The organism is Bacillus sp. V3-13, assembly GCF_002860165.1.
Lineage (GTDB): Bacteria > Bacillota > Bacilli > Bacillales > Cytobacillaceae > Bacillus_BJ.
This window is the reverse complement of sequence record NZ_PGUZ01000031.1, coordinates 1-57,671: the sequence shown is the minus strand read 5'-3', so window position 1 is coordinate 57,671 and position 57,671 is coordinate 1. Positions and strand designations below refer to the sequence as shown.

The 57,671-nt window shown below is 41.6% G+C and carries 49 protein-coding genes (1 of these 49 running past the window's edge); 42 read left to right on the top strand and 7 right to left on the bottom strand.

Annotation, left to right across the window (positions count from 1 at the left end; all coding sequences use genetic code 11):
* From CU633_RS12545 to CU633_RS12445, 21 genes are all read left to right on the top strand, one after another.
* Positions 1 to 496: the 3' portion of a carbohydrate ABC transporter permease gene (locus tag CU633_RS12545; RefSeq protein WP_257958705.1), read on the top strand. Its footprint begins 362 nt before the window's first position; the window shows 496 of its 858 coding nt (coding positions 363–858); the start codon falls outside the window, past its left edge; its stop codon occupies positions 494 to 496.
* Positions 497 to 656: 160 nt separating this feature from the next.
* Positions 657 to 2,003, top strand: coding sequence for a glucoamylase family protein (locus tag CU633_RS12540; protein ID WP_101660929.1), 1,347 nt, complete (start codon positions 657 to 659; stop codon positions 2,001 to 2,003).
* Between the two features lie 236 nt (positions 2,004 to 2,239).
* Positions 2,240 to 2,728: an Lrp/AsnC family transcriptional regulator gene (locus CU633_RS12535; protein WP_101660928.1), complete on the top strand. Its 489-nt coding sequence runs from the start codon at positions 2,240 to 2,242 to the stop codon at positions 2,726 to 2,728.
* A 109-nt stretch (positions 2,729 to 2,837) separates the two neighbouring features.
* On the top strand, positions 2,838 to 3,671 hold the full coding sequence (locus CU633_RS12530; protein ID WP_101660927.1) for an SDR family NAD(P)-dependent oxidoreductase: 834 nt from the start codon (positions 2,838 to 2,840) through the stop codon (positions 3,669 to 3,671).
* Entirely contained in the window at positions 3,668 to 4,804 is a 1,137-nt protein-coding gene (locus CU633_RS12525) for a M20 family metallopeptidase (RefSeq protein ID WP_101660926.1), read from the top strand. Before CU633_RS12530 ends, CU633_RS12525 begins: the two co-directional genes overlap by 4 nt.
* Positions 4,805 to 4,827: 23 nt before the next feature.
* A complete protein-coding gene (locus CU633_RS12520; RefSeq protein ID WP_101660980.1) occupies positions 4,828 to 6,570 on the top strand; it encodes a M28 family metallopeptidase in 1,743 nt (580 codons plus the stop codon).
* A 62-nt stretch (positions 6,571 to 6,632) separates the two neighbouring features.
* On the top strand, positions 6,633 to 7,673 hold the full coding sequence (locus CU633_RS12515) for a ketopantoate reductase family protein (protein ID WP_101660925.1): 1,041 nt from the start codon (positions 6,633 to 6,635) through the stop codon (positions 7,671 to 7,673).
* A gap of 70 nt (positions 7,674 to 7,743) precedes the next feature.
* Positions 7,744 to 9,105, top strand: a complete 1,362-nt coding sequence (locus CU633_RS12510) for a M20/M25/M40 family metallo-hydrolase (protein ID WP_257958704.1) — start codon at positions 7,744 to 7,746, stop codon at positions 9,103 to 9,105.
* A gap of 245 nt (positions 9,106 to 9,350) precedes the next feature.
* Positions 9,351 to 10,133: an aspartate/glutamate racemase family protein gene (locus CU633_RS12505; RefSeq protein ID WP_101660923.1), complete on the top strand. Its 783-nt coding sequence runs from the start codon at positions 9,351 to 9,353 to the stop codon at positions 10,131 to 10,133.
* Positions 10,134 to 10,253: 120 nt separating this feature from the next.
* Positions 10,254 to 11,339 (top strand): mandelate racemase/muconate lactonizing enzyme family protein, encoded by a 1,086-nt coding sequence (locus CU633_RS12500; RefSeq protein ID WP_101660922.1) that lies wholly within the window; start codon positions 10,254 to 10,256, stop codon positions 11,337 to 11,339.
* 4 nt (positions 11,340 to 11,343) lie between these two features.
* Complete coding sequence (locus CU633_RS12495) at positions 11,344 to 12,552, top strand: MFS transporter (RefSeq protein WP_101660921.1); 1,209 nt, start codon at positions 11,344 to 11,346, stop codon at positions 12,550 to 12,552.
* Between the two features lie 118 nt (positions 12,553 to 12,670).
* Positions 12,671 to 13,354 carry a hypothetical protein gene (locus tag CU633_RS12490; protein WP_101660920.1) on the top strand — a complete coding sequence of 228 codons (684 nt, stop codon included), beginning with the start codon at positions 12,671 to 12,673 and terminating at the stop codon, positions 13,352 to 13,354.
* A 108-nt stretch (positions 13,355 to 13,462) separates the two neighbouring features.
* Positions 13,463 to 14,890, top strand: coding sequence for a sodium/proline symporter (locus CU633_RS12485; RefSeq protein ID WP_180954954.1), 1,428 nt, complete (start codon positions 13,463 to 13,465; stop codon positions 14,888 to 14,890).
* A gap of 184 nt (positions 14,891 to 15,074) precedes the next feature.
* The gene (locus tag CU633_RS12480) at positions 15,075 to 16,325 is read left to right on the top strand and encodes a M20 family metallopeptidase (RefSeq protein ID WP_101660918.1); all 1,251 of its coding nucleotides are present in this window, start codon (positions 15,075 to 15,077) and stop codon (positions 16,323 to 16,325) included.
* A 189-nt stretch (positions 16,326 to 16,514) separates the two neighbouring features.
* Positions 16,515 to 17,966: a sodium:solute symporter family protein gene (locus CU633_RS12475; RefSeq protein ID WP_101660917.1), complete on the top strand. Its 1,452-nt coding sequence runs from the start codon at positions 16,515 to 16,517 to the stop codon at positions 17,964 to 17,966.
* A gap of 83 nt (positions 17,967 to 18,049) precedes the next feature.
* Positions 18,050 to 19,411, top strand: coding sequence for an amidase (locus CU633_RS12470; protein WP_101660916.1), 1,362 nt, complete (start codon positions 18,050 to 18,052; stop codon positions 19,409 to 19,411).
* Positions 19,412 to 19,451: 40 nt separating this feature from the next.
* Positions 19,452 to 20,558: a zinc-binding dehydrogenase gene (locus tag CU633_RS12465; protein WP_101660915.1), complete on the top strand. Its 1,107-nt coding sequence runs from the start codon at positions 19,452 to 19,454 to the stop codon at positions 20,556 to 20,558.
* Positions 20,559 to 20,681: 123 nt separating this feature from the next.
* Positions 20,682 to 22,736: a sigma-54 interaction domain-containing protein gene (locus CU633_RS12460; protein ID WP_101660914.1), complete on the top strand. Its 2,055-nt coding sequence runs from the start codon at positions 20,682 to 20,684 to the stop codon at positions 22,734 to 22,736.
* A 336-nt stretch (positions 22,737 to 23,072) separates the two neighbouring features.
* Positions 23,073 to 24,668: a M28 family peptidase gene (locus CU633_RS12455; protein WP_257958703.1), complete on the top strand. Its 1,596-nt coding sequence runs from the start codon at positions 23,073 to 23,075 to the stop codon at positions 24,666 to 24,668.
* 69 nt (positions 24,669 to 24,737) lie between these two features.
* Positions 24,738 to 26,099: an amidase gene (locus tag CU633_RS12450; RefSeq protein WP_101660912.1), complete on the top strand. Its 1,362-nt coding sequence runs from the start codon at positions 24,738 to 24,740 to the stop codon at positions 26,097 to 26,099.
* Between the two features lie 198 nt (positions 26,100 to 26,297).
* Positions 26,298 to 27,476: a CapA family protein gene (locus tag CU633_RS12445; RefSeq protein ID WP_101660911.1), complete on the top strand. Its 1,179-nt coding sequence runs from the start codon at positions 26,298 to 26,300 to the stop codon at positions 27,474 to 27,476.
* Between the two features lie 126 nt (positions 27,477 to 27,602).
* Here CU633_RS12445 and CU633_RS12440 read toward each other — a convergent pair whose 3' ends face one another.
* From CU633_RS12440 to CU633_RS12430, 3 genes are all read right to left on the bottom strand, one after another.
* Positions 27,603 to 28,862, bottom strand: a complete 1,260-nt coding sequence (locus tag CU633_RS12440) for an MFS transporter (RefSeq protein WP_101660910.1) — start codon at positions 28,860 to 28,862, stop codon at positions 27,603 to 27,605.
* A 289-nt stretch (positions 28,863 to 29,151) separates the two neighbouring features.
* Entirely contained in the window at positions 29,152 to 30,024 is an 873-nt protein-coding gene (locus CU633_RS12435) for a Cof-type HAD-IIB family hydrolase (protein WP_101660979.1), read from the bottom strand.
* 4 nt (positions 30,025 to 30,028) lie between these two features.
* The gene (locus CU633_RS12430; RefSeq protein ID WP_101660909.1) at positions 30,029 to 30,814 is read right to left on the bottom strand and encodes a DeoR/GlpR family DNA-binding transcription regulator; all 786 of its coding nucleotides are present in this window, start codon (positions 30,812 to 30,814) and stop codon (positions 30,029 to 30,031) included.
* Positions 30,815 to 31,115: 301 nt separating this feature from the next.
* Here CU633_RS12430 and CU633_RS12420 point away from each other — a divergent pair, with 301 nt between their 5' ends.
* From CU633_RS12420 to CU633_RS12390, 7 genes are all read left to right on the top strand, one after another.
* On the top strand, positions 31,116 to 31,490 hold the full coding sequence (locus tag CU633_RS12420) for a hypothetical protein (protein WP_101660907.1): 375 nt from the start codon (positions 31,116 to 31,118) through the stop codon (positions 31,488 to 31,490).
* Between the two features lie 218 nt (positions 31,491 to 31,708).
* Positions 31,709 to 32,551: a DeoR/GlpR family DNA-binding transcription regulator gene (locus tag CU633_RS12415; protein ID WP_308314754.1), complete on the top strand. Its 843-nt coding sequence runs from the start codon at positions 31,709 to 31,711 to the stop codon at positions 32,549 to 32,551.
* 265 nt (positions 32,552 to 32,816) lie between these two features.
* The gene (locus tag CU633_RS12410) at positions 32,817 to 33,650 is read left to right on the top strand and encodes a carbohydrate ABC transporter permease (RefSeq protein WP_101660977.1); all 834 of its coding nucleotides are present in this window, start codon (positions 32,817 to 32,819) and stop codon (positions 33,648 to 33,650) included.
* A gap of 14 nt (positions 33,651 to 33,664) precedes the next feature.
* Positions 33,665 to 34,570, top strand: coding sequence for a carbohydrate ABC transporter permease (locus CU633_RS12405; RefSeq protein WP_308314753.1), 906 nt, complete (start codon positions 33,665 to 33,667; stop codon positions 34,568 to 34,570).
* Positions 34,571 to 34,595: 25 nt separating this feature from the next.
* Positions 34,596 to 35,894: an ABC transporter substrate-binding protein gene (locus CU633_RS12400; RefSeq protein ID WP_101660906.1), complete on the top strand. Its 1,299-nt coding sequence runs from the start codon at positions 34,596 to 34,598 to the stop codon at positions 35,892 to 35,894.
* Positions 35,894 to 37,408: a CehA/McbA family metallohydrolase gene (locus CU633_RS12395; protein ID WP_101660905.1), complete on the top strand. Its 1,515-nt coding sequence runs from the start codon at positions 35,894 to 35,896 to the stop codon at positions 37,406 to 37,408. Before CU633_RS12400 ends, CU633_RS12395 begins: the two co-directional genes overlap by 1 nt.
* Positions 37,398 to 38,123: an HAD family hydrolase gene (locus CU633_RS12390; RefSeq protein WP_180954953.1), complete on the top strand. Its 726-nt coding sequence runs from the start codon at positions 37,398 to 37,400 to the stop codon at positions 38,121 to 38,123. Before CU633_RS12395 ends, CU633_RS12390 begins: the two co-directional genes overlap by 11 nt.
* A gap of 207 nt (positions 38,124 to 38,330) precedes the next feature.
* Here CU633_RS12390 and CU633_RS12385 read toward each other — a convergent pair whose 3' ends face one another.
* Both CU633_RS12385 and CU633_RS12380 read right to left on the bottom strand, forming a co-directional pair.
* Complete coding sequence (locus CU633_RS12385) at positions 38,331 to 39,266, bottom strand: amidohydrolase family protein (protein ID WP_101660903.1); 936 nt, start codon at positions 39,264 to 39,266, stop codon at positions 38,331 to 38,333.
* 41 nt (positions 39,267 to 39,307) lie between these two features.
* On the bottom strand, positions 39,308 to 40,087 hold the full coding sequence (locus CU633_RS12380) for an IclR family transcriptional regulator (RefSeq protein WP_101660902.1): 780 nt from the start codon (positions 40,085 to 40,087) through the stop codon (positions 39,308 to 39,310).
* Between the two features lie 287 nt (positions 40,088 to 40,374).
* Between CU633_RS12380 and CU633_RS12375 the strand changes: the two genes are divergently transcribed.
* The 11 genes from CU633_RS12375 (at position 40,375) to CU633_RS12325 (ending at position 51,450) form a co-directional block, all read left to right on the top strand.
* Positions 40,375 to 41,838: an aldehyde dehydrogenase gene (locus tag CU633_RS12375; protein WP_101660901.1), complete on the top strand. Its 1,464-nt coding sequence runs from the start codon at positions 40,375 to 40,377 to the stop codon at positions 41,836 to 41,838.
* An 18-nt stretch (positions 41,839 to 41,856) separates the two neighbouring features.
* Entirely contained in the window at positions 41,857 to 42,633 is a 777-nt protein-coding gene (locus CU633_RS12370) for a 2-keto-4-pentenoate hydratase (RefSeq protein WP_101660900.1), read from the top strand.
* A 19-nt stretch (positions 42,634 to 42,652) separates the two neighbouring features.
* The gene (locus CU633_RS12365; RefSeq protein ID WP_101660899.1) at positions 42,653 to 43,537 is read left to right on the top strand and encodes an acetaldehyde dehydrogenase (acetylating); all 885 of its coding nucleotides are present in this window, start codon (positions 42,653 to 42,655) and stop codon (positions 43,535 to 43,537) included.
* A gap of 20 nt (positions 43,538 to 43,557) precedes the next feature.
* Positions 43,558 to 44,583, top strand: coding sequence for a 4-hydroxy-2-oxovalerate aldolase (gene dmpG / locus CU633_RS12360; RefSeq protein WP_101660975.1), 1,026 nt, complete (start codon positions 43,558 to 43,560; stop codon positions 44,581 to 44,583).
* 15 nt (positions 44,584 to 44,598) lie between these two features.
* Complete coding sequence (locus CU633_RS12355) at positions 44,599 to 45,387, top strand: 2-keto-4-pentenoate hydratase (protein ID WP_101660898.1); 789 nt, start codon at positions 44,599 to 44,601, stop codon at positions 45,385 to 45,387.
* Positions 45,388 to 45,594, top strand: coding sequence for a 4-oxalocrotonate tautomerase (locus CU633_RS12350; protein WP_257958718.1), 207 nt, complete (start codon positions 45,388 to 45,390; stop codon positions 45,592 to 45,594).
* A gap of 126 nt (positions 45,595 to 45,720) precedes the next feature.
* Positions 45,721 to 46,569: an extradiol ring-cleavage dioxygenase gene (locus CU633_RS12345; protein WP_101660896.1), complete on the top strand. Its 849-nt coding sequence runs from the start codon at positions 45,721 to 45,723 to the stop codon at positions 46,567 to 46,569.
* Complete coding sequence (pobA, locus tag CU633_RS12340; RefSeq protein ID WP_101660974.1) at positions 46,569 to 47,777, top strand: 4-hydroxybenzoate 3-monooxygenase; 1,209 nt, start codon at positions 46,569 to 46,571, stop codon at positions 47,775 to 47,777. Before CU633_RS12345 ends, pobA begins: the two co-directional genes overlap by 1 nt.
* Positions 47,778 to 48,103: 326 nt before the next feature.
* Positions 48,104 to 49,468, top strand: a complete 1,365-nt coding sequence (locus CU633_RS12335) for an MFS transporter (RefSeq protein WP_180954952.1) — start codon at positions 48,104 to 48,106, stop codon at positions 49,466 to 49,468.
* A 108-nt stretch (positions 49,469 to 49,576) separates the two neighbouring features.
* Positions 49,577 to 50,929: an aromatic ring-hydroxylating oxygenase subunit alpha gene (locus CU633_RS12330; protein WP_101660894.1), complete on the top strand. Its 1,353-nt coding sequence runs from the start codon at positions 49,577 to 49,579 to the stop codon at positions 50,927 to 50,929.
* Positions 50,926 to 51,450, top strand: a complete 525-nt coding sequence (locus tag CU633_RS12325) for a 3-phenylpropionate/cinnamic acid dioxygenase subunit beta (RefSeq protein WP_101660893.1) — start codon at positions 50,926 to 50,928, stop codon at positions 51,448 to 51,450. Before CU633_RS12330 ends, CU633_RS12325 begins: the two co-directional genes overlap by 4 nt.
* Positions 51,451 to 51,516: 66 nt before the next feature.
* Here the strand turns inward: CU633_RS12325 and CU633_RS12320 are convergent, their stop codons facing one another.
* On the bottom strand, positions 51,517 to 51,837 hold the full coding sequence (locus CU633_RS12320) for a hypothetical protein (protein WP_101660892.1): 321 nt from the start codon (positions 51,835 to 51,837) through the stop codon (positions 51,517 to 51,519).
* A 286-nt stretch (positions 51,838 to 52,123) separates the two neighbouring features.
* Here CU633_RS12320 and CU633_RS12315 point away from each other — a divergent pair, with 286 nt between their 5' ends.
* The gene (locus tag CU633_RS12315; RefSeq protein ID WP_101660891.1) at positions 52,124 to 52,885 is read left to right on the top strand and encodes a hypothetical protein; all 762 of its coding nucleotides are present in this window, start codon (positions 52,124 to 52,126) and stop codon (positions 52,883 to 52,885) included.
* 532 nt (positions 52,886 to 53,417) lie between these two features.
* Here the strand turns inward: CU633_RS12315 and CU633_RS12310 are convergent.
* Positions 53,418 to 55,109: a sigma 54-interacting transcriptional regulator gene (locus tag CU633_RS12310; protein ID WP_257958697.1), complete on the bottom strand. Its 1,692-nt coding sequence runs from the start codon at positions 55,107 to 55,109 to the stop codon at positions 53,418 to 53,420.
* A gap of 210 nt (positions 55,110 to 55,319) precedes the next feature.
* Between CU633_RS12310 and CU633_RS12305 the strand changes: the two genes are divergently transcribed.
* Positions 55,320 to 56,744, top strand: coding sequence for an aldehyde dehydrogenase family protein (locus tag CU633_RS12305; protein ID WP_180954956.1), 1,425 nt, complete (start codon positions 55,320 to 55,322; stop codon positions 56,742 to 56,744).
* Positions 56,745 to 56,758: 14 nt separating this feature from the next.
* A complete protein-coding gene (ahlS, locus tag CU633_RS12300) occupies positions 56,759 to 57,607 on the top strand; it encodes an AhlS family quorum-quenching N-acyl homoserine lactonase (RefSeq protein ID WP_101660889.1) in 849 nt (282 codons plus the stop codon).
* Positions 57,608 to 57,671 lie beyond the last annotated feature (64 nt).

Genomic DNA, 57,671 nt, shown 5'->3' with positions numbered 1-57,671 from the left:
CGTTCTGGCAACGATGATGATACCGGGACAAGTGACGATGATCCCAGTCTATTTAATCTTGAATGAAATGCATTTGACCAACACGATGGCCGGGATTGTACTGCCAGGACTTGTCGGAGCCTTTGGGATCTTCCTGTTCAGGCAGTTTATTTCGACGATTCCGGATGAATTGCTGGAGGCAGCCCGCCTGGATGGCGCGAGCGAACTCCGGGTGTTTTTACAGATCGTATTGCCGATGTCTAAATCGATCATTGCCGTTCAAGGCATTCTGACCTTTATTGCAGGCTGGAACAGTTTCCTCTGGCCGCTGATTATTGCGAATGATGAGAGCCTTTATACATTATCTGTCGGTTTATCACTTCTGAAAGGGCAGTACACAGGCAATTTCGCACTGCAAATGGCTGGTTCAACCTTTATGGTCGTTCCAATCATTATCATTTTTATCCTGTTCCAAAAACATATTATCGAAGGATATACCATTTCCGGTATGAAGTAAGTGCCTGGAACTCCAGTTTTTTGCTGGGGTTCTTTTTATGTGAAAAAATAGTAGTTTAGTAACCTTTTTTATGGATTATTAGAATAGATGTTCACGCTTACATTTTGGAATGTTATGATGTTATAGAAACGTTTCGATTAATATCGAAAGGAGTTTTAACATGTCCAAAAAAAGCTATGTAATCATGGTAGTGATAGGATTTTTGATTTCCAGTTTATTAGTCTCACCAGCTGCCTTTGCAAAAGATCTTGAAAATAAAACTTTTGGTCGGCAACTGGAATCGGTAGCCAAGAAAACGTATCGATATTTTGAAGATTTCACCGATCCGGCAACAGGTTTAACATACGATGCCGTTCGTTTTCAGAATGGAGAAGAAATTGCGGCAAAACATACGTCCCCAACGAATATAGGGATGTACTTATTAAGCACAGTGTCAGCTGAACAGATGGACATCATCTCAAGGAAAGAGGCAGTTGCTAAAATACAAACAACTTTAAATACTTTGGAGAAATTACAAAAGTGGAATGGCTTATTTTACAACTGGTATAACACAGATGGCAGTTTAAAAACGGATTGGGGGCAATTTATTTCCCAGGTGGATAACGGCTGGCTTTCTGCTGCTTTAATAGTAACCGGCCAGGCTTATCAAGAATTAGCTGAACAGACTAGTGTGCTTGTCGAAGCAATGAATTATGCACCGTTATATGATCCAAATGTCGGCCAGTTCCGGGGCGGCTATTATGTAGACCGGGGCGAGCTCACCGGGCACCATTATGGCATGTTCTACACAGAACCCCGAGTCGCAAGTTATATCGCGATCGGCAAAGGGGATGTTCCGTCACATCATTGGTGGAAATTGTACCGGACACTCCCTGCAGAATGGGACTGGCAGGCACAAATTCCGACAGGACCAACTGTCGAATACGATGGGGTTTCTGTATTTGAAGGTCATTATCAGTACAAAGGAATCAGCTATGTACCGAGCTGGGGCGGCAGCATGTTTGAAGGGCTGATGCCGGGACTCGTGTTAAAAGAAAAAGAGCTTGGCACGAAAGCGCTTGGTTTAAACAATAAACGCCATGTAGAACTTCAGATCGCATATGCGAAAGAAAAAGGTTATCCAGCCTGGGGCTTTTCACCAGCAGCCACTCCAGATGGCTACAGTGAATTTGCGGCAACACCACTCGGTACATTAGGGTACAAGGATGACGGAACCGTCACTGCCCATGCCACTTTCCTGGCACTTGAGTATGCTCCAGAGGAAGCCTACCAGAATATCAAAGCATTAAAAGAACTAGATACGTATGGTAAATATGGCTTTTATGACTCAGTCAATGTCGTGACCGGGGATATTGCAAAAGCATATTTAGCTCTCGACCAGGGAATGATCATGGCATCCATTGCAAACTACGTGCATGATGGCGTGATTCGCGATTATTTCCACAGCAGCGAAATCGGCAGCAAGCCTGAGGAATTATTAAAGAAAGAAGAATTTTCGATTCAATAGCTAAAGTTAAGGGAGAGGGTGACCCCAATGACTGGGTGCACCCTCTTTTTTACATTGGTTTTTCGAGTTGCCATTTCAAAAGGGTCGTTCTGAGGGTTATTGATAAAATATATATGTAAAAAAACGAGAAGATCATCGTAATAATGCATTATTTATAAATATACGGGTTGAAAATGAAAAAAATATAAATTATTATATTGTTAATTATAAATTTTACAATATTGTGGTGAGTAATTTTGGTTAAAAAAACAGAAAAGCTAGAGGATAACCAACATCATTTAGATGAGCTCGATATTGAAATTATTGAACGTTTACAGGTAGACGGCAGAACATCTTATACCGATATGGCAGAAGAGTTGAACATTACAGTAGGAACGGTAAGAAACAGGGTCCAAAGATTAATTGAAAACAACCTGTTAAAAATTGTAGGTGTCGTAAACCCTTTTAAAACTGGGAATCCCACTGTAACGATGTTTGGGATAAAGGTTCGACTTCAAAAAATTGATCATGTAATTAAACAATTAGTAGAGATTCCTGAGGTTCGATTTGTGGCTGCTGCAACCGGTGTATATGATTTATATGTGGAGGTTATTACAGCTTCAAATGAAGATCTTCATAGAGTGATCAACTCTGAGATGGGCAAAATCGATGGGATTGATTCCATGGATTCTTCCTTGCTTCTTGCCATTTATAAACAAACTTACGATTGGGGGGTTCGGAATTAACACCCAATTTTTTTTACCTCAAAATTTTCTGAAATTATAAAATAGTCTTAAAATACGTACGAAAGCATACACGGAATATTGGCTAATATCAAAAAGGGAGTGAAAAATAATGAATCGTGCTTTGGAAGGGGAAGCAGCTATTATTACTGGAAGTGCCTCTGGAATCGGTAAAGGAATTGCGCATGATTTTTTAAAGGAAGGCGCATCTGTTCTTTTAGTAGATATTAAACAAGAACATTTAGAACTTACAAAGAAAGAGTTGGCTGATTCTTATCCTGAAAGCCATATAGTTACAGTCTCGGCTGATCTTACTAATATAGAGGTTATGGACAGGGTCGTTGAACAAGCAATTAAGAGCTTCCAAAGGATTGATATTCTCATAAATTGTGCAGGAATCTATCCGGTCAATCCCGCATTTCAAATTGATGAACAAGCATGGGATTCAGTGATGGATCTCAATTTGAAAGGAACATTCTTCTTATGCCAAACCGTGGCAAGGAAAATGATTGAGCAGACAAGTGGTGGAAGAATCGTGAATATTACTTCCACAGCCAGTGAAGTGGCTAGACCGGGTGTGGCTCATTACTGTGCATCTAAAGCTGCTGTTAAAATGCTTACACAGGTATTGGCGTTAGAATGGGCAGAATACGGAATCAGAGTCAATTCACTAGGTCCTGGATTAGTAGAAACAGAGACAGTGCTCCAAACGCTTACAGATGAGAAAGCGATTAAGGAGCATAAAGAAAAACTGTTATATTGCCCGATGAGCAGAACAGCTTTAGTTGAGGAAATCTCTAAAGGAGTTCTTTTCCTGGCTTCCAATCAATCAACCTATGTAACGGGTCAATCTCTTTTAGTAGATGGGGGGTATTCGGCGGGAAGAGTCTTTCAATCATTAAAAGAAACAGAGAATGCAGTTGTTAACAAAGGAGGAGTTTTATGACAGGCATCGTAGATTTTTTACATGGGAAAAGGGCAGAAATGCTGGACACTCTGCGACAGATAGTTGAAAAAGAGTCACCCACATTGGATAAACAATTAAATGATCAATTAGGTTCTTTTATAGCCTCTTTATTTGAGGAACTGACCGGCGAGAAAGCAGCAATCATCCCCAACCTGCAATACGGCAATCATATCAAAGGGGAATTTGGAAGCGGTGAAGAACAAATACTGCTTCTTGCACATTTTGATACAGTTTGGCAAAAAGGGGATATACATGAAAAAATCCCTTTTAAAATAGTCGGAGATAGGGCATATGGCCCCGGAGTTTTTGATATGAAAGGGGGTTTAGTACAGGGATTGTACGCTCTTCATGCACTTAAAGAGATGAACGAAACATTAAACAAAAAGGTTGTTTTCTTGTTCACCTCTGATGAAGAGTGGGGAAGCCCTTCTTCTCAGAAATTAATCGAGAAAGAAGCAAAAAAAAGTAAGTATGTGCTTGTCTTAGAACCCGCGGTATCACAGGAAGGTGCTTTAAAAACTTCAAGAAAGGGTGTGGGGATTTTTAAGCTTCAGATAAAGGGAAGGGCTTCTCACGCAGGATTGGAACCAGAAAAGGGATTGAGTGCCATCCATGAATTAAGTAAGCAAGTTTCTTACTTATATCGATTGCAGGATATTAAGAAAGGAACGACGATAAATGTGGGGAGAGTCTCAGGCGGAACTACTGTCAATGTGGTAGCCGCCGAGGCGGCAGCAGATATTGATTTGCGAGTTAAAACGCAGGATGAATTTGATCGGCTAATTCCTTTGATAAAAAATTTGGACCCCAAACTAGATGGCATACAGGTGCAAGTTATTGGCGGAGTGAATCGTCCGCCTTTGGAAAGAACTGAAGAGGTAATTAAACTCTACAATACAGCAAAAATGTTAGCACAGGAGCATCTTGGTATTAATTTGCCAGAAACGGAAACAGGAGGTGGAAGCGACGGGAACTTTACTGCACCATTTGCGCCAACACTTGACGGTTTAGGTGCAGTTGGAGATGGAGCACATGCACTAAATGAACATCTGATTATTTCAGAAATGCCGAAAAGGAGTGCATTGCTTGCGTTGTTACTGAGGGAGTTATGAAAAAATTGAAAGGGGAAATTAAAATGAAGCTGAAGTTGGAGTCTGCACACAACCAATTAATTCAGGAAGTGAATCAGGATTTGTTAATGGAGTATACCAAAAATGTTTCCTCAGAAATCCGGTTATCCGGAACCGAGGAAGAATATCGTGCCTTCGAATATGTGAAAGCCAAGCTGGAGGAATTCGGCTTAGACACGGAGCTAACTTTAAATGACGCTTACATAAGTCTGCCAGGAGAAGCGGAATTAAAAATTGATGGACAATGTTTTTCTTGTATCACCCATTCCATGGCTGTTTCTACTATGCAACAAGGTATAGAAGGGGAGGTCGTTTATGCAGGTAAAGCGGTGTCGGCTAATTATGAAGATACACCGGTACAAGGAAAAATAGCTTTATTGGATGGTCTTGCTATTCCCGGAGCAGTACTGCAAGCACAGGAAGCCGGTGCAAAAGCGGTTATTTTCATAAATGCTGAATATACTCATGAAATGATTGTTTCTGCTGTGTGGGGCAACCCAACACCTGTTACGCAAAAGGCATTACCTTCAATTCCTGTTGTGTCGGTGAATTTTGAAGACGGCAAGATAATTAAAGAGATTGTTGAAAAAGGTAGTTGCTCAGGATGGATGAAAACACAGGTTGATACCAAGTGGAGGGAAATCCCCACTTTAACAGCTGTTATTGAAGGAAATATTGAACCTGAGAAATATGTAATGTTTAGCGGACATATTGATTCATGGCATTATGGGGTTATGGATAACGGTACGGCTGATGCAACAATAATAGAAGTTGCCAGGATTCTGGCTGAAAATAAAGAAAAGCTTCGCCGCTCTTTGAAGCTTGCCTTCTGGTCTGGACATTCACATGGGCGTTATGCCGGATCTGCCCTTTATTGTGATGAGCATTGGGAAGATCTATACGAAAACTGTGTACTTCATATCAATATTGATTCAGTTGGCGGCCAAGGGGCAACCATACTAACAGAGGCCAATTGTATGGCCGAAACTAAGGATCTTGCCAAAAGATTTATAAAAGAATTAGCAGGAGACGATTTTGAAGGTTCCCGTTTTGGAAGAGCCGGGGATCAATCCTTCTGGGGGCCAGGCGTCCCATCCCTTTTTATGGGATTATCAGAACAGCCGAAATCAAATAACCCTGCATCTAAAGCTTTTTCACAGTTATTTGGCGGTGGGAAAGCCGGAGGATTTGGGTGGTGGTGGCATACGACCGAAGATACGCTTGATAAAATTTCACCAGAAAACCTTGTCCGTGATTGTCAAATATATTTATCTATTGTATATGAAGCATGTTCTTGTGACATACTTCCAATCAATCAATTGGCAGCCGTTGAAGAACTAGAATCATTTATTAGGGATTACCAGACAAAAACAAATGGCCATTTAGATTTCAGTGTAACATTTATGCGTATAGCAGAAATAAAAGAAAAAATAACTGAGTTTCAAAGTCTGACAGATTTACCACTTTCTAAAGAGAAAATTTCCCTAGTGAATAACACAATCGTGATCCTTTCCAGAATTTTAGTCACCCTAAACTATGTGAAAGGTGATCGCTTTCATCATGATGCCGCATTGAAACAATCTCCTATTCCAGTTCTCGCAGAATGTGAAAAATTAGCAGTGTTAGAAGCGGGCAGCCACGAATTCTATCTTGTCCTAACAGAATTGAGACGCAATCTGAATAAGGTAAACTATTCATTTCTGGAAGCTATTCGTACCGTGAAATATGCAGTTGAACAACTCAAATAGTAAAGATTACCTAAATCCTTTTTTGTATGACTGGGAAATACAACCTGAAAGGATTGACAGAAATGAACTACGTGATTGTCGGAGCAGGAGCAATTGGCGGAGTTATTGGTGCTTATTTAGTCAAGGGCGGACATCATGTAACCTTCGTAGATAAAGATAAAGCGCACGTATTAAAAATGAGAAAAGAGGGGCTATGTATTAAAGGTCAATCGGACTCATTTACAGTGCCGGTAAAAGTTTTTATAAATGAAGAATTTAAAACACAAAGTGAACCGATCGATAAAGTACTGTTATGTGTAAAGGCACACCATACTGTTGATGCTGTTAATAGCTTCAAACACCGATTACATGATGATTCATATGTTGTTTCTTTTCAGAACGGCCTTTGTGAATTGGAGATTGCCAATCTTATTGGCAAAGAACGGACAATAGGCTGTTTCGTTAATTTATTCGCGGACTACCTGGAACCAGGGATTATTAATTATGGCGGAATTGGCAGCGTGTATATTGGTGAATTGGACGGAACAAATACGGCCCGGGTTAGAGAACTTGCACATGACTTATCGGTTTGGGGAAACACCAGGGTTATTTATAACATATTCGGTTACTTATGGAGCAAGCTCGCTTATGGTGCGATTTTAACAGCTACTGCATTAACTAATGAAACAATTGCGGATCTAATAGAATCCGATTACCACCGAAATATGTTATTGGACCTTGCCAGTGAAGTTTTGCAGATTGCTCACCATAAAGGAATTAAGCCTGAAGGGTTTGATGACTGGGAGCCTTCAATCGTATATCCGAGGGGTATGAGAGATGAGGAAAAAATCAATCAAAGTTTATATGTCCTGGTCAAACGCCTCCGTTCTTATACTAAAACCCGAACCGGAATTTGGCGGGACTTAGCAGTTAGAAAAAGAAAAACAGAAGTTCCCCAGCACCTGAACCCAGTGATTGAAATGGGGGAACAGGCAGGTTTCAATATGATATTACTAAAAGCTCTGTTGTCAATGATTATTGAAATAGAAAATGGAGAACGGGAGCTCTCTCTTCAAAATCTTGCACAGCTGCATAGCCTTCATCAACAGAAATTGGACGTTTGATTCAGCAAAAGGGAGAAGTGGCGGAACATCCATTTCTCCCTTTTAAAAAATATAAATTGAGGTGATGGGCTTGGATATCGAGCTAGTTAACAATTTAATAGAAAAGAAGAAACAGGAATATCTTGATGATCTATTTCGATTGTTAAGGCAGCCCAGTATCAGTGCTCAAAATAAAGGAATAACTGAGTGTGTTAACCTGCTGACCGACCTAATGGAGTCATCCGGAATCACAACTAAGGTCTTGGAGACGCAAGGACATCCAATTGTGTACGGGGAAGTTATCTCTGCTAAAAATAAATTCACCATACTAATCTACGGACATTATGACGTCCAGCCACCTGAGCCTTTTGAAGAATGGATTAGCCCGCCTTTTGAACCGGAAATAAGAAATGGAAAAATCTATGCCAGGGGTGCCGGGGATAATAAGGGTCAGCTCATGGCACAGGTGCTAGCCGTTAAAAGCTTGTTAGAAACACATGGAGAATTGCCTGTTAACGTAAAAATGGTGTTTGACGGCGAAGAAGAAAGCTTAAGCCGGAATTTTGCCCCTTTCGTTGTAAACAATAAGGATTTATTAAAAGCGGATGTGGTTTACACCTCAGATGGGCCAATGCATGTTGATGGAACTCCGATGGTCATGTTAGGGTGCCGGGGGATGTTATATGTCGAAATCGAAGCAGAGGGTGCGATAAGAGACAATCATTCGGGGAATAAAGGAGGCATTTCTCCGAATCCGGCGTGGACGTTGATTCATTTGCTGGATACTATGCGTTCATCGGATGGTACTGTTCTCATTGATGGTTTTTATGATAATGTCCGAACACCGACCGACTTTGAAATCGATTTGTTAAGAAAGCTCCCTTTTGATTCAAAAGAAGCGGCTCACGTGATTGGTTTGCCCGCTTTGGAAATGGATGGTGAAGAATATTATAGAAAGCTTTCTTTGGAACCAACCTTTAACATTAGCGGTTTTTCAAGCGGATATACAGGTGGTGGAGCAAAAACAATCATTCCCAGTAAAGCGAGAGTCAAGTTGGATATTCGCCTGGTTGTGGATCAAAACCCGGAAGATATCTATCAAAGTATATCAAACCATGTTAAAAAGCATGCTCCAGGAGCAAAAGTCACATGCATAGGGAAAGTCGAGCCATCCAGAACTCCAGTTGAGCTGAAAGTAGTTCAAACGATTGTAAAGGCAATCAACAAGGCATATAGCAGAGAACCGATCATCATGCCGGCTATAGGGGCGACCTTTCCTGATTATGTGTTTACGAAGATTTTAGGTTTACCTTCCATCTTGGTCCCTTATGCAAACGCAGATGAAAATAATCATTCCCCTAACGAAAACATGAAAGTTGAATGTTTTTTCAATGGGATAAAAGCCACCTGCCAGGTGTTGCTGGATCTAGGAGAGGAAATGAATTCAAATTAATAAATTTTTATTAAAAAGGGGGGATATCCCCCCTTTTTGTTGTTTAGCAATTAATCATAGGACTATTTCCTGCACTAATTGCATTCCAACCAAAATACTCCCAAACAAACCCTAAATGAAGGCTTTTCGGCCGCAGGTTAAATGGATGAACAAGTACTTCGTTTGCTGCGTTGGCGACCATCACCAAATTTAATGCTGGCACGAAACTTGCATGTTTATAACTGAAACAAAAAGGAGGGATACAATTGAAAATTGTTTATGTGCTGCCAGGACCAATTAGCAGAAATGAACAAGGCCGTTTAGAAATGGAGAGGAGACTGGAAATCCTGCGCTCGTATGCTGCCCCGGGAACTCAGGTCGACATAGTGGATGTTGATGAGGGGCCTGCGTCGATTGAATCGTTATATGAGGAGTATTTGAGTATACCAAGTACTGTAAACCTCATGTTGGAAATGGAGGAGCAAGGGTATGATGCAGCGATATTAGGGTGTTATGGGGATCCTGGTCTGGATGCAATTAGGGAAGTTACTGAAAAAATGGTGGTAGTTGGACCAGGTGAAGCCGGTGTTTTGGCTGCAGCGATGTCCGGGTATCGATTTTCCATAATAACTGTAACGAACAGTATTGTAAATCCCCTGTACCATTTAGTGGAGAAAGCAGGAGTGGGAAAAAAGCTTGCATCAGTTCGTGCCATTGAAACGCCAGTTTTGGAATTGGCAAATGATCGTGCAAAAACAACCCAAAAACTGGTCGAAGAAGGAAAAAAAGCAATAATAGAAGATCGAGCAGATACGCTGGTATTAGGTTGTATGTCCATGGGTTTTCTAAATGTGGCTGAAGAAATGTCAAAAGAATTAGGAGTACCCGTTATAAACCCGGGGAAAATTTCGCTAAAAATGGCAGAGGCGATGGTGGGTGCCGGTGTATGTCATTCTAAACTTGCCTACCTTACTCCGCCCAAACTTTCATCTCGTACAGTAAATTCCTCAAAGGAACTATTAGTAAAGAAAGACAAAATCGTAAAGTAGAGAACCCGCATTAGGACATTCTCTAACCCTAAATACTATTTATCCACTATCCCCACAGAAGTAAAGGGATTTTGAACTTGCCGAAATATTTGCATTATTTTTTAAAAGGAGAGGAGCTTATTGCGAATTGCCAAGATTGAGGCGAAAGTTATCCACACCCCTCTAAATGTCAGCTTTAGGACAACATATGGAGAATTACCCCCTTATCAATCTCATTTAATCGTCCGCATTACGACAGAGGCGGGGTTAACAGGACTCGGAGAAGCATCTGAATTGCCTTTTTTTACGGGGGAAACAGCCGAAACGATGAAGGTTTTAGTAGAGAAAAACCTTGTCCCTGCAATAATTGGGAAACCGGTTTACTCGTTAAGGGATATTCATATTACTATGGAGCAAGTTTTGGGGCATGCAACTGGCGCTAAGTCGGCTATTGATATGGCATTATGGGATCTTCAAGGAAAAAGCGTAAACAGTCCTGTTTACAGGTTAATAGGGGGTGATAAGAAAGCTCCTGTTCGAGTTGCCTATGTTTTAGGTGATGATTCTCCATGCGATATGGCCAGGCTGGCAAAGGAAATGGTTGATTTAGGGTTTGATACGCTAAAGATTAAAATCGGCAGTGATTTCCGAAAAGACATTGACGCGATTTCTGAAATTCGAAAGGCTGTTGGTCGAAATGTCCGTTTAAGAGTTGATGCGAATCAAGGCTATAATGTGAAAACAGCTGTAAACGTAATAGAGGAGATAAAACAATATGATATTGATTATGTCGAACAGCCTGTACCGGGTTGGGACAGGGACGGATTAAGACAAGTTAGAAACACCTCTTCGATCCCAATCATGGCAGACGAAAGTGCCCATACTCTAAAGGACGTATATCAGCTTGCTAAAAAAGAAGCGATCGACCTTGTTGGGATTAAATTAATTAAGTGTGGCGGGATTTCACCAGCCATTCAAATTGCTCAATTTTCAGAAGCCATTGGCCTGCAATGTGTTTTAATCAGTCCTTGGGATACGCTTCTTGGTACACAAGCTAGTCTTCATCTTTCCACAATTTTACCGGGAACCCATTCGCATGAAATAGTGGGGCCTTACTATTTAAAAGATGATCCATTTGGAAAAATTCAAGTTAAAGGTGATATGGACATCCCGGACAGTATTGGGTTTGGAATTGAAGATATCTTTGAAGAGTTAACAGAGGGGTAGGATTGTGACACGTTTACAGTGGCTTATTGTTGGTTTTGTCAGTTTTATTCACTTTCTGGCCTTTTCTCATCGTATGGAAGTTGTGCCTTTTCTGGTTGATCTTAAGGATATGTACAATGCAGGTTTTGCAGAGGTCGGGGGATTAGTTTCTTCTTTTTTATTGGGGTATGCTGCTTTTCAAATTCCAGCTGGTACATTGGCAGACCGTTATTCACCGAGATGGTTAATATTGATTGGTCTAACTACAATGATGGTTTCTTCAATTATATTTTCTTTAACGGATTCACTCTACCTGGCACTAATCCTAAGGTTTATCATGGGAGCTTCATCCGCAATGCTATTCTCGCCGGGAATAAAGCTGATCTCTACTTTTACTCCTAAAGAGAAACGCGGTGTCAGTATCGGGATTTTAGAAGGAGCTGCAGGAATGGGAATGCTTTTAACATTAACCATTTTTCCAATTCTTTCATCCTTTGTGGAATGGAATCTATTGTTTCTGCTCTTGTCCCTGCTGTTATTGCCGGTATTGCTGCTGTTTTTGAAGATACCCGAAGGCGAGAGTAACACGAATGAAGACGAGAATAAAAGGATCCGACCTAGTGGTTTTTTTGATTTATTTAAGAATAAGAAAATCGTACGTCTGTTGGGAATTGCTTTTTTCGGATTATTTGGCCTTTATGGATTTCTTGCTTGGATGCCGACCTACATGGAAGCTGCTATGGGATATACGAAGAGAGAAACTGGTTTGGTTATGGCCATCATGATGATCGCTCAAATTATAGCTGCACCGCTATCCGGAAAGATTTCCGATTTCTTAGGGCAAAGAAAATCCACATTGATGATTGGCAGCTGCCTAATGGCTGCAAGTGCTTTGTGGCTCTATATCTTGAATGATTATCTGATTTATCTGGTCGCTGTTATTATAGGAACAGGGATTTCCTGGTCAATGGCACCGATGCTGGCTTTGGCAACAGAAATCGTCCACATAAACTTAGCTGGATCAGTTATTAGTATCATGAACACGGTAGGGCAAATAGCTTCAGCCCTCTCAGGATATATATTTGGATTGCTTTACGATCAGTTTGGGACCTTTCATATTATTTGGATGGCTTGCTTAGCATCCTTTATAATTCGGATTTTATTCACACTGGGAGAACTAGAAAATCACGAAGCAAATAATAGTAAGGCTCAGCGAAAAGAAGTTCAAATATAATTTTTTTCTAACAAGTTTTTTGATTTTTCAAAAATATAAATAAAAGATTTTTAGAAGGTGGTTGAAATCCAATACCTGTTTAATTGGAAAAATTTTTATTAAGAAGGAGAGAATGAAGTTGCAAAAATTTTTAGTGCTTCTTTTTATGATTATGCTTTTTTCAATAGCGCCAGTATCAGCCGCAGAAGCATCCCCTATTTTAAAAACTGCTAATTTAAATATTTCCTACGGAGATAGAGTAATGGTAACCGAAGAGATTACAATAGCAAATGCAGAAGCGATTCCTAAGGCAGCATTGGAACATGTTGCAACAAAAATTAGCGGTGTGCAGCTTGAAAATTTAGATGTTAATGCGAATAATCAGAAGCTTACTTATGAAGCAAGTGAAGGAGGCTCGGTGGATAAATTTATTGTCTCCCTTCCAGAAGGTGTCCAAGGAGATTTTACTTATACACTCTCTTATGAAGTCTCAGATCTTGAGACTGAGAAAATCCCTTTTCTCGTACCCGCAGTAAATTCAGATGGAAATGGAAATGTAGTTTCGTTGCAAGTCGAGCTTCCGGAGGGCACATATCTTCACGAGTCATTTCCGATTATCGATTCTGGAGATTCGGGGACAGTCGAAGAGCATATGATGAACATTCCAAGCTTCGCAGGTCTGCAGACAGGTTCTTCACCTGCAGGATTTTTTACAATCTCAAATTTTTATACGATTTTCGGATTAGCTGTTATCTTGGGGATTATTATTGCTTGGATAATCAGTGAAAGAAAAAGTAAGGCAGGTGAAATAGTAAATGTTTAATCTGGGCACTCCCTTTAGCTTATTTGTTCTATATACAATTGTTTGGATTGCAGGGTATTTCATTTGGGCGGTAAAAAGTGAAAAGTAGACCAAAGGAGGGAAATGGAAATGTTTGAAGTCAGCACAACGTTTTATGTTGTCTTGGTATTATATTTTGCTGTTATTCTTGGGATTGGAATATGGTCAGGTACAAAGAACAAAGGAACAGAAGATTTCCTTGTAGCGGGAAGATCGATAGGGCCTTTAGTTGGCGGAGCTGCTTTTGCTGCAACCCAAATGAGTGCAGGTACTTTTGTAGGAACTTTAGGAGTGCATTATTTAACAGGTGGTAGCTTTCTGTGGATTTGGAGCGGCCTTTGGTTAGGGTGGTTGGTTGCTGCAACTCTGGTTGGACCAAAGTTTCAAGCGTTTAAAGGATTGACGGTTCCTGATTATGTGGGAACGAGATTTAATAGTAAAGCGGCCCGTGGAATATCGGCCTTGTTGATATTAGTTGCTTATACAGTTTACTTAACAGCACAGTATCAAGCAGGGGGAAATATTTTTCAGACACTGTTCGGGATCCCGTTTATATGGGGAGCCATCATTACTGTTGGGATCACATTGCTTTATACGATGATAGGGGGAATGAGAGCAACGGCATATAGTGACTTCGTTCAAGCCATTATTATGGCTGGATGTTTCTTTGCTGCTCTTCCCCTGCTTTTCCATCAAGCTGGTGGAACCGAGTTTGTAGGGAGTTTCTTATCTGAATTCAGTCCTAATATGATAAGCTGGCATTTTGGATTTAAGGAATTACTTGGTTTTGGTGCAGCTTTTGGATTTTCAATGGCTGCCGCCCCGTATGAATTAGCAAGAATGTATACCTTAAGGGATCGGAAAACAGTTAAATTGGCCATTGGCTATTCATTTATCTTTCAGGCTGTCGTGGGAATTTCAGTTGCAGCAGCTGGTATGGCAATCCGGTCACTGTATCCTTATATGCCAACGCCTGACATTGCATCAACGATTATGGCGATTAACATCCTTCCGCCAGTTGTGGGATCACTAATTATACTGGCGATCCTATCAGCAATCATGAGTACTGTTTCTGGGGTCATGATGGTTTCTGCGTCGGCGTTTTCTCATGATTTCTATGCAAACATGATAAAGCCGAATGCCAGTGAACGTGAAAAAATGAATGTAAACAGAATTGCAGTATTGGTTCTTGGGATTATTCCAATTTTCCTTGCATTAAGACAGCTCGATATTGTCCAATTTATCGTAGTTCTCCAGGCCTCCTTAACAGCCAGTTTCTTCTTTGCAACAGTAATTCTTGGCCTCAACTGGAAAAGAGGAACGGGAGCAGGTGCCATCGTTTCGATGATAGGCGGTTTCTCTACCGCATTGATTTGGTATCTAGCAGGCAAACCGCTTGGGCTAAATGAGGTAATACCGGGAGTTATAGTGAGTTTTGTATTATTTATTGTCGTCAGTCTGTTTACAAAACCTGTCCCCAAGGAGTCGCTGCAACCGTTCTTTGACGATGTCAATTAGTAGCAGGATTGAAGAAATTTGTTTCCTCTTTTTGTTTATATATACAAGCTATAAAGTAGGTTCTGTTTTTTACACCCTAATTCAACCTAAAACTATAATAAAAATAGATAAATATGCAAATTTTACTACATTAAAATAATGGCATAAAACTTGCATAATAACACGTTGAAAGGGGTGGCACAGCATGGCAGATACAATTGAAAAAGTTGTTGATTCAATGAGTAACGAGATTGTTGCGTTTTTACAAAAACTAATCCAGATACCCAGTGAAAATCCACCAGGCAACTACGAGGAAATCTGTAATTTTCTCGAAAAAGAACTAGATTCATTGGGCTTTGAAGTCCGGGTCGTTCATGTTCCTGAAGACCAGACTCGGAATGCCAATCTGAAGACACCGAGAAAAAATGTAATTGCAGTAATGAAAGGGGAAGGGGGTGGGAGAAACTTAATCTTTAACTCTCATATTGATACTGTACCTGTTGGTGATTCTAAACATTGGACTTATCCTCCATTTTCGGGCGCGATTGCAAATGGCAAGGTATATGGAAGAGGAGCTACTGATTCAAAAGGTAGGCTGGCCTCTTATGTTATGGCAGCTGTTGCTTTAAAGAAATCCGGTATTCCTCTTAATGGAGATATTATCATTGCGGCCACCTGTGATGAAGAAACTGGCGGGGTGTTGGGGGCAGGTTATGTTACAAATCATCAATTGGTAATGGGTGACATGGTGGTTGTTGAAGGCTACAGCAATCATATTGTTCGTGCCATGGCTGGGGTTCTTCAGCTAAGAATCAGATCTACAGGAGTTCCTGCCCATGCTGCTTTTAAATGGAAGGGAACTAACGCGGTTGAAAAAATGGCGAAGGTAATTCAAGGATTGGCAGAACTGCAAAAGCAGTTAGAGAAGGAGCCGTCAAAGATCGACGGAATGAAATATACCACGGTTAATGTCGGAGTAATTAAAGGCGGAACCAAAGTCAATGTGGTGCCGGGTTCATGTGAAATTGAAGTGGACTTCCGCGTCATTCCTGAGCACACTCTGGATGAAATTTATAATTCAGTCGACACCATGATTAAAAACCTTCAGCTGGAAGATTCGGATATGAAGATTGAAATTGAGAGAGTACCAGATTTTCAAACGGATCCAACCGTGACTGAGGAGAATTCTCCCCTAATCGAAGAGTTGCAGACAGCGATTAAAGAGGTGGCAGGAAAAACTCTCCCTGTAGTTGGAATGCTAGGCCAATCTGATACTCGTTGGTTTATCCAACAAGGAGTACCGGGGATTAATTTTGGCCCGGGCACAAATGATAATAATCTCCATAGCTTTGATGAGTTTATGGATATTAAGGATTTAATTCAAACAACAAAAATTTTATCGGTTCTTGCCAGAAACTTCTGTGGAACCGTAGAAAAACAAACCATAACAAAATAGAAGAGAAATAGAGATAATAACTAATTATATATTTATTTTTCAGAATATATAAAAAATGGAGGTTGGGTAAATGAGTTCGTTTTATGGATTGGCAGTATCGAATTGGCTGATTTGGGTGACAATGGTTTTTTTCATTATTGCTTATTTTGGGGTAACTGAAATCCTCAATAAAAAGGAGGACAACGAATAATGGTTATTGCAGTTCTAATAACATATATGGTTGTCGTCATTGCCATTGGGTATTTTATGAAGTCGCGAATTCAAAATGAAACGGACTATTTAGCAGCAGGTGGCAAGCTGGGTGTTTGGGTTGGCGGCATGACGCTGGCCGCGACACAAATGAGTGCGGGAACAGCTATCGGTACGGTTGGGTTTCATTATCAGGTTGGTTACAACTTTGCCTGGATATGGCTGGCAATTTGGGCCTCCTGGGTGGTAATGGCCATCTTTATTGCACCAAAAATGAAAGCATTTTTTAATTCCAATAAGGCGTTAACGATTCCGGACTTATTAGGAACTCGTTATCAGAGTAATGTCATCCGAGTAATCTCTGTTTTGATCTTAATCGTTTGTTTTGGGTTGACTATTGTTGCAGAACTAGTGGGCGGGTCATATTTATTGAACGTTGTGTTTGATGTACCCACAACTGCGGGGGTATTAATTATTGCCGCAGTATTTATTGCTTACACGGTAATGGGAGGATTATTTGCCATCGCCTACACGGATGTCCTTCAAATGCTTGTATTTGCAATCGGTTTTGCCATTGCAGTACCTTTTGCAGTTACTGAGGCAGGCGGCTTTAGCAGGTTAAATGAAGCTTTATCTGCAATCGACCCTAATCTTGTAGCAAATGGCATGCCTTCAGGTGCCTTGACTGCTGTCGGACTTTCATTCTTTATTATGATGATCGGATATCCGATCATCGCAATTCGCTTTTATTCCATAAAAGATAATAAAACAATCCGCCGTGCAGTGGGAGTTTCCTTTATATTCCAGGCTATTGTAGCGGTAGCGGTGACGATGATTGGAGTCAGTGCAAGAGTGATTTATCCGGATCTGGCTTCCCCTGACCTAGCAAGCTCAACTATTGCAACGGATTTGCTGCCTCCAATATTGGGCGGGTTGCTTTTGGCAGCGATTCTTGCGGCTATTCAATCAACAGTTAGTGCAGTATTACTCATGCTCGGAAGCGGGATCTCCCATGACATTATCAAAAATGTAATGAAAAAAGATTTAAGTGAAAAACAGCAATTAAAGATTACGAGAATTGTGGTTTTGATCATGGGAATATTGCCGATACCATTTGCATTAAATCCGGTACCGTTAATTCAGCAAATATGGATCAATGCAGCTGCACTAATTGGTTCCTCGTTTGCCGTTGCGATTTTGTTAGGGCTATATTGGAAACGCGCCACTACAGCCGGAGCCATTACATCAATGGTTGGCGGCATTGGAAGTGCCTCCATTTGGTTATACTTAGGGAATCCCTTTGGCTTGGACCCGGTTTATATAAGTGTACCGGCCAGTCTTGTGGGGATGGTGATAGTCAGTTTGTTAACAAAGCCAGTTTCGGACCAAGCTTTAAAGCCTTTTTTTAAAGATATGCAAACAGCTGACCCTGAAGAAACCATTGCAGGGTAAAACATTGATTCTGAAGAATAATAGAATGTAAATCGCCGAAGCCAGTTAGCATAACTGGGTTCCAAAAAAGGAGGAATCCTGTATTGGCAACAAAAGAAATGGAACAATTACTATTTAAATCGATCAATGAAGTGGGCCAATTATATAGAAAAAAAGAAGTGTCTCCAGTTGAAGTTACAGGGAGCACATTGAAACGTTTACACGAATTGGAACCAAAACTTAATGCTTTTATTACAGTCCTTTCGGATCAAGCTTTAGCAAAGGCGAAAGAAGCGGAAACAGCTTTTATAAAGGGAGAAAAAGTAGGTAGATTATCCGGTATCCCGGTTTCAGTTAAAGACATTTTTATGACGAAGGGAATTCGTACCTCGCTCGGTTCACGAATCATGAAAAACTATGTTCCGAATGAAGATGCATTTGTGTATAGAGCCTTGCAGGACTCCGGAGCTATCATTATTGGAAAGAATCATATGCTGGAATTTGCATATGGTTCTATACACCCCGATTATGGACAGTGTAACAATCCTTGGAACGTAAACCGGACCGCTGGGGGATCAAGTACCGGATCGGGTGCTTCTGTAGCGGCCGGGATTGGCTTTGCTTCGATTGGAACGGATACAGGTGGATCTATCCGTGTTCCTGCTTCTTTTTGCGGAATTGTAGGGCTTAAGCCAACCTATGAAACAGTCTCAAGACAAGGCTTGTTTCCGTTATCCAATTCACTGGATCATATTGGACCGTTAACACGAACGGTTCGTGATAATGCTATTGTTCTGGAACAAATCTCTGCGCTTCAATTTGACTTTGATTCTGTGTTTTCGGGAGAAATCCAGGGAGTGAAAGTGGGAGTTATTCGGTCACTAACCGATACGATTGCCAATTCTGAAATTCTTGAATTAACACTTTCTGCTATTAATAGACTCAAAGAACTGGGAGGACAGATTCTGGATGTTGAAATTCCCGGAATTGAAAAGATCGAAGCATCTGCTCTCCCAATTATAATGGCAGAAGCATCAACGTACCAAAAAAAATGGTATGAAACGAGGGGAGAAGATTATGCCCCGGGTACATTTGCAAACTTACACGAAGGATATAAAGTGACGGCAGTCAGCTATCTGGAAGCTCTTGAAAGAAAAAAGCAGTTTAGCCAAACCGTCCATGAAGTGTTAAAACAGGTTGACATTCTTGTTTGTCCGACAGTCCCATATCCAGCTACTGAGAAAGATCCGTCCTTTGAAGATGGAAATATAGATGTCTCACAAAGAACCATACCGTTTAATGTGACCGGGCACCCTGCCTTAACTATATCATCAGGCAATACTTCTTCAGAAAACTTGCCGATCGGATTTCAGATCATTGGGCGTTACCATGATGAAGCAATGGTTTATCGTGTGGCGGATGCTTTCGAGAAAGCAACAGGCGGTTATAAGATTCCTCCGCTATAACTTAAAATCTTGAGGAAATAAATAGGGAGGAGGGACATTCTTGATAAAAAATAGCACAATTCCTGACGAAAGTGAGCAGAGTAACGTTCCTGAAACAATGAAAGCCGTAGTGATTCGGGAGCATGGCGGACCGAAAGTCTTAAAGATTGAAAATATCCAGACTCCAATCCCTGGACCTGGTGAAGTTTTGCTAAAGGTGGAGGCTACAGCCTTGAATCACTTGGATATTTTTGCAAGAAAAGGCTTAAAAGGCCCTGGTGTACCAGAAATTACTTTGCCGCACATCTCAGGAGTAGATATAGCAGGAACGGTCGCTTATTATGGTCCGCGGTTGCCGGGACAAAAAAACCTGATAAAAGAAGGGGAAAGAGCCATCATCAATCCGGCTGTTGGCTGTAATGAATGCCGATGGTGCAGGCGTGGAGAACCGAGCATGTGTCCTGATTATCAAATACTTGGCGAACATTTTTGGGGAGGGTTAGCAGAATATGTAGTTGCTCCGGCAAGAAATATTGTTCCTATTCCAGATCATATTTCTTCCGAAACTGCGGCAACGGTTCCAGTTGTTTATACCACTGCGTGGAGAGGGGTTATGACAGTTGCCCGGGTAAAACCTTCAGACACAGTTTTGGTTGTTGGTGCTTCTGGAGGACTTGGTTCTGCACAAGTGGAAATTGCCGCTGTTGCAGGTGCAAGAGTAATTGGGATAGCCAGTACAGAAGAGAAACGGAGAAAAGTACGAGAAAAAGGAGCAGCCGCAGTTTTTAGTTCGAACGGGGATTGGAAAACCGAAGTTATGAAATGGACGAATGGGGAAGGAGTTTCTGCAGTTTTTGACGCGGTTGGAGCGCCAACCATTCGTCACAGTTTGCGGTGTTTAGAAATGGGAGGTAAATTGGTGCTATCAGGAGCAACGGCAGGTGATTCACCGGATCTAAGCATAAGAGAAATTTATCAGCGCCACCGTCAAATATTAGGGGCGCCGATGGGAAATTGGGAAGATTTCTTGCAAGTTACTGAACTCGTTTGGAAAGGCAAACTCCAACCTTCTATTCATAAAGTTTATCCTTTAGAGGAAATTGGTAAAGCGCAGCTGGAACTGGAAGAAAGACAGCATTTTGGGAAGATCGTAATCAAGGTAAATTAAATTTTGATTTCTCTTACAAGCAGCCTTTTTTGAAGGGTTGTTTTTATTTTTGGAATTTTCTATATTGACTAAATTATTAAACATCCTTACAATACCCATTAAAAGGTTTTAGGGGGGATTAGGTTGCCTGAAATACTGGCAGTAACCAAGGATTCTCGAACTTATCGTGTCTTTCACGACCAAATATCAGATTTTTTTCAAGGCAAAGTAACTATTTTATCGGGTGAGGAGTGTAAAAATTATGATGATGTGGATTTAATCCTGTTATCAAATAAAGAATTCCTCCAACCAAAATACCCCTCAGAAAAAGTGTTAATAGCAAGAAGAACGGTAAATATCGCCAAACTGGAGCAACTCATTTCGCTTCCTGAAGGGCAAGAATGTCTTGTTGTCAATAATCTTGCAGAGACAGCAGCGGAAACAATCGAGTTGCTGGAAAACTTCGGTTTTAAATTTAAGTTTTTCCCTTATTATCCTGGAATGAAAAATTATCAAAAAGTAGATACAGCGATCATACCTGAGGCTGTGGAGATGGTTCCAAAAGGAATTAAAAACATTATCAATATCGGCTTGCGTCCATTAGACTTTTCTACCCTAATTGAAATGTCGCTTAAATTAAACATCAATATCGATAGAGCAAATATACAATCAGCAAGATACATACAGGAAATCATTTCTTTAAGTAGACAACTTGCTCATTCCTTTAATGAAGTCAGCAGCTTAAATCATCAGTTGGATGCTATTTTAAATACGGTCCATGATGGTATTCTCGCTACTGACGCAGAAAAAAACATTATCAAAATTAATAAGTCCGCCAAAAGAATATTAGGTATTCAAATACCTGAACACGAGATTCTCGGCAAAAACCTGTCTAAAATTCTTCCCAAGCTTACAGTGGATTCCTGCACGGATGAATACCTTTCAACTAAAAACCATGTCATTTCATTTAACGAACGCAAATTGATAATTAACAAGAGTTTAATTGAAGTAAAACAAAATCATATGGGCGAAGTGACCGCCTTTCAAGATGTTACCAGAATACAGCAGCTGGAACAGGAAATTAGAAAAAAGATACAAAAGAAGGGCTTTTCATCAAAATACTCTATTGATGATATTATCGGAAAAAGTCCGAGAATTAAAGAGATATTGCAAGTGATGAATAAGATAGCAAAAACAGATAAAACAGTCTTAATTTTAGGCGAAAACGGCACAGGAAAAGAATTATTCGCTCATTCTGTTCATCAGCTGTCCTCACGTCATAACGGTCCTTTTATTCCTGTCAATTTTGCCGGGTTGCCAGAATCCTTAGCTGAGAGCGAATTATTTGGTTACGAAGAAGGTACTTTCACTGGAGCAGTAAAGGGCGGGAAACAGGGACTTTTTGAATTAGCACATAACGGTACGATCTTCCTTGATGAAATCGGAGATGCCTCAAAAAACCTTCAGACGTTGCTCTTGCGAATTTTACAAGAAAAGCAGGTTATGAGAGTCGGGGGGAGAAGTATCATTCCTGTCAGCGTAAGGGTTATAGCAGCGACCAATAAGGATTTAAAGAAGCTAGTTGAACAAGGAAGCTTTCGTGAAGATCTTTATTACCGGTTGTTTGTGCTGCCACTGCGCATCCCTTCACTTAGAGATAGAAGAGAGGATATACCTGAATTACTAACCCATTTTATCAAAGAGTTTTGCTCAACTGTCCCCGTAATCTCTAATGAAGTGATGGAAAAGTTACTGGACTATGATTGGCCTGGAAATGTAAGGGAGTTAGCCAGTGTAGTCCAATATATGACAACGGTAATGGAGAACAATCTGGTAACCATTCATGATTTGCCCGAACAATTTTATAGGGACGACCAGCCTGCTGATTCTGATGAGCTATTGTCACAGTTAGCGAATGAAGGAGATCTGTTAGATTATCACACGGTTCTTTCCTGTTTGCTTGAAGCGAAAACTGAACGGAGGAGTATTGGAAGAGGGAAAATAGTTTCGTACTCAATGGAAAAAGGGCTGCACTTAAGTGATCAACAGGTTCGGAGAAGGATGGAAACCTTACGGGATTTAGGACTAATTCAATCCGGGACAAAAGGGCAGGGAAGCAGAATTTCCCCATTGGGCATGACTGCACTACACGTTATCCAACAGAAAATAAAACAAAATGAAAAATTGTTACAAGTATAGGTTGAGGGCTGTCCTAAAAGGGCAGCCTTTTCCAGCCTATTAAACCCTAATTTTAAGATAATTGAACATTGGAATTTTATTTGTAAGGTTTTTTTAATATTTAGAATTGGCATACTTCTTGCATGGATAATTGTATAAAACATTTTTTTAGGAAGGGGAATTATTTATATGACAACAGCATTAAATCATGCCGTCGAAAAAAGCTTAATTGAAGAGATTAGTACCGAGGTGCCAAAAGCCGTCCTTGACAAATTTATCACATTGGTTCGGGAATCTGGCAGTGAGGATGAGAAAATTGCGGCCGGATTCCTTACAGATCATTTAGAAAAATGGGGGGTGCCGCATAAACTACATCAGCCTGAATTATATCTTAGCGTCCCCAAAAGTGCTTATTTAAAAGTAACTGCCCCATTTGAAAAAGAATTTCGGGTCAAAACGCCAGCATTTTCTGTGATTACTGGTAATGAAGCCGTTAGCGGAGAACTTGTTTATATCTCTACAGGCTATGCCAAAGGAATTAATGATATTTTTGGCACGAAAGTAGAAGACAATGTTGGGGATCTCGAAGGGAAAATTGTTCTCACTGAAGGATACCCTATGCCAGGAAAAGTGCAGGAATTTGCAGAAAAGGGAGTAAATGCAATGATTTTTATCAGCCCGGGCAAGAATATTCACGAGGGAATTTGTACGACCATTTGGGGTGCACCTGATCTTGATAATATGAATAACGAACCGAAAATTCCAGTCCTGGCAATCAATAAACCAGATGGAGATGAGCTTAAAACATTAAGTGAAAATGAAACAGTTACAGTTGAATTTAAGACTTTCCTGGAAAAGGGCTGGTTTACTTGTCCGGTCATCGATATTTTCATTGAAGGTACGGAAGAACCTGAAAAATACGTTCTTTTACACGGACATATAGATTCCTGGCACGAAGGAATCGGTGATAATGCCACTGGTAACGCTGCATTACTGGAAATGGCACGGATCTTCTATAAGCACCGCGACAAGTTAAAAAGAAGTGTCCGAATTGCTGTTTGGCCCGGACATTCAACAGGCAGGTATGCAGGTTCAACGTGGTTTGTGGATCAATTTGGATTAGATTTAGAAAAAAATTGTATCGCGCAAGTCAATTGCGACTCTCCAGGATGCCGATGGGCAACCTCTTATGAGTATATGATGTGGATGAGTGAGGTTGATGACTTCTGTACCGATGTAGTCAAAGATGCAGTAGGTCTTCCTTCAAAGGGCACGAGACCTCTTCGCGCAGGCGATTATTCATTTAATAATATTGGTATTACTTCATTCTTTATGCTTTCATCAAGTATTCCTGAGGATATCTTAAAAGAAAAGGGTTACTATCCGGTTGGAGGGTGTGGAGCAAACATCGAATGGCATACAGAAGAAGATTTAATGCATGTAGCTGATTTAGATGTTTTAGTAAAAGACATTAAAGTGTATATTACAGGTGTTTTGCGTGCTGTAAATACTCCAATTCATCCATTTAATTTTGTTCATACGGCAGAAGAGTTTAACAAAACTATTCAATCTTATCAAGATGCAGCCGGCTCCCATTTTGATTTCTCTCCTGCGTTACAGGAAGTTGTAGCCCTTCGTGAAGACTTACTATCATTCTATGAAAAAGCAGAAGGTCTAAAGGAATTAGATGTATCCGAACCAAGAGTGAAAGCTACAAATGAGGTAATTGAAAAACTGGCAAGAATTTTAGTTCCGATCAATTTTTCAAAAAAGGGGAAGTTCTGGCATGATCCAGCATTAAATGTTCCTGCTCTTCCAGACATTGCACCAGCAGTAAACTTCAATCATGTTGAAGCAGGTTCACATGAATACAAGGTTCTAAAAACGCATTTAAGACGTGGTCAAAATCGCGTTATATGGGCATTGCAGCAAGCGCGAGAATTACTGATTTAAACAGAAAACGGATTGGAGTGTTAGAATTCTGCTAACACTCCTCAATTAAGAAAATTAAGGAGGAACATTATGGCCGTTAAAAGTGGGGAAGATCTATTATTTAAATCAATAGAAGAAATCGGCGCGTTATATCGAAATAAAGAGGTTTCTCCTATAGAGGTTACAGAAGCGACTTTGGATCGCTTGAATGAATTGGAGCCCAAATTAAATGCCTTTATAACTGTAATGGCTGAAGAGGCTTTGCAGCAGGCGAAGGAGGCTGAGAAGACTTTTATTAAAGGTGAAACAGCAGGGAAGCTATATGGAGTTCCTGTGTCGATCAAGGATATTTTCATGACCAAAGGAATCAAAACAACACTCGGTTCACGCATCCTTAAAGACTATGTACCGCAAGAGGATTCTTACCTCTATAAGAAATTTAAAGAAGCTGGCGCTATCATATTTGGCAAAACGAATATGCTTGAATTTGCCTATGGCTTCGTTCATCCGGATTATGGACAATGCAATAATCCTTGGGACTTAAACAGAACCTCAGGGGGCTCCAGTACAGGCTCAGCAGCATCTGTAGCCGCAGGGATCGGCTTTGCATCGATTGGCACTGATACTGGCGGATCGATCCGTCTGCCGTCGGCATTTTGCGGTGTAGTCGGATTAAAGCCTACCTACGATCGAGTCTCACGGAACGGCTTATTCCACCTTTCACATTCGTTGGATCATATTGGTCCCATAACGAGAACGGTCCGAGACAATGCCATTGTATTAGAAAGTATTTCTTCCAATCCGGTAAGCTATGATTCCATTTTTAATGGCTCAATTGAAGGGATGAAAATCGGGGTCATACGTACATTAACCGATTTGTTCACTCACCAGGAAGTCAGTAAATTAGTAGATTCTGCAGTCAACCAGCTTTCTGATTTAGGGGCGAAAGTATCTGATGTTACCATTCCGGGAATTGATAAAATCGCTGAAATTGCCTTTCCGATTCTTCTGTCTGAAGGCGCATCTTACCTGAAGAAGTGGTACCCAGACAGGGCAGCGGATTTTGCAGAAGGAACCCTTCAAAACCTAAAGGGCGGCTTTGACGTTAAGGCAGTCAGTTACTTAGAAGCGCTGGAAAAGAAAAGGCTATTTGCCGAGAAGATGAATACGATATTCGACAGTTTTGATATTTTAGTTTGCCCTACTGCTCCTTGCCCAGCAACCTACCGCGATCCTTCATTTGATGATACTACATATGATTTCACACAAAGAACGATTCCCTTTAATGTATCCGGAAACCCGGCATTAACAGTATCAGCTGGCCTAACACCATCCGAGAATCTTCCTGTTGGGCTTCAATTAGTTGGGCGCTATTTTGATGAAGCGAGTATTTATCGAGTTGCCGACGCTTTTCAAATAGCCACCGGAGGCTACAAACGGCCACCACTATAATACTTTTGCGCCCATGGGAATCAATAGTTGAGGAGGTGATAAAAAGGATATTGCCATGAAAAATGACATGTACCAGAACAGAATAAGTTTGTGATTTATAATTTTTTTTCGGCAGGTAAGATCAAGCTGTGTAAAGATTCCTTTAGTCAGAATAGTTGAAATCAAAGAATGTAAAAAATAACGCTGGAGGTGGAAGTTATGGCATCAGCCATAAAACTTGTTGCTGTAGGTGATATTACTCTTTCTCAAAAACCAGGAGATAAACTTTTCAGGACTTTATGGGATTCCGCGGATGTGCGGATAGGGAACTTGGAATCGCCTTTGGTTGATACACCGGGGGCACCCGCAGACAAGGAATTTCGACTACAACAATCAATCGAAGCGGGAGAATGGTTAAAACTATTGAATCCCACAGTTGTTTCAATTGCCAACAATCATACAATGGATTGGGGACCAGAGGGACTCTATCAAACATGTGATGAATTAAATAGAATTAATGTAAAGTATTCAGGTGGAGGCAGAAATGTTGATGAAGCAATCAAGCCTGTTTACTTTGAAGCAGAAAATTATAAAATAGCGTTCCTGTCCTGGGCAACAACTCTGGCACCGGGATTTCAGGCATTGGAAAACCGCCCTGGTATAGCGGGTGTAAGGGTCCAGACATTTTATGAAATACAACCGAGCCTTGATGCCGAGCAGCCTGGAACACCTCCATACATCAAAACCCAGCCGCGTGAAGAAGACCTACTATTGCTGGAAAAGACGATAAAACAAGCTCATCAAGAAGCAGATTTTGTGATACTAGCTCTCCACTGGGGAGTACCTCCTCAATGGTGTGTACCATATCAAGGATTTATTGCAGAATATCAGCCTATCATTGCGCAGCGTGCTGCAGATGCTGGTGTTGACATCATTATTGGGCATCATGCACATGCTCCATATGGGATGGAGTCATTCTCATGCAAGGATGATAAAGGAAACCATAAAGAGGTACCCGTTCTTTACAGTTTGGGGAACTACATATCTCATTATGAGTACTCCAGAGTAGGGCTGGATATGTCGTCATGCACAATGCCTCATTTCCCGCCAAGTCTGCCTGAAAACCGCCAAAGCTGCCTGGCAGAAATTCAATTAACGTCCTCCGATGGGAGACTTAAAGTGGACCGCTTGAAAATTCAACCTGCCGTTATTAATAAAATGGGTGAAGCAATAGAAACAACTGCCGAAGAAAGTTTAGCAATTGCGAACCGGCTGAATGAATTTTCAAATCAGCGTGGAACATCAACATATATTGAAGATACGAATGTAGTATGGGAGCAGAGCAAAGAAATATTGTTAAAGAGGAATGCAAGCAACTTGGAGACCACAGTCCAATAACTAACTTTTGAAAAGTCCCTTTAAATAAATCTTAAAGAGGATCTGTAGAAAAAAGGTTTGTCCTGCTATTCATAAAACTTTAACTAAAATAAACTTAGAAGCGATAGTCGACAACTATCGCTTCTATTATCTATTTTGCGGTACTTTTGGCAGCAGAGCACTAAGTGTTCCTGCCACAACCAACAGCACAAATGCAATCAAAAACGAAAACTGATAGCTGTTTGTTTGGTCGAACAAGACTCCCGGGATGAACGAACCTAAAGCAGCACCCAGCTGGTGGCTCATGAACAGCCATCCTGTAAGCAAGCCGACAGATTGTCCTTTAAAGTATTCAGACAGCAATTTAATCGTGGGAGGCACGGTTGCAAAATCAACCAAGCCAAAGGAAATGGCAAAGACAAATAACAAAACGGGATAGTCGAGAAAGAGCCTCATAAGCCCGGGATCACTTGAAAATATGATCAGGAACACGATCGTTGCAGCACGGGCAAAATAAAGGAATACCAAGATTTTTTTGTTGCTCCAGCGATCTGCGAGAATTCCGGAGACCAGTGTTCCGAAAATATTAAAAGCAGCCAATGTGCTGACAGCAGCGCCTGTTACGGCAGGCGTGAAGCCACAAAACTGGGCAAACGGAATGAGATGTGTATCCATCAAACCGGTTGTTGTCACTCCGCAAATGAAAAACGGGATTAGTAGAAACCAAAATTTCCGGTTTGCCAGATTTGGCTTACCTGCAGGCTTTTGTTTTACTTTTAATGAACTTGTATTGATGAAATTTTCATATCCCAACGCGGTCAGGCCAGATTTAGATGGTTCTGACTTTAGGAAAATAGCAAGAATAGGACAGATAACGAGGATCAGGAACAAACCTAAAATCAGGACCGTCCATTTCCAGCCGAAAGCATTAATTAAAAGTAATGAACTGGGGACGATCACCATTTGTCCGGCGCCAAAACCCGCTTCGACCAATCCCAATGCCAACCCTTGCTTTTTCAAAAACCACTTCGTCACAGCGACGGAAGCCGTTACGCCAGAAGCTCCGCCAAAACCAAGAGAAGCGATAATTCCGTACAAAACAAATAGCTGCCAGACAGAAGTGACAAAGAAGCTTAACAGAGTCGCGGCACCTACAATAAAGGTACTGATAACAAAAACTTTTCTGACTCCCAGTTTGTCAATCAGCCTCCCAACAATAGGTTGAGAAATTGCGAAAACTAGAAAACTAACAAACGATATCGCTGAAACAGTCCCCCGATTGGTAGAGAAGTAATCTTCCCATGACTCCATAAAAGCCCCAAACGAGAAGCGCACTCCTTGTGCGGCCAAAACCCCGATAAAAGAAACCGCAAGGATGATACAGGCATAATGTATTTTTTTATCCATCAGAAAAGTCCTCTCTGTATCTCTCAGTTTTTTTATGATAACCCATTTACGACCAATCAGTAAAATTGAAAATATGACCTTATTTTTGAATTTAGAAAATTGAGGTTTTTAAAGTCGGGTTATGAAACATAGAAAAGCAGTGAGTTACGCAAAACTCACTGCTTTTCAACCAATCATATCTTATCTTAAGAAAAACTTCTTCCCCGTCAACAGAGAACTTTTCCATCTCTTCAGTTTCTGCATAATGAAGGCGGATCGACTAAATATATAGACTGTATTTAGAAAAAAATCACGAAACAGATTCAGTATTCCGAATCAAAGAATAAATGAAATGGGCAACCCCGTCTTCAGCGTTGGAAAGGGTCACTTCATCACAAACATCTTTAATTTGTTGATGGGCGTTCCCCATTGCCGCGCTTCTCCCTGCAATTTTGAACATTGATAAATCATTGAAGCTGTCGCCTACGGCGGCTGTATCTTTTAGATGGATATTTAATTTATTGGCTAGAATTTTAAGGGCAATTCCCTTTGAAGCATCAATATGTTCTAATTCGAAATTATGGTCGGCGGAAGACACAAGCGTCAAGTCCTTCAAAGACTCGAATTTCGCCCGGCCTCTTTTCAGTTTCGCCAAATCAAACGAAAAGGCAAGGATATTATATATATCTACGTTTGAATCAACAAGATCCTTGTATGATGTGATAGAAGAAAAACCAGTTTGGCTGAATTGCTTCTTGGCGGCATCCTCGAGCACCTGGACATCTATATCAGGGTTGGCGGATAGAACTCTGTCCATTTCAATCGCCAGCAGCTCCCGTCCATTTTGTGGAGTGAAAATCGCATCATTACTGAAAACTTCATAATAAAAATCTTCTTGCTCAAGCCAGCTTAGTATATCTATTGTATCTTGTTTGTTGATTGACACAGAATGAAAGAGATTTCCGTCAGGTTGATGGATGGTTGCTCCATTTGCACCGATAATCCAGGTTTTTACCCCGGTATCCTTAAAGATGGTTTGGACGTCAAAATGGGCCCGCCCTGTCGCAACAACCACTTCTATGCCCTTTGATTGTGCGTATTTAATCGATTCCAAATTCTTTTCGCTAACCAGGTTTTCTTTATTTAACAAAGTACCATCCAAATCGACAGCAATTAATTTCACCATTTTAGTCATCTCCCTCTTCGTCTTCATCTTCATGAGGCGTTAACAGTTCAACATTGTATTTGCTTAATAAGTCCCTAAAGGGCTTTGGCGGGGTTTTATCCGTAATTAACAAATCAATATCTTCAAGACCGGCAAACCTGTAGAAATCAGTGATCCCTAATTTTGTATGGTCGGCTAACACAATAACCTGGTCAGCCTGCTGCATCATTTTCCGTTTTACTCCCCCATCTTCTTCATGGGCAATGGTTAAGCCTTTTTCCGATATGCCTACCACCCCGATAAATGCTTTATCAACATGATACTCCGAGAGTTTCTCAATTACTGACGCCCCGTACAGGAAGCGGTGCTCCTTTTGCAGTGCTCCGCCTAACAGCTGGATATTAACGCTTTGGTTGAAAGATAAAATATCAGCCTGGTTAATGGAATTCGTGATGATTGTGCACTCAATATTTCCAAGATGTTCAGCACAGGCCTGCACGGTGGTTGAGGCATCCAGTATCACCCGGTCATGGGGATAAATTAAGGAGGCTGCTTTTTGTCCGATCACGTTTTTTTCTTCAGACACCATTTTAAGCCGGCTGGTATAGTTCTTTACTGCATGATTCGATGTGGGCAGAATAGCTCCGCCCCGGGTGCGTACAATCGCCTTTTCTTCTTCAAGCTTGACAATATCCCTTCTGGCTGTATCTCGTGAAACCTGGAAGAGGGAACAAATTTGTTCAACAGAAATTCGTTTGTTCGTTTTTAGGAATTCCAAAATGGCCACTAAGCGTTCCTCTTGGTACAAAAAAAGACCCACCTGCCTTTATTTAAGTATTTATAAGTAATTATATACTAATATTAAGTATTTTCAATTATTTATAAGTAATTATAAGTGGACAATTGTAATCGAACAGTAGCACGTAATTTGTTGCTTGCCTTCGCCATCAAAAATATTTACTGGCGCACCGTTTACTCAGGGGATCCGCTGTTCAGTTTACTGGAGATGATTTTCATAAAGATAAAGATTTTAAACGGAAAACTATTAAAATCAAATCAGCTTCATCCGGAAATGGTGTATAATGGTGCCTGGGAGGTGAAATCAATCAATGGCAGATAAAAGACTAGAAAAAATCGAAGAAATGCTCACAAATTTGATCACGATGGTAGGAGGAGTGCGTTCAGAGCAACAAAGTATGAAAGAAGATCAAGCTTCCATCAGAGAGGAACTTGTCCTCATGAGAGAAGATCAAGCAGCCATGAAAACTGAAATAACCACTATTAAAGAAGATCAAGCAGCCATGAAAACTGAAATAACCGCTATTAAAGAAGATCAAGCAGCGATGAGAACGGAAATGGATGAGCGCCATCGAGAGATAATGGTTAAACTTAATGAAATGAAAGCCGATCAGGATTACACCTGGCAGATAGCAGTTGGCAATCAAAGAGAAATTGTGAAATTGAAGCAGCGATTCAAGTCGTAACTGTTATCATCATTAACAATTTTAGATTTTAAATTAAATTTGCGTTTCACTGTTTGCAGACAGGAATTTCTTATGTAACACCTTCTTTAAACCTTTATCACCACTGCACCTGCCTGGATTGCACATAATTCCTCATTTATTTTACATCCACTCTATTTATTTGGTGCCTGACCCCCGCTGCGTTAATGCTTTAAAGCAGCGGGGGTCAGGCACCTTTTTTGGTAAAACTTCTTGTGATTTTGTGGGAATATGTGTTATTTATAAAATATAACATTCACAAAAAGTTGGTGAGAATATTGTTAATGCATGACCGTCACGAAAAAATCATGGATCTGTTAGGTAAAAATAAATCGTTAAAAGTATCTTTGATCACTAGCATGTTTGGCGTTTCTACTGAAACAGTGCGCAGAGATTTGGAGTATTTAGAGAAGGAAGGGTATTTACGGCGGGTACGTGGCGGGGCTGTACTGGATGATATAAACAGTAAAGAAATGAACTTTACTTTGCGGGAAACGAAGAACATCGACGAAAAGAGGGAAATTGCTGAAATTGCTAAACGTTTCGTATCAGAAGGGCAATCAATTGCATTAGACGTTAGTACAACAAACACGGAGTTTGCTAAGGCGTTAAAGGGGGAGTTTCAGCGCCTTACCGTATTAACTAATTCTTTGGTTATTGCAAACGAATTGGCTGATATGCCTCATTACACTATTATTATGCCTGGAGGCGTCCTTCGAAATGAAGAATTATGCATGGTGGGGCATATGGCAGGGGAGTTCTTTAAAGACTTTCATATTGATACATTCTTTATGAGTATAAGCGGCATCTCCTTAACAGAAGGATTGACAGATTATGGGATCGGGGAATACCAGGTGAAAATGAAGATGCTTGAGAGCTCCAGAAACTGTATTGTTTTAGCAGACAGCAGCAAATTTGATGTTGCTTCCCTTTTAAAAGTTTGTCATTTTGATAGAATCGACCGCATTATTTCCGATTCGAAGTTATCAAATAAGGTGCTTCAAAAGTATGCAAAAGAAGGAATTGAAATTGTAAATAAATAAATGGAGCACTAGTCCAGAGAGGAAAAAGCTCATGAAGCTTTCCCTCTCTTTTTTTTTGGTTAAAGTTGTAAAAATGAGGGAATGATTGTTTTTTTACATATAAATCACAATAATTTACTGTCTATTAATAATTAATTAACAATGTTTGTGTACTATTGTGGAGAAATGAGTGAAAATGTGATAAAAAATGATAATTTGTTGGATTTTGGAGGTGGTTTAGTTGCTGAAGAGTAAATATAAACAAATTCTTACAATCTTACTGTTTATGTTGCCTGCTCTTATACTCTTATTGGTATTTTGGTTTATTCCAATGGCAGTATCACTATTTATTAGTTTTACGGACTGGGATTATATAAGTCCAACATTTTCATTTGTCGGGTTGGAAAACTATAGCAGTTTGTTTACAGACAAAGAATTTTACAAGGTACTTTTAAATACTCTGTCCTTTGCGGTATTTACAGTAGTACCCATAATGGCAATTGGACTGGGACTAGCTTTAGCACTAAATAAAAAGGTAGCAGGCAGTACAGTTTACAAAGCAATTTTATTTTCGCCCTGGGTAACTCCGATGGTGGCAGTTTCCATTGTTTGGTCATGGATTTTCCAACCGGAAGTCGGACTTCTCAACTTTCTTCTTTCCGCCTTGGGATTACCAAAAATAGATTGGCTCGGAAGTTCTACATGGGCCATGCCCGCAGTAATTATTGTAACGGTGTGGAAAGGGATCGGCTGGGTTATGATTTTCTATTTAGAAGCACTGCAGCGCGTACCTGTTGATTTGTATGAGTCGGCATCAATCGATGGGGCGCCAAGGTGGAGAAGATTTCGTTATATAACCCTTCCGATGATTTCTCCAACCACGTTTTTTTTATTGATTGTAACTACAATCGATGCGTTACAAGCCTATGACCAGATTCAAGTTTTAACTCAAGGTGGTCCGGCAGGGAGTACAAGAACGCTGCTTTATATGTACTATCAGCTGGCATTTGAACAGTTCAATATGGGGCAGGCAACAGCGGCTGCAACGCTATTAGTACTGATAACTGCTTTATTGTCAGCGATTCAGTTCTTGACTTCTAAACGTTGGGTTCATTACTAAAAAAGAGAAAGCAGGTGACAAAGTTGGACGAGGTTGTTGTTGCGGCAAAAGAAGAGTCTCCTAAACTTCAGATAAGAGAAGCACTTACATTTTCAAAAATGATGAAAATAACAGTACGTCATATTTTATTAATCTTATTCAGTGTGATAACGGCATTCCCGTTTTTATGGATGCTGGTAAGTGCTATTAAAACAACTGACGAAATCTGGAAGTTTCCGCCTTCTATCTGGCCTGCAAAGCCACAGTGGCAAAATTTTATTGAGGCCTGGAACAGCGCCCCTTTTGGATTGTATATGTTCAACAGTATGTTTACTGCAACTGCCATTGTGTTGTTTCAAATTATTAGCGCAGCTATGATGGCCTATGCTTTAACTCAATTCCGATTTAAAGGCCAAAAGATGTTCTTTGCTCTTATTTTGGCGGTGTATATGCTGCCTGCGGCGGCAACATATGTACCAAGTTATGTGATTTTATCAAAACTTAATATGCTTGACAGCTATCAAGGAATGATTATTTCAAACGCAGTCAGTGTTTTCGGTATCTTCTTTATCCGGCAAGCATTTTTACAGGTGCCAGCAGAAATGGTTGAAGCGGCAAAGGTTGACGGTGCGAGTCATTGGACTGTTCTTTGGAAGGTTTTATTTCCACTGACAAAGTCTTCGTTTTTAACATTTAGCTTAATAAGCTTTGTGCAAATGTTTAATAACTATCTCTGGCCTTCGTTAATCTTGAAAAGCCAGGATAAATTTTTGATTACGATTGGACTTCGCCAATTCTTCATTGAAGGCGGGGCATATGGAATTAAGTGGCCTTTAGTGATGGCAGCAAACGTATTCGCGGTTGCTCCGCTTCTGCTGCTGTTCTTTGTCGCGCAAAAATGGTTTATCAAGGGAATAAATGATCGCGGTGTTAAAGGTTAAAAACATTTAACGGAGGATGAGAACCATGAAGAAAAACTTTTTGAAAAAGGCGATGCTGGCTTGTGCATCAGGAATTATGTCGTTATCTCTATTAGCGGGGTGCGCGAACGAAGAGACCACAAACAGCAATGGTCCGGTTGAAATTGAATTCTGGTACGGACTTGGCGGCAAATTGGGAGAAAATATGCAAGAAAAAATTGAGAAATTCAATAAATCCCAGGATGAAGTAATTGTGAAGGGAGTAGCGCAAGCAGATTATACGGAAACGTATCAAAAGCTGCAAGCAGCAAGTGCTTCAGGGCAAACACCCGCAGTGGCTCTTTTAGAGCATGCAACTGCAAATGCTTTGGCAAACAAACAAGTATTAGCTCCTCTTGACTCTTTCATTGAGAAAGATCAGGAATCAAACGTTGAGGATTTTATACCTACATTTTTAGATTTAGGAAAAGCAAATGATAAACAGTATGCATTACCGGCTTATGGCACAACACAAGTACTTTATTATCGAAAAGACATGCTTGAAAAAGCAGGGATTGATCCTGCTGCCTTAAATACCTGGGAATCATTAGGGGAAGCAGCTAAAAAGCTTAAGGAAGAACAAGGAGTGTACGGCTGGGAACCAATGTGGGGAAGCCTAAACTTAATTGATGCTTCGTTGAGTGCCGGAGGAAAAATCTTAAGTAACGATGGCAAAGAAGTAATGATCGATTCAGAGGAATGGGTGAACACATGGGAGTTTTTCCGCAAAGCCATTCATGAAGATAAAACAATGCGTATTCACCACGGTGGACAAGGCTGGGAATATTGGTACAAGACAATTGATGATGTGATGCAGGATCGTGCAGCCGGTTATACAGGCTCAAGCGGGGATCAGGGAGACTTGGACTTTACTAAAATTGCAGCTTATCCGCAGCCAGGCTGGGAGGACCATGAAGCAGCTCCACAGGCAGAGGCACAAATGCTGGTTATTCCTGCAAAAGCGTCAAGTGAACAACAAGAAGCAGCATATAAATGGATGAAATACTTCACAAGCTCTGAAGTTACTGCAGATTGGTCTATGAAAACAGGCTACATCGCCGTGCGCCAATCAGCTACAGAGGTTCCGGCGTATAAAGAGTTTTCACAAAAAAATCCACAAATCCTTGTTCCGCTTGAGCAAGCACAGTATGCAACACCAGGCTTTATTGACCCGACAGGCGGAAAGATTTTAGATGCTCTTTCAAAAGCCGCAGATAAAGTGGAAATTGAAAACATTCCTGCAACCCAAGCGCTAAAAGAAGCGAAAGAGGAAGCACAGAAGGCATTGGATGAGGCTGGGAAATAATGATTAGCACAACATATCAGTTTAAACAAAAAATAAGTAATGAATCTCAGCTCCCTGTCTTTTATCATCATTTTAAACTTACAGAAAACATGAATTGGATTCATTTTGAAGTCGAAACAAGCAGAGCCTGCTGGTTTAGCATGCTTTTATTTGACCCGCATGGAGTTCTGCGTTTGCAATATATGTACGGGAAATCACCTAAAGACGTTATGCTGCATCAAGATGCTCGTTATTCAAGTGCAGCAACACTTCCCGGGCCGCTGCCTTTAGGAGAATGGACATTAGAAGTATATGTAACAGACAAACCGATAAGTGACAAAGTAAAAAAAGAAATGGATTATCAAATTGTGTGCGAAGCGGGCAGCCAAGAGCTGCCCGCCAAAACAACAGATATTGTACGGTTTGGGGCTCATAAGTGGGCTGAGTATGACCCTAATGGACTTGTGTTAAATTCGTATCATTGGGATGAAGCCATCGAAAAGGAAGAAAGGTGGTATAAAGGAGATTTTCATACTCATACGATTTTGTCTGATGGCAGCATGACACAAGAAGCCAATCTGAAAATGGCTAAACAACAGCAGCTCGATTTCTTTGTAGCTACGGACCATAACATGATCTCCACTTCGTGGGCTGAAGGAGAAGCATTAGTGATTCCGGGAGTCGAAATAACTTCGACAAAAGGGCATTGGAACGCTTTGGGTTTAAAGAAATGGATTGACTATCGCCCAAGCAGGAAGGATGGCGGCTTAGAGACCGAGCAAGGGATGAATAACATTTTGAAAGAAGCAAGCGAATCAGGTGCTCTTTGCTCAATGAATCACCCTTTTCTTGTTCCATGGCAGTGGCAAATGGAGCATACACCGCTTTCAGTAATTGATAGCATAGAGATTTGGAATGATCCCACTTTCCGGGCGAATGTCGAGGCAACAGAAAAAGCTCTTCGATTCTGGTCTCATATCTGGAACGAAGGGTATACGATTACAGGAATTGGCGGTTCAGATTCTCACTTGCTGCCAGATGATAGCTATGAGCAGGACGGAGAGCCTTCCTTAATAGGAGATCCTGGAACATATGTCTGGGCAGAACATTTATCCGCCGCTGCGATTTTGGAAAATGTTAAAAAAGGACATGTCTATGTATCCCGTGGCCCTGTTATTGATTTCTCGGCTCAAGTGGGTGAGGCCTTTTATAAAATCGGTGAAGAATTAACAGATGCGATGGACCAAAACGGAAATAAGGCGTTTTGTAAGATCACTTTACAATACGATACAGAAGATATCATGGTCCACTGGATTGAAGACGGGAAAAAGGTTCACGAAGAAAGGGGCCTTTCGTCCAGCTATGAAGTACACTGGAAAGATAACTCCTACCATTGGCTGCGGATAGAAATCCGCTCAATTGATGGGAATCTGCTGGCTTTTACGAATCCTGTTTATTACGGAAGAAAAGAGCCGACCGTTCAGACATGGGGAGAGCTCATGCAACACGCAGGAGGATCTGATTTTGAAAATTAAAGGTGTTTTATTTGACAAAGATGGTACTTTATTAAGATTTGGATCCATTTGGATTAAAGTAATTGAGGACGTAATCGATCATTTACTTGAGATGATTGGTGAAACATGCAATTTAAATCTCAGGAAACAGTTATTTATGTCGATTGGTTTAAGAGACGGAAATGTTGATGAGAAAGGGCATTTGGCAAGTGGGACTTCTTTGGATATTGCTAATGCTTTTCAAGCAGTGCTGCCTAAGGATATACCATTCTTGCATCAGTGGCTTTCGCAGCATCTATTGGAAAAGACGAAAGAATCTATCGAGTATGTACAGCCTGTATGTGATCTTTCTCTCACATTTTCAGCACTAAAGGAAAAAGGAATCGTAATAGGAATTGCTACAGCAGATGACTATGAAACTACAACTCTTTGTTTAGAACATTTAGGCATTAGAAACGAAGTACAATTTCTGGGCACAGCTGATTTATATGAGAAAAAGCCATGTTCTCAAATGGTGGAAAAATTTTGCGAAAAGTTTGGGTTTAAGACGGAAGAAGTCGCTGTCGTCGGAGATACAGTGATTGATTTGCAAACAGCCAAAAACAGTAACGCAGGCTATGGAATAGCCGTACTTTCAGGTGTTGGCTCTGAAGGAGAACTGCAAAAACTCGCTGATTTTGTCATTCCGAGTGTTGAGCACCTTATTAATAAAAATGATAAGTTCATTTGGGATTAAAGAGAGATGTTAGAGTAGGCGATAGCTCTTTCACTGCCTAATATCAACAAGATTTATGAAAAACTTTAACCAGGTGACTGATTCTCTTTTTCCGTTAATTTTAAAAACTCTTGAAATGATTTTTTTAGAAGTGTTGAAAACCTCTTGCTTTTAAAAATTAAGACTCCGCTTTGAGGGTTTTTTCCCTTAAACGGAGTCTTCAATTAGTTAATCCAGCATTAATTGAACGCCTTTTCGATACTTCCCTTCCGGTGGCCATACGCACAGGTCAAACGGAAAATCGGAACCTGGAACAACGCGGTCTTCGCCAACTGTTTTTACTAAAAAGTCCAGGCTGTCCTGATTCCACAGTACGGTGTCATACCAAAAACGTTTTAAATATTCAGATGGATGCGCTTTCAATTTTGTGGAAATGAGTGGCCATTGTTCGTATCCTTTGTTGAGTCTGCCGATTTGATAGGGAAGGAAGCCTCCGCCATGGGCAAACAGGATTTTTACATTCGGGTATTGATCGATTAGGCCGCTTAACAAAAGATCTGTTGCACACACTGTCGTTTCCCATGGTACTCCGATCAAGTTTGGCATCATTCGTCTTTTTAAGCGGGGGTCATCACATAGTAATGGATGGATGAACAGAATCGCTTTTAATCGATTTGCTTCCTGAAACAGCGGTGTGAAAAAGTCATCTGACAGCATATGGTTTGAGAGGCCCGGCCCAATAATCGCCCCTCTTAAGCCAAAATTCATAGCTTGATGCAATTGTTGCGCTGCTTGCTCAGGATCATTCAGTGGAACCGTTCCTAATGCGGAAATTTTCTCAGGTGCGGATTTTGACCAGCGCGCCAGTGCTTGATTATATACACTTGCAATTTCACTCGTGATTTCCGCAGGAAAGTCGTACATAAAGAGCTGGGGAACTGGTGAGACAAGTGAATGAACAACGCCTGCTTTTTCTTGTTCTGCTAAAAAGAGCTGATCATCGATAAAAGATTTCTTTAATTCGAACCCCCATTTTTCATTAACGACTAAAAACTCCTCTTTATTTTCAGCTTCCTTTACCCATTTTGCATTAACAATTTGCTGATTGTCCTTAAGCCAGGTTAGAACTTCTGCCGGGATAAAATGTGTGTGGAAATCATGCATGGCAACCCCGCCTCCTTTTCTGCAAATCTAACATCAATTAATTACTTCCAATATCCCATTCTCGTTGAAATTTCCCTGCCTGCACTGACGACCTTTTTGGCAATCCCCTGCACTTTATGCTGCTGGATTCTTTGCTTCGGCCCAACGACAGATATGGCGGCAATCACCCTGCCTTTATAATCGTAAACCGGTGCGGCAATTGAATTCACCCCTTCGAGAAACTCTTCGATGCTGTAAGCAAAACCGTTCTCCTTTATGTTTTTTAAGTGGGTGCGTAATTTTTGCGGATCTGTAATCGTGTTTTTCGTGAATGATTGCAAACCTTTTTTGATAACGGTTTCAATCGTATTCTCGTTTGAGTACGCAAGCAGCACTTTGCCTGAACTTGTGCAATATAGCGGATTTCTTCTGCCGACATGGGTTAAAAATCTGACCGGATGGTTGCATTCTACTTTTTGCAAGTAAATCACTTCTAAATTATCCATAACGGAAATGTGGGCAGTTTCGCCTATGCTTTCGACAAGCTTGGTCAATACCGGCTGTGATTCGCGGTAGACGTCCATATTGCTGTTGACGATTCCGCTTAACGAAAGAATCGACAGCCCCAGGCGATACTTTTTTGTTTCAGGGTCTTTATAAACAAAGCCTTCACTGGCGAGGGTTGCCATTGTCCTGCTGACCGTACTTTTATTCAGGCCAAGCGCTGATGAAAGGTCACTTATTTTCTTCTCAGGCTCATCCATTGTGAAACTCCGCAAAATACGGAGCGCATTTTTCACGGATGAAAGGTGGCTTTCCTCTTCTTTTTTCAGTGCCAACATAATTCCTCCTTCTAATCCAGTTTCATCATCCACAACATTTTTATTACAGTTGCTGTGTAGTCGAAAATATAACAAAAAATTTTGGTTTGAAAAGAGAATATTTTAAAAATTAAAAAAATATCTCAGCGAAAAGCTTGAATTCATGCAGGTTTGCGCCGGAAAAATCAAAATGAATAAAAATATATCCAGTTTCATATAGAGCAACGATGGCGTTGTGAGCGCAAAAAGGAAGCGTTATCATAATATTGTGAAAATAATAAAAGTGATATTTTGGGAGGCCTGACATCATGCAAGTTGAAACAAGAGTACGAGCAATTAATTGTTTGCATTTTATTAACGGAAGATTTGTAGAATCACACAACCAGAAATCCTTTGAAAATATTAATCCCGCGACAGAAGAAGTATTGGGAACCGTTGCTGAAGGCGGCAAGGAGGAAGTTGATTACGCAGTGGCAGCTGCCAGAAGAGCATTGAACGGGCCGTGGAAAAATACAACGCTAGTAGAGCGTTCAAAAATTCTGCGCCGCATCGGTGATCTGATCCTTGAGAGGCAGGAAGAACTTGCTCATTTAGAGTCTTTGGATACTGGCAAACCATTTTCACTGGCAAATAAGATTGACATCCCCCGGGCGGCTTTTAATTTTCATTTCTTTGCCGATTATATTACATCGATTGGCACAGATGCCTACCAACAGGATGATCAGGCGATTCACTATGCTTACCGCCGTCCCGTTGGTGTCGTTGGGATTATTAAGCCATGGAATCTGCCGTTATTGCTGCTGACCTGGAAACTGGCACCTTGTTTGGGAATGGGGAACACGGCGGTTATTAAGCCGGCGGAATGGACACCGATGACAGCAACAGTCTTGATGGAGATCTGTAAAGAAGCGGGCGTACCGGACGGAGTCGTCAATCTTGTCCACGGATTCGGGCCGAATTCGGCAGGCGGGGCGATTTCCGAACATCCTGATATTGATGCCATTTCATTCATTGGCGAACCCGGAACAGGTTCTGCCATCATGAAAGCGGCGGCAGATTCTTTGAAAAAACTATCGTATGAGCTGGGCGGGAAAAATCCGAATATCATTTTTGCCGATTCCGATTTGGATGAAGTGATTGAAACGACGATTAAATCGAGTTTCATCAATCAAGGCGAAGTTTGCCTGTGTGGCTCGCGCATTTATGTCGAACGTCCCGTCTACGAGGAATTTCTTGAAAAGTTTACGGCCAAAGTGAAAGAGCTAAAAGTAGGCCAGCCGCTTGATGACGATACAAACGTAGGGGCGTTAATCAGCAAAGAACATTATGATCGCGTCAATAGTTATATCGAGATCGCCCGCAATGACGGCGCGACGATCCTCACTGGCGGCAAGCGGCCGGAAGGATTGACAAAAGGGTATTTCCTTGAGCCGACGATTATTACCGGATTGGACCGGAATTCACGCTGTGTCCGTGAAGAGATTTTTGGCCCGGTTGTGACCGTAACGCCGTTCGATATGGAGGAAGAAGTCATTATGCAGGCAAACGATACCCATTTCGGCCTCAGCGCGACGATCTGGACAAATGACTTGAGGCGCGCCCACCGGGTTGCCCACCAAATTGAAGCGGGGATTATTTGGGTCAATACCTGGTTTTTGCGTGACCTGAGAACGCCTTTCGGCGGCATGAAAAACAGCGGCATTGGCAGGACCGGTGGCATGCACAGCATCGATTTTTACTCTGAACTATCCAACATCACCATTAAACTGTAGGAGAGGGGAGTCAGATCATTGGCCAGTAAAATAAACCAATTTGCCGGTCAGCTGGCGGAGGCAGAGATAAACAGGATCGGAATCGCTCCGCTCACTTCGCAGGATCCGGAGCTTACGGTAAAAGAAGCCTATCATATCCAGCTTGAAAACATTCAAAGAAAAGTTAACAAAGGCGATCGGATTGTCGGCAAAAAAATTGGACTGACATCAGTGGCGATGCAAAAGCTGCTTGGCGTTGATGAACCTGATTATGGACATTTATTGGACAGTATGGCTGTCGAAAATCAAGGTGTCATTTCGATTGAAAAAGTTCTTCAGCCTAAAGTGGAAGCAGAAATCGCCTTTATTTTAAAGAAAGAACTAAAAGGGCCCAATGTCACAACCCTTGATGTTCTCCAGGCAACAGACTATATCGTCCCGGCTCTTGAAATTGTTGACAGCCGGATTAAGGACTGGAAGATTAAGCTTCCAGATACGATTGCCGATAATGCCTCATCCGGTTTCTATGTGCTTGGCGGCAAGACGGCCAAGATCGATGAGGTCAACCTTGAATTGCTTGGCATGGTGCTGACGAAAAATGGTGAAATCGTCAACACGGGTGTTGGGGCAGCTGCTCTTGGGAACCCCGCCACTTGTGTTGCGTGGCTGGCGAATCGCTTAGCCGATTTTGACATTCCGCTTCGAGCGGGCGAAGTGATTTTATCAGGTGCTTTGTCCGCTGCGGTTGAAGCCCGGGCAGGAGACCGGTTTACAGCAAGATTTGCCCATATCGGAGACGTGACTGTGAATTTTTAAAGAAAGGAAAGGGTGCCATATGAGCAGAGTTAAAGTGGCTGTACTAGGTTCTGGAAACATTGGAACCGATTTGATGTTAAAGCTCGGGAGGTCGGAGCTGCTGGAACTGACAACCGTGATTGGAATAGATGCTGATTCGGATGGATTGAAAAAAGCCAGGCAATTAGGATACGAAACAATAGATACTGGGATTAAAGGATTTTTGGAAAGGCCGGATCTTGCCGAGATCGTCTTTGATGCGACCTCGGCCAAGGCGCATATCAGGCATGCGAAATTACTGCGCGAAGCGGGGAAACAGGTGCTCGATTTAACGCCGGCCGCAGTTGGCCCGTTCGTCGTTCCGTCTGTCAATATCAATGAACACTTGGATGCGAATAATATCAACTTGATTACATGCGGGGGACAGGCGACAATTCCGATCGTCCACGCGATCCATCGGGTCCAGGCGGTCGAGTATGCCGAGATTGTGGCGACGATTTCGAGCAGGAGTGCCGGGCCGGGTACGAGGGCCAATATTGACGAATTCACGCAAACAACGGCCCGCGGCATTGAAAAAATTGGCGGCGCTAAAAAAGGAAAAGCGATTATCATCCTGAACCCGGCGGAACCGCCGATTATTATGAGAGATACGGTTCATGCTCTGGTAGAAGGCGTTGATGCGGATGAAGAGCGGATCACTGCATCGATCAGGGAAATGGAAAAGCAGGTTCAGTCGTATGTGCCGGGCTACAGATTGAGGCAAGACCCAATTTTTGACGGCAACCGGGTCACTGTTTTTATTGAAGTGAAAGGTGCCGGGGATTACCTGCCGAAGTATTCAGGCAACCTCGACATTATGACAGCTGCGTCTGTAAAGGTTGCAGAAGAATGGGCGAAGCACAGGATTTCACAGGCGGTTGTTTAAGGAAGGGGATGAGTGGAGGAATGAATTCAACAAGAGACGTATTCATTACCGAAGTGGCGTTAAGGGATGGCAGCCATGCGGTCAGGCACCAATTCACAGTCGACCAGGTTACAAAAGTGGCAAAGGGCCTTGATGAAGCAAATGTGCCTTATATTGAAGTGACCCATGGCGATGGTTTGGGCGGATCTTCTTTACAATACGGACTGTCATTGACGAACGAAATGGAATTGATCGAAGCTGCAGCGGCGACAGTCAAGAATGCAAAAATTTCTGTACTGCTATTGCCGGGGATCGGCACAATGCCTGAATTAAAGGAGGCGGCCCGGCTGGGGGCGAAAATGGCAAGGGTCGCCACCCATGTGACCGAAGCGGATGTCGCCCCGCAGCATATTGCTTTAGCCAAAGACCTCGGGCTTGAAACGGTCGGATTTTTAATGATGTCGCATATGGCGCCAACAGAAAAGCTGGTCGAGCAAGCGAAATTAATGGAGAGCTATGGAGCAGATACAGTCTATGTTGTTGACTCTGCCGGAGCCCTTTTGCCGCATGAAGTGAAGGAACGAATCAGGGCGCTAAAAAATAGTTTATCGATTCATATCGGATTTCACGGACATAACAATCTGTCTTTAGCCATGGCAAACACCCTCGCCGCGATCGAAGAGGGGGCAACGAGAATCGACGGCAGCATTCGCTGCCTGGGAGCCGGCGCCGGCAACACGCAAACGGAAGTTTTGGTGGCCGTTCTTGAAAAGTTGGGAATTAACACAGGAATCGACATTTACAAGATGATGGACATTGCCGAAGATTTAGTGGCACCAATTTTAGAAAAACCGCAGGAAATCACAAAAGACAGCCTTGTTCTCGGCTATGCCGGAGTTTATTCAAGCTTCTTGCTGCATGCGCAACGGGCGGCGAAAAGGTTTGGCATTGACTCTCGTGATGTTTTAATCGAGCTCGGCAAACAAAATGTCGTCGGCGGCCAGGAGGACATGATCATCGATGTCGCGGCAGATATCTCGAGAAGAAAGCTTGGCGTTCGTGTGTAAAGAGGAGGAAAAAGAATGGTCAATGCGGAATACAAGGATATAGCCACATATTTAGAGGCAGCCGAAACAGGCAAACGCGAGGTTGAAAAGGTAACCGCGCGATTAAAGCCTGATCTCACTGTGGAGGAAGGCTATCTCGTCCAGCAGGAGCTCGTCAAAATAAAGTTAGAACAGGGAAGACGAATCATCGGTCCGAAAATGGGCTTAACAAGCGAAGCGAAAATGAAGCAAATGAATGTCAACGAGCCGATCTATGGCTATGTATTTGATTACATGCTGATCGATAACGGCGGAAAAGTTCGTTTGAATGAGCTCATACACCCCAAAGTTGAAGCGGAAATTGCTTTTATCATCGGTGAAGATATTGAAGGTCCGGGCGTAACAGGGGCCGATGTGCTCGCCAAAACGGATTACGTCATACCAGCCCTGGAAATTATCGATAGCCGCTATGAAAATTTTAATTTCACTTTGCCTGATGTCATCGCCGACAATGCCTCTACCTCGCGGGTCGTATTCGGTACATCGCCGAAGAAACCCGGCCAGTTCAAACTGGATTTAGTGGGTGCCGTTCTATCAATCAATGGCGAAATAAAAGAGTTGGGAGCTGGTGCCGCAGTCCTCGGCCATCCTGCTGAATCGATTGCAATGCTTGCAAACATGCTGTCCCGAAAAGGAGAAAAAGTGCGTAAAGGCGATGTGATCTTATCCGGTGCCATCACTGGCGCCGTAATGCTGAAAAACGGGGATGTTGTCAGCGGGAAATTTGATGGACTGGGGGAAGTTTCTTTTACCGTAACTGAATAGATAAAGAGGAGGAAGAATTGGATGCCGATTATCAATATTCAAATCCAGGAAGGGAGACCCAGGGAGAAAATCGCTGAAATCATTCAGAATGTGACAAACACAGTTTCCGAAACACTGGATGCCCCAAAAGAAAATATAAGAGTATTAGTGACCGAAATTCCAAAAACGCACTGGGGAAAAGCCGGAAAACCAATGTCAGAGCAATAACTGTTAAAGGTTGTTACTATATCAAGATTGCTGATTATGCCAACTGTGAAAAAAGTAGCATCATCTTTTTTGTTGATTTTTGTAAGCGTTTGCTTCCATCGATATTTATTTAAACGGGAGGTTATTATGACGATTGAGTTAAGCATGCTGGTGCCCCATGTTCCTAGTATTTGTCACGAAGACCAGGTTCCAGAATTTCAAAAGGATATGGTTTCCGCCATGAAAGATGTTTCTAAAGAAATTTACAGGTTGAAGCCGGATGCAATTGTGCTTGTTTCTTGCCACTGGCCATCGACTTTCTTCCATTATGTTGACTGCACACCGGAGCATAAAGGTATTTTAACCGCAATCGAAGCACCGGACCTGATCAAGGATGTTCCTTATCATTACCCAGGTGATCCAGACTTGGCAGAGGAATTGGTCACAGCCGGCCAGGCTGCCGGGCTTCAAGTGCAGGGAGTGAATGATCCATATTATTTTTGGGACTACGGCAGTGTCGTGCCGTTGCGCTACCTAGTTCCAAATGAGGACATTCCCGTTATCAATTTATCGGTGACATTAGCTGCGAGTCTTGAGGAAACGTATAAATGGGGGCAAGTGATTGCCAAGGTTTTACGGGAGAGCGATAAAAAGGTCGTTTTCGTTTCAAGCGGGGCATTATCGCATAATTTAGTACGCGGGAGACATAACAAGCCGACCGTGGCCGAACATGCGCTTGATAAACAGTTTATTGATTTCGTCATGAAAAAAGATTATCAATCCGCGTACCACATGCTTCCAGAATACGCAAGGATGGCCAAAGTGGAATCAGGAGGGCGCCATCTCGCCATGCTGTTCAGCATGATTAATGAAGACTGCGAACCGCTCTATTTAGCTGACGGGCAATCGTCGGGGAGTTGGAATGCGTTGATCACTTTTGCCAAAAGCGCACTTGTGACAATAGAATCCCAGGAAGAGAGCGTATTTGCCAAATGATGAAGACACAGGTTGGAATCATCGGTGCCGGCCCAGCCGGTCTTCTGCTTTCACATCTTTTATATCTACAGGGCATTGACTCGATTGTCCTGGAACATCGATCTCGTGAAGATATCGAAGGTACGATCCGTGCAGGAGTACTGGAACAGGGAACTATGGATGTCTTAAAAGCAGCGGGTGTTGGTGAACGAATGGCGAGGGAAGGACATGTCCATAAAGGAATTGAATTGCAGTTTAATGGGAAAAGGCATCGGATTGACATGTTTGGGCTGACTGGTGGGAAAAGCATTACCGTCTACGCTCAACATGAAGTAATCAAGGATTTGATTGATGCACGAATCAAGGCAGGCGGAAAAATCTTTTTCAATGTTAGTAATGTCAGCCTTCATGAAATCGATACTCCGTCTCCAAAGATCCGTTTTATCATGGAAGGGGAACCATACGAAATCGAAAGTGATTTTATTGCTGGATGCGACGGTTTTCACGGTCCGAGCCGGCGAGCCATTCCGGAAAGTGTACGGAGCGAAAAACAAAAGGTTTACCCATTCGGTTGGCTCGGCATTCTCGCCAAAGCTCCTCCGGCCAACCCAGAATTAATCTATACAAATCACGAACGTGGCTTTGCCTTGCTGAGTACTCGTTCACCGGAAATACAGCGTCATTACCTTCAGGTGGATGCAAAAGACGAAATCTCGAAATGGTCGGATGACCGAATTTGGACAGAATTGCATGCCAGGGTCGATACGGACGATTGGAAATTGGCAGATGGTCCAATTTTTCAAAAGAACATAGTTGCAATGAGGAGTTTCGTCTGTGAAACGATGCAATACGGTCGATTGTTCCTGGCCGGGGATGCAGCCCATATTGTTCCGCCAACCGGGGCGAAAGGCCTCAATCTTGCTGTCGCAGACATTCTCGTAATGGCACGTGGGTTGAGTGAATTTTTCCATGAGGGAAAAGAAGAGATTCTTGGCCGCTATTCAGAAATCTGCCTGGCGAGAGTTTGGAAGGCACAGCGCTTTTCGTCGTGGATGACAACCACTTTGCACCGGAATTTTGATCATAACCCATTCGAATACGGCATCCAGCTGGCAGAACTGGAGTATGTAACCTCTTCCTCTGCGGCAGCCACCTCACTCGCAGAAAACTATGTGGGTTTGCCATTTGAAATGCCATTTATGCCATTGCAGACTGGGGCGATTATATAATTCTTTACTGCATCCTAAAGCGCAGCATTCGCTTTGCAGGGATGCATTTTTTTATTGCAGGAAAGTGATTATAAAGATCAAACGCTGCTCCTTTAGTTAATTTTAAAAAATTTAAAAAATTTTTAATTGTTGCATATAGTGGAACGCTACGATTGTTGGGTTTCTATAAAGCTATTATTATCATATTAAGAATCAAAAAGAATTCCACTCTGCAGAGGGAAGGTGATCTTGTAAAGATTATTTTTTAAGAGTTTTATGAATGCGCTTACAAATATGGAAGTCTCTATGTCTTAGTTGTTTGAATAAAAATGGAATGGAGTGATACTATGCGTACCATAAACCCTTCGGAAGTTGTTGCAGCCAGTAAATTTAACCGCTTTCATTTACTTGTCTATCTCTGGTGTTTTTATGCCATCATGTTTGATGGTTTCGACATTGCCATGTACGGAGTTAGCCTGCCATGGTTGATGGAAGAATGGAGCCTTACGCCCGTTCAGGCTGGGGCTGTGGGCAGCTATTCTCTAGTCGGTATGATGATAGGTGCATTTGTATTTGGTCCGCTCGCGGATAAAGTAGGAAAGAAAAGAGTATTGGCGATTTGTATGGTTCTTTTCAGTGTTTTTACATTGGGATCAGGTCTTGCCCCGAACCCCACATTTTTTACCGTCATGCGGTTTATTGCCGCACTTGGCATGGGCGGGTTAATGCCAATGGTCATCTCTCTAATGACTGAGTATTCTCCTAAAAGAAACAGAGCGTTAATTGTTGCTACTATGTATTGCGGTTATTCGGTCGGAGGAATTCTTGCGAACCTTACCGGCATGTATCTGGTTCCAGAAACAGACTGGCGGCTAATTTACTGGATTGGAATCATACCATTTCTAACATTGCCGTTCTATTTCAAAGTTTTCCCAGAATCTCTGTCTTATAAAGTTGGAAAGAACCAAACTAAGGAGCTTGCTTCGGTACTGAATCGGATCGACCCAGCTGGAAATTATAAAGAAAGTGATTCTTTCCAGTATTCCAGTGGCCAGAAAGCTTTCAAAGGATCGACTGTCAAAAAACTGTTTGAAAACAAGCGTACGGCAAGTACCTTCGCTATTTGGCTGGCTGTTTTCAGTTGTCTTCTGATGGTCTATGGATTAAATACCTGGCTTCCTAAAATTATGCAGCAATCCGGGTATGGCCTGACCTCAAGTTTATCTTTTAACCTCGTGCTGTGCTTCGGGCAGGTGCTGGGTTCCTTAGTGGGAGGCTACCTGGCTGAAAAGATTGGTCATAAAAAAGTTCTGATCAGTCTATATGCTTTAGGTGCCATATGTTTTGTTTCATTGAGTTTAACTTCTAATTTATTCCTTCTATATATATTGATCATGATCGGTGGAGCATGTACGGTAGGTAATATGAACCTGACAAATCCATATATAGCGGAATACTACCCACCGGAAGCACGTGCAACTGGAATGGGCTGGGCATTGGGTTTTGGAAGGATTGGGGCAATTTTGGCTCCGACTCTTATTGCTTTTATCCTGGCTGCAGGGATTGCTCCACAGAATGCTTTCATTGCTTTTGCGATTCCAAGCATTGTCGGAGCCGTAGCCCTCTTATTGGTTAAAGAGAAGTATGGCAGCTTCGATAAGCTTCAGGAAGATCGTGCCGACATTACGATAAAGACCCCTGTTAATGTTTAGTGTTTGAGTAAAAATGCTTGGCACCTTCTGTACTTGACGTAGTAAGTTAGACTCGCTCACATCTATGGAAGGAGTTAAGCGTTTTACAGGAGAAGGAGGCATTGTCAGATGATCAGAAAGACATTGGATGAAAAAGCATTTCATATTTTAAAAGATAAAATGAAGGAAGGGTTATTGCCCCAATGGGTGTTGACTGACCCGGATATTTATCAGCTGGAAATGGAAAAAATATATGGACACACCTGGCAGTTTTTAGGACATGAAACAGAACTGAAAGAGCCGGGGAGTTACGTGACCAGGTGGATGGTAAATGATCCAGTCTTACTCGTAAAGAACCGGAATGGTGAAATAAAGGCATACTTAAATTCTTGTACACATCGTGGAACGCAATTATGCACAGCAGACCGGGGAAATAAAAAAACCTTTACATGTCCCTATCATGGCTGGAGCTATAATCTTGAAGGGGAACTTATCGGAATTGTCGCAGGTAATAAAGTATACGGTGAACAAATGGATAAATCAGAATGGGGACTTCGCAAGATTCCGCAGGTTGGAATCTACCAGGGAATGATTTTTGGAAATTTAGATCCAAATGCGGAACCTTTGGAAGAGTATTTAGGGGACATGAAATGGTATCTGGATTTAATGCTGGGCAGAAGCGACGGTGGCATGGAAGTAAGAGGGCTTCCACAGCGCTGGGTTGCAAAAGCAAACTGGAAAGCAACCGCCGAAAACTTTGCTGCCGATCCATATCACGTACAGACTACCCATCGCTCAACCGTTGAAATGGGGATAAGTCCTGAAGATCCTCTTTATGCCGGCTATGGTCATCAGGTTGTTATGGAAAATGGCCATGGCATTAATGTCATTACTTCGAAAACGGGTAAAGCCAGAGTTCCGTTCCAGAGCACTCCAGAATCGATGTGGCCGATGTTTGAGAAAAATTTAACTCCAGAACAGCTCGATATTCAGTCAAGAGTAACGGTGTTTGTTGGGGGCGTCTATCCAAATCTTTCATTTGTCAGTCCGATCCATGGAACCGAAGGAGATTTACACAACTACCTGAATTTTAGAATGTGGAGACCGCTGGCACCTGACCGGGTAGAAGTGTGGTGCTGGTTCTTGATTGATAAAGCGGCTCCCGAGGAATATAAAGAAGCCGCATATAAAGGATATTTAGGATCATTTGGTCCATCCGGGACATTGGAGCAAGATGATACAGAAACATGGGCGCGCATTGTTGAAGTAAGCAAAGGTTTAATGATGCGCGATAAAGAATTGAATTATAACAGTGTAAGCAACTATTTAATGGGCTTCAATCGGGTTGAACCAGATCCGAATTTCCCCGGGCCGGGCATAGCCTATCCAACCACCTATATTGACGCATTATCAAGAAGCATGCACGAACAATGGCTTAAACTCATCTCCAAAGATCTTTTTGTATTGGAGGAAAGCAAATGAGCCCGGAACTACAGGACAAAATAAACTATCAATTACACTATGAAATCAGCAATTTTCTTTATCAAGAGGCCTACTTTTTAGATAATCGGAAATATAAAGAGTGGCTGGAATTGTTGGCAGATGATCTACAATACCGAATGCCTTTACGTGAAACAGTGGAAGGTGTCGGAGTACCAGATATTGCAACGGATATCTCATTTTTTGAAGAAACGAAAACATCTTTGACGACAAGGGTCAATCGTTTATATACAAAATCGGCCTGGGTTGAAAATCCGGCGACAAGACAACGACATTTCATTACCAATGTTATGATCGAAAGCACAGCTAACCCTGATGAATTCAAAGTGAGAAGTTATTTCCTTTTCCAGCGCAGCAGAGGCTCAACTCTTGACATTGAGCAGATGTTTGGAGAAAGACATGACATAATCCGAAAAGTGGATAACCAGTGGAAAATCGCTGCAAGAACCATCTATCCTGATCAATCCGTAATTACGACAATGAATATGAGTATGTTTTTATAATTGTTAATGTTTTAGGTGCCTGTCCCCCGTTTTATGCTTTAAAGCGGCGGGGGTCAGGCCCTTTTTTTAGTACATTTTTCCGTTAAGAAATGGAAGAATGACCACCACTATAGAGCTAGCAAAGATAAACCAGAAAGTAAAAGATGATAGACGCTCTTTTATCAAAGTGCTTTGTTGCTGATTATTTCGCAACTTTGCCCAAATTAATGTGTAGATGCTAAAGAGAATAAAAGAAAAACCAAACCAAACAATTCCAACATTGCCTTCAAAGCGGACACCATTTAACTCATAAATTGGTTTTAATATATATCGAGTTAAAATAAAGCCTAAACAAAGAAAAAGAAAAATTTCGATTAAAGAAATCAGATAGAGTTTAAATATTTTCATTAACATCACCTCTAATATAGAAAAGTGTTATGCCATAAATGAAAATAACAATAGTAAAAAAATAACGATTTTTTATATATTAACAAATTTCATTTGCCAGCTCAATATGCCTACCGAATTAACTTGATCCTTTTAGACATTTCACTGCCAAAATGAAATTAGAATAATTTTCAAAAATTTCTATTCTTCCTTCTAATTTGGAAAAAAAGGTAAACAAATGACATATTATATGAGATAAATAAATAGAATCATAGTTGATTCAATAAATTAATAATGGAGGAAAAAGATGATTTTTAAAAAGAACAAAATAAGTTGGTTAGTAGTGTTTAGTATTTTGGTTTTATTTCTATCATCTGTGTTCCCACTTTCAACTGCCGCCTCAAGCCACCACGATCCTTCACCATTGAGTTCACCTAAAAGTTATATCAATTATCTAAAAAATTACTCCATTGAAGATGCATATGAATCTGGAATAACAGACAACACAATTGCTAAGGAGGCAGTTGCTAATGCAAGTAATGTACTCAAAGATTATAAAAAGTTATCCAAAAAAAACCAGGAAAAATTTCTTCATATATTAAGTGATCCAACCACTGTCCAAGCTATGTACAGTGGTAATTTGGAACAGCTTGATGAAGCAACTAAACAAGATGTTGCTTGGACTAAAGTACAAACTGACGAAGCCTCAGAAGATGGTCTTATAAGCGTTGCAGCACTATCACGCACGGTGTCAGGAACCGGTACTTTATGGGTACTGGGTGTTCGTGTTACTGAATATAAAATTGTAGGTACGTACGAATATAATAGTTATGGGGTTACAAGGGCAGTGCGCACTCAAGCTTATGTTACACGTAACTGGAATCCTACAGTGGTCACTGATTTGACAAATAAAGACCATGATGTGAGAAACGGTAAATATTATGGTGATGCAGTTTTTTATTATAAAATGGGATTAGGTTCAGTAGGAATTATTCAGTTAGGAAATGTTTTCATAGGCATAGTGGGTAACAAAAATGGAAAAGAGTCAGGCTATTTCTATACTAGATAGGAAGTATGCACAATGAAGAAATTGTTAATTTTCTTGTTAGCGTTAGGCAGTATTTTTATAGTTTTCTGGATTTTTGGGATTATAGCATTTAATTCTGCAAAATAGAAACATAGCCACCCAGACCTATTAATGGATGGGTGGTTCTTCAATTTAGAAAAACACAAAGTAGAGGCCCACCTAAAAACTCCATCTGTTATGTGGATAATGCAAAGCATCTTCTGTGTCTTAACAAAATTCATTTTTTGTATAACAGGCTTTATTATCACAGTTTATTTAACAGTGAGGGTCAGGCCCTTTTTATAGTTTCTCCTTTATGGCAAGGTAAATAGCATAGAAAGAAAGTCCAACCAATACGACTGAAATACCTCTTTTTAAAATCAAATGGTCTTCAAATAGGTTTCCAAAGGCGTCTAATAACACGAAAATCGACAGTATAGTTAAAATAACTAATAATGCTTTATTCTTCACTTCATATCACTTCCTATTTTCTATTAAGCTCTAATTTATTAAATCCAGCTGATATGCACAACGTTCAATAACAGTTCCATTTCTTTATCTTTTTGACTAGTGTTGAATGATCAATGCCGAGCTCTGCGGCCGCTTTTCTTAAAGAAGGATGCTTCTTTATCGTGTCATAGACGATTCGCTGTTCGTAATTTTCGACTTTTTGTTTTAGTGTTAATGGCTTTTCCAAATCTGCCTGGCTAAACACATGCACGGGCAGATGATGAGGCTCAATGAGATTTGCCGGAACGGACACAATCATATTTTCCATTAGATTTCGGAGTTCTCTTACATTGCCAGGCCAATGATAGGATTGAAGTATTGTTTTGGCCTCATCAGACAAGCGCTTTTCAATACGGAACTGTTGGCAAAAATACGAAAAATAATGTTCGACCAGCACAAGAATATCGTCCTGCCGTTCGACAAGAGGAGGAATATGAATTTCAACAACCTGCAATCGATAATACAGATCTTCGCGAAATTCCCCCTTTTTAATAAGCTTCTTTAAGTCATTATTGGTGGCGGAAATAATCCGGATATCAAGTTTTTTTGGTGTTGTTCCACCAAGTCTTAAAATTTGTTTTTCCTGTATGACTCTCAGCAGCTTGACCTGGATCGCCAGCGGCATTTCACCAATTTCATCAAACATGATAGTACCGCCATTGGCAAGTTCAAGCAGGCCAATCTTTCCGTCGTTATGTGCCCCGGTAAATGCCCCTTTTTCATAGCCGAATAGCTCCGATTCCAACAGCTGCTCAGGAATCGCACCGCAATTCACCTTAATGAAAGGTTCGTTTTTACGGTTGCTGTAATGATGGATCAAATTAGCGAATACTTCTTTTCCGCCCCCTGAAGGCCCCGACAAAAGAATGCTGGTAGGATATGGCGCCACCTGTTTCACCTTATCATGTACCTCTTTCATTCTCTCACTTTGGAAGACGACGTGTTGATCGGAGTCATGTATTTTTACGGAAAAACGATGATCATGAAATTGTGAAAAGGTTTTGGCTCTTAATAATTCATGCTTCATATCGTTTAGTTGCGTGATATCCCTGACGCTTGTAACAACTAAATCAATTTCACCAGACTCATTCAAAACAGGATTGCCGGTGACAATGACATCTTTTTTGCCGCCGATTTTTTGGATGATGGAGATTTTCTCTTTCTTTTCGAGAACGAGCAGGGACACAGACTGATCGATATAGCCGTTCAACATTAACTTTTTCATATGTTTCCCGATCAGGTCTTTACGGTCAAATCCGGTCATATCCTCGTAAGCTTTATTGACATATATCGTAATGCCTTCACTGTCAACGACATAAATGCCATCGGTCGAGAACTCCAAAACCGCTTCCCACTGTTTCAACAAATTCCGGTATTGTTCAATTTCGGATATATCCTGAATGACACTTATTCCGCCAATGAGGTCGCCGCCTTCATATAAAGGAGTTCGATTGACGATGCATTGCTTCCCGTTAATGACGATCTTTTCACCAATAAAGCTGTCGCCTGTTTTTAAAACTTTCATTATTTTTTGATTCGGAACAAGTTTTTCAATGCTTTGGCCTTCCCAACTTTGAGTCCCGACTTGAAACAAAGCTCTCGCTGACGAATTCATAAACCGGATGGTCCCGTGATAATCAACGACGAGGACACTATTATGCATCGAAGAAAGAATGTTTTCCCACGGAACCGAATGAAGCAGGCTTTGCGTTTCCAATTCAACACCCCTCTGGTGAATTTTTTCAGAAAACAGTGAATATTATCACCACTTTAATTCTAGAAGACAATCAATGATCCCTTTATTTTTGGTGAATTTTTTCAACGGTCAGTGATGGACAAGCCCTTTGTTTTCAGTAATGATCGTGTTGGCATGATTATTGCATTCATAAATGATGACAAACATTGGGGAGGAGATAACTTGAATGCGATGACAAAAGGGTTGTTTATTAATGGAGAATCGATCGTAAAGGATCGTACATATCCGCTTTATTCTCCATATAGCGGTGTTTTGCTTGCAAATATAAGCAAGGCTGATGCTGCTGATGTAAACACTGCCATTGAAGGAGCACATGAAGTTTTTCAGCAAATGAAGGAGATGCCGGCCCATCAAAGATCTGCCATTATCTATCGCGCCGTTGAATTGATGCGGGAGCGCAAAGAGGAACTGGCAAAAATCATCGCTCAGGAAGCCGGTAAACCAATCAAAACAGCACGCGGGGAAATTGACAGGACAATCGTTACGTACCAGTTCGCGGCTGAAGAATCGAAGCGGATTTACGGTGAGACCATTCCGATGGACGCTGCACCGGGTGGCGAAAACCGGCTTGGGGTGACATGGAGGGAACCGCTCGGAGTTGTAGCCGCAATCACACCTTTTAACTTCCCGTTCAACCTTGTAGCCCACAAGCTCGGGCCGGCATTTGCAGCCGGGAATACAGTCGTTTTAAAGCCTGCCAATCAAACGCCTTTAAGCGCTTTGAAAATTGCCGAAATTTTCGATGAAGCCGGCCTTCCAAAAGGTGCGCTTCAGATCGTTACCGGAAGCGGTGCCGAGATTGGCGATTCTCTTATCACGGATGATCGGGTGAAAAAGGTGACGTTTACCGGAAGCGCGGAGGTTGGAAAAAACATTAAAGCGAAAGCGGGATTAAAAAAAGTAACATTGGAGCTTGGTTCCAATTCGGCGGTCATTGTCCAGCCAAATGTGCCACTTGAACGGGTCATCCCCCGGTGTGTCGAGGGTGCATTTGTTTATTCAGGACAGGTTTGTATTTCGCTGCAACGGATTTATGTTCATGAAGACATTTATGAAGAGTTTTGTAAGCGTTTTATCGAAGAGTCGAAAAATTTAAAAGTCGGCGATCCTTTAGATGAGAATACAAATATTAGCGCGATGATCCATGGTAAGGAAATTGACCGGATTGAAACATGGGTCAAGGAGGCTGAAGAAGGCGGTGCGAAAATCGCCCTGGGAGGAGGCAGACAAAATACGGTTTTTGAGCCAACAATCTTACTCGATGTCCATGGAAAAATGAAAGTTTCCTGTAAAGAGGTTTTTGCGCCAGTTGTGTCGATCACGCCGTATAAAGATTTTGATGAGGCGATTGGCTTTGTTAATGATTCAGTCTATGGTCTCAATATTGGAGTCTATTCCACAAATATCGATGAAGCTTTTTATGCAGCAAGAAAGATAGAGTCAGGAGCTGTGATCATTAATGATATTCCGACGTTCAGGGTTGACCATATGCCATATGGCGGTGTGAAAGAAAGCGGTTATGGGCGAGAGGGAATTAAGTATGCTGTTGAGGAAATGACGGAATTAAAATTTATTACTATTAAAACTTTTTTATAAGGGGGAATCTGTGAATGTGCAACACTATTAAACAACATCCAAAGCTGTATGTGATGGATAATGGAAGAATGCAAATGGATAAGAACTGGATGATTGCGATGCACAATCCGGCAACGCTCAAAAAGCCCAATGCGCAAACCGAATTTGTCGAGTTTCCTATTTACACAGTGCTTATCGACCATCCTGCCGGAAAAATCCTGTTCGACACTGCCTGCAATCCGGAATCGATGGGGCCGAGAGGACGATGGGGCGAGGCGACCCAGCAGACTTTTCCGTGGACGGCCAGTGAGGAATGTTACCTGCACAACCGGCTCGAGCAATTGCGTGTCAGGCCGGAAGACATTAAGTTCGTAGTTGCGTCCCACCTCCATCTGGACCATGCCGGTTGCCTTGAAATGTTCACGAATGCCACGATTATCGTTCATGAGGATGAATTGAACGGAACTCTCCAATCGTATGCACGCAATCAAAAAGAGGGTGCCTATATTTGGGCAGATATTGATGCGTGGATCAAGAACAACTTGCAATGGCGGACCGTAAAAAGGGACGAGGATAATCTCGTTTTGGCAGATGGAGTTAAGGTTCTGAATTTTGGAAGCGGGCATGCATGGGGAATGATTGGGCTCCACGTGCAGCTGCCGGAAATGGGCGGAATCATTCTCGCATCGGACGCCATTTACACAGCCGAAAGCTATGGACCACCAATCAAGCCGCCGGGGATCATTTATGACTCGCTTGGTTATGCAAAGACCGTGGAAAAGATTCGCAGGATTGCATCGGAAACCAATTCAAAGGTGTGGTTCGGGCACGACTCTGAACAGTTCAGGAACTTCCGCAAATCAACAGAAGGCTATTACGAATAAGTGGTAGTGTAAAAAGTTCTATGAAAACTCGGCTTTGAGGGTTCCGTTCTGCCACAAAACAGAT

Bases quoted from the DNA above. Each gene is read 5' to 3' on its own strand.
- CU633_RS12540 (WP_101660929.1), top strand. From the start codon at position 657: ATGTCCAAAAAAAGCTATGTAATCATGGTAGTGATAGGATTTTTGATT.
- CU633_RS12530 (WP_101660927.1), top strand. From the start codon at position 2,838: ATGAATCGTGCTTTGGAAGGGGAAGCAGCTATTATTACTGGAAGTGCC.
- CU633_RS12525 (WP_101660926.1), top strand. From the start codon at position 3,668: ATGACAGGCATCGTAGATTTTTTACATGGGAAAAGGGCAGAAATGCTG.
- CU633_RS12520 (WP_101660980.1), top strand. From the start codon at position 4,828: ATGAAGCTGAAGTTGGAGTCTGCACACAACCAATTAATTCAGGAAGTG.
- CU633_RS12515 (WP_101660925.1), top strand. From the start codon at position 6,633: ATGAACTACGTGATTGTCGGAGCAGGAGCAATTGGCGGAGTTATTGGT.
- CU633_RS12485 (WP_180954954.1), top strand. From the start codon at position 13,463: ATGTTTGAAGTCAGCACAACGTTTTATGTTGTCTTGGTATTATATTTT.
- CU633_RS12480 (WP_101660918.1), top strand. From the start codon at position 15,075: ATGGCAGATACAATTGAAAAAGTTGTTGATTCAATGAGTAACGAGATT.
- CU633_RS12475 (WP_101660917.1), top strand. From the start codon at position 16,515: ATGGTTATTGCAGTTCTAATAACATATATGGTTGTCGTCATTGCCATT.
- CU633_RS12450 (WP_101660912.1), top strand. From the start codon at position 24,738: ATGGCCGTTAAAAGTGGGGAAGATCTATTATTTAAATCAATAGAAGAA.
- CU633_RS12445 (WP_101660911.1), top strand. From the start codon at position 26,298: ATGGCATCAGCCATAAAACTTGTTGCTGTAGGTGATATTACTCTTTCT.
- CU633_RS12440 (WP_101660910.1), bottom strand. From the start codon at position 28,862: ATGGATAAAAAAATACATTATGCCTGTATCATCCTTGCGGTTTCTTTT.
- CU633_RS12420 (WP_101660907.1), top strand. From the start codon at position 31,116: ATGGCAGATAAAAGACTAGAAAAAATCGAAGAAATGCTCACAAATTTG.
- CU633_RS12410 (WP_101660977.1), top strand. From the start codon at position 32,817: ATGTTGCCTGCTCTTATACTCTTATTGGTATTTTGGTTTATTCCAATG.
- CU633_RS12400 (WP_101660906.1), top strand. From the start codon at position 34,596: ATGAAGAAAAACTTTTTGAAAAAGGCGATGCTGGCTTGTGCATCAGGA.
- CU633_RS12395 (WP_101660905.1), top strand. From the start codon at position 35,894: ATGATTAGCACAACATATCAGTTTAAACAAAAAATAAGTAATGAATCT.
- CU633_RS12385 (WP_101660903.1), bottom strand. From the start codon at position 39,266: ATGCATGATTTCCACACACATTTTATCCCGGCAGAAGTTCTAACCTGG.
- CU633_RS12380 (WP_101660902.1), bottom strand. From the start codon at position 40,087: ATGTTGGCACTGAAAAAAGAAGAGGAAAGCCACCTTTCATCCGTGAAA.
- CU633_RS12375 (WP_101660901.1), top strand. From the start codon at position 40,375: ATGCAAGTTGAAACAAGAGTACGAGCAATTAATTGTTTGCATTTTATT.
- CU633_RS12365 (WP_101660899.1), top strand. From the start codon at position 42,653: ATGAGCAGAGTTAAAGTGGCTGTACTAGGTTCTGGAAACATTGGAACC.
- dmpG (WP_101660975.1), top strand. From the start codon at position 43,558: ATGAATTCAACAAGAGACGTATTCATTACCGAAGTGGCGTTAAGGGAT.
- CU633_RS12355 (WP_101660898.1), top strand. From the start codon at position 44,599: ATGGTCAATGCGGAATACAAGGATATAGCCACATATTTAGAGGCAGCC.
- CU633_RS12345 (WP_101660896.1), top strand. From the start codon at position 45,721: ATGACGATTGAGTTAAGCATGCTGGTGCCCCATGTTCCTAGTATTTGT.
- pobA (WP_101660974.1), top strand. From the start codon at position 46,569: ATGAAGACACAGGTTGGAATCATCGGTGCCGGCCCAGCCGGTCTTCTG.
- CU633_RS12335 (WP_180954952.1), top strand. From the start codon at position 48,104: ATGCGTACCATAAACCCTTCGGAAGTTGTTGCAGCCAGTAAATTTAAC.
- CU633_RS12330 (WP_101660894.1), top strand. From the start codon at position 49,577: ATGATCAGAAAGACATTGGATGAAAAAGCATTTCATATTTTAAAAGAT.
- CU633_RS12325 (WP_101660893.1), top strand. From the start codon at position 50,926: ATGAGCCCGGAACTACAGGACAAAATAAACTATCAATTACACTATGAA.
- CU633_RS12320 (WP_101660892.1), bottom strand. From the start codon at position 51,837: ATGAAAATATTTAAACTCTATCTGATTTCTTTAATCGAAATTTTTCTT.
- CU633_RS12315 (WP_101660891.1), top strand. From the start codon at position 52,124: ATGATTTTTAAAAAGAACAAAATAAGTTGGTTAGTAGTGTTTAGTATT.
- CU633_RS12305 (WP_180954956.1), top strand. From the start codon at position 55,320: ATGACAAAAGGGTTGTTTATTAATGGAGAATCGATCGTAAAGGATCGT.
- ahlS (WP_101660889.1), top strand. From the start codon at position 56,759: ATGTGCAACACTATTAAACAACATCCAAAGCTGTATGTGATGGATAAT.